The 57,671-nt window shown below is 52.1% G+C and carries 38 protein-coding genes (1 of these 38 running past the window's edge); 29 read left to right on the forward strand and 9 right to left on the reverse strand.

Translation table 11 applies throughout. The annotated features are described in order from the left end of the window. The first annotated feature begins 39 nt into the window (after window positions 1–39). From CFLAV_RS23375 to CFLAV_RS23400, 5 genes are all read left to right on the forward strand, one after another. Complete coding sequence (locus CFLAV_RS23375; RefSeq protein WP_007417323.1) at window positions 40–375, forward strand: DUF6370 family protein; 336 nt, start codon at window positions 40–42, stop codon at window positions 373–375. 159 nt (window positions 376–534) lie between these two features. Beyond that, on the forward strand, window positions 535–888 hold the full coding sequence (locus CFLAV_RS23380; protein WP_007417324.1) for a hypothetical protein: 354 nt from the start codon (window positions 535–537) through the stop codon (window positions 886–888). 321 nt (window positions 889–1,209) lie between these two features. Next, window positions 1,210–2,790, forward strand: coding sequence for a Gfo/Idh/MocA family protein (locus CFLAV_RS23390; RefSeq protein ID WP_007417326.1), 1,581 nt, complete (start codon window positions 1,210–1,212; stop codon window positions 2,788–2,790). Between the two features lie 69 nt (window positions 2,791–2,859). Next, a complete protein-coding gene (locus tag CFLAV_RS23395; RefSeq protein WP_007417327.1) occupies window positions 2,860–3,684 on the forward strand; it encodes a sugar phosphate isomerase/epimerase family protein in 825 nt (274 codons plus the stop codon). Between the two features lie 72 nt (window positions 3,685–3,756). Further along, entirely contained in the window at window positions 3,757–4,719 is a 963-nt protein-coding gene (locus tag CFLAV_RS23400; protein WP_007417328.1) for a sugar phosphate isomerase/epimerase family protein, read from the forward strand. A 4-nt stretch (window positions 4,720–4,723) separates the two neighbouring features. Here CFLAV_RS23400 and CFLAV_RS23405 read toward each other — a convergent pair whose 3' ends face one another. Both CFLAV_RS23405 and CFLAV_RS23410 read right to left on the reverse strand, forming a co-directional pair. Continuing rightward, window positions 4,724–5,620, reverse strand: a complete 897-nt coding sequence (locus tag CFLAV_RS23405) for a DMT family transporter (protein WP_007417329.1) — start codon at window positions 5,618–5,620, stop codon at window positions 4,724–4,726. A 116-nt stretch (window positions 5,621–5,736) separates the two neighbouring features. Then, entirely contained in the window at window positions 5,737–7,554 is a 1,818-nt protein-coding gene (locus CFLAV_RS23410) for an LTA synthase family protein (protein WP_160164647.1), read from the reverse strand. Between the two features lie 354 nt (window positions 7,555–7,908). On the opposite strand from CFLAV_RS23410, the gene CFLAV_RS23415 reads away from it, so the two are divergent. From CFLAV_RS23415 to CFLAV_RS36210, 12 genes are all read left to right on the forward strand, one after another. After that, the gene (locus tag CFLAV_RS23415; RefSeq protein ID WP_040549890.1) at window positions 7,909–9,099 is read left to right on the forward strand and encodes an efflux RND transporter periplasmic adaptor subunit; all 1,191 of its coding nucleotides are present in this window, start codon (window positions 7,909–7,911) and stop codon (window positions 9,097–9,099) included. 12 nt (window positions 9,100–9,111) lie between these two features. Further along, entirely contained in the window at window positions 9,112–9,843 is a 732-nt protein-coding gene (locus CFLAV_RS23420; RefSeq protein ID WP_007417332.1) for an ABC transporter ATP-binding protein, read from the forward strand. After that, window positions 9,840–11,207: an ABC transporter permease gene (locus CFLAV_RS23425; protein ID WP_007417333.1), complete on the forward strand. Its 1,368-nt coding sequence runs from the start codon at window positions 9,840–9,842 to the stop codon at window positions 11,205–11,207. Before CFLAV_RS23420 ends, CFLAV_RS23425 begins: the two co-directional genes overlap by 4 nt. A gap of 121 nt (window positions 11,208–11,328) precedes the next feature. Continuing rightward, window positions 11,329–11,592 (forward strand): 30S ribosomal protein S20, encoded by a 264-nt coding sequence (gene rpsT / locus CFLAV_RS23430; protein ID WP_007417334.1) that lies wholly within the window; start codon window positions 11,329–11,331, stop codon window positions 11,590–11,592. Between the two features lie 240 nt (window positions 11,593–11,832). After that, window positions 11,833–12,267 (forward strand): response regulator, encoded by a 435-nt coding sequence (locus CFLAV_RS23435; protein ID WP_007417335.1) that lies wholly within the window; start codon window positions 11,833–11,835, stop codon window positions 12,265–12,267. Window positions 12,268–12,361: 94 nt separating this feature from the next. Next, window positions 12,362–12,586 carry a hypothetical protein gene (locus CFLAV_RS23440; RefSeq protein ID WP_007417336.1) on the forward strand — a complete coding sequence of 75 codons (225 nt, stop codon included), beginning with the start codon at window positions 12,362–12,364 and terminating at the stop codon, window positions 12,584–12,586. 217 nt (window positions 12,587–12,803) lie between these two features. Beyond that, complete coding sequence (locus tag CFLAV_RS32950) at window positions 12,804–15,296, forward strand: beta strand repeat-containing protein (protein ID WP_150107559.1); 2,493 nt, start codon at window positions 12,804–12,806, stop codon at window positions 15,294–15,296. Then, window positions 15,280–18,792: a chitobiase/beta-hexosaminidase C-terminal domain-containing protein gene (locus tag CFLAV_RS32955; protein ID WP_007417338.1), complete on the forward strand. Its 3,513-nt coding sequence runs from the start codon at window positions 15,280–15,282 to the stop codon at window positions 18,790–18,792. Before CFLAV_RS32950 ends, CFLAV_RS32955 begins: the two co-directional genes overlap by 17 nt. 58 nt (window positions 18,793–18,850) lie before the next feature. After that, window positions 18,851–21,061, forward strand: a complete 2,211-nt coding sequence (locus CFLAV_RS23450) for a DUF2961 domain-containing protein (RefSeq protein ID WP_007417339.1) — start codon at window positions 18,851–18,853, stop codon at window positions 21,059–21,061. A 328-nt stretch (window positions 21,062–21,389) separates the two neighbouring features. Then, window positions 21,390–26,912, forward strand: a complete 5,523-nt coding sequence (locus tag CFLAV_RS32960; RefSeq protein ID WP_007417340.1) for a choice-of-anchor tandem repeat GloVer-containing protein — start codon at window positions 21,390–21,392, stop codon at window positions 26,910–26,912. 397 nt (window positions 26,913–27,309) lie between these two features. Next, window positions 27,310–32,274 (forward strand): immunoglobulin domain-containing protein, encoded by a 4,965-nt coding sequence (locus CFLAV_RS23460; protein WP_007417341.1) that lies wholly within the window; start codon window positions 27,310–27,312, stop codon window positions 32,272–32,274. Between the two features lie 102 nt (window positions 32,275–32,376). Then, window positions 32,377–33,117, forward strand: coding sequence for a prepilin-type N-terminal cleavage/methylation domain-containing protein (locus CFLAV_RS36210; RefSeq protein WP_007417342.1), 741 nt, complete (start codon window positions 32,377–32,379; stop codon window positions 33,115–33,117). A gap of 25 nt (window positions 33,118–33,142) precedes the next feature. Here CFLAV_RS36210 and CFLAV_RS23470 read toward each other — a convergent pair whose 3' ends face one another. Further along, window positions 33,143–33,475 carry a protein-tyrosine phosphatase family protein gene (locus CFLAV_RS23470; RefSeq protein WP_040549891.1) on the reverse strand — a complete coding sequence of 111 codons (333 nt, stop codon included), beginning with the start codon at window positions 33,473–33,475 and terminating at the stop codon, window positions 33,143–33,145. A 6-nt stretch (window positions 33,476–33,481) separates the two neighbouring features. Next, window positions 33,482–35,992 carry an Ig-like domain-containing protein gene (locus CFLAV_RS23475; RefSeq protein WP_150107560.1) on the reverse strand — a complete coding sequence of 837 codons (2,511 nt, stop codon included), beginning with the start codon at window positions 35,990–35,992 and terminating at the stop codon, window positions 33,482–33,484. A gap of 204 nt (window positions 35,993–36,196) precedes the next feature. On the opposite strand from CFLAV_RS23475, the gene cimA reads away from it, so the two are divergent. The 5 genes from cimA to CFLAV_RS23500 are packed head-to-tail and all read left to right on the forward strand — an operon-like array spanning window position 36,197 to window position 43,430. Next, on the forward strand, window positions 36,197–38,017 hold the full coding sequence (gene cimA, locus CFLAV_RS23480) for a citramalate synthase (protein ID WP_007417345.1): 1,821 nt from the start codon (window positions 36,197–36,199) through the stop codon (window positions 38,015–38,017). A 13-nt stretch (window positions 38,018–38,030) separates the two neighbouring features. Continuing rightward, the gene (locus CFLAV_RS23485) at window positions 38,031–38,408 is read left to right on the forward strand and encodes a GxxExxY protein (protein WP_007417346.1); all 378 of its coding nucleotides are present in this window, start codon (window positions 38,031–38,033) and stop codon (window positions 38,406–38,408) included. A gap of 46 nt (window positions 38,409–38,454) precedes the next feature. Continuing rightward, the gene (locus CFLAV_RS23490; protein ID WP_007417347.1) at window positions 38,455–41,103 is read left to right on the forward strand and encodes a valine--tRNA ligase; all 2,649 of its coding nucleotides are present in this window, start codon (window positions 38,455–38,457) and stop codon (window positions 41,101–41,103) included. A 36-nt stretch (window positions 41,104–41,139) separates the two neighbouring features. Further along, entirely contained in the window at window positions 41,140–42,645 is a 1,506-nt protein-coding gene (locus tag CFLAV_RS23495; RefSeq protein ID WP_007417348.1) for a transglutaminase-like domain-containing protein, read from the forward strand. Further along, a complete protein-coding gene (locus CFLAV_RS23500) occupies window positions 42,642–43,430 on the forward strand; it encodes an inositol monophosphatase family protein (RefSeq protein ID WP_007417349.1) in 789 nt (262 codons plus the stop codon). Before CFLAV_RS23495 ends, CFLAV_RS23500 begins: the two co-directional genes overlap by 4 nt. 16 nt (window positions 43,431–43,446) lie before the next feature. Here the strand turns inward: CFLAV_RS23500 and CFLAV_RS23505 are convergent, their stop codons facing one another. Continuing rightward, window positions 43,447–44,151: a non-canonical purine NTP pyrophosphatase gene (locus CFLAV_RS23505; RefSeq protein ID WP_007417350.1), complete on the reverse strand. Its 705-nt coding sequence runs from the start codon at window positions 44,149–44,151 to the stop codon at window positions 43,447–43,449. Between the two features lie 481 nt (window positions 44,152–44,632). On the opposite strand from CFLAV_RS23505, the gene CFLAV_RS32965 reads away from it, so the two are divergent. The 5 genes from CFLAV_RS32965 (at window position 44,633) to CFLAV_RS23530 (ending at window position 51,466) form a co-directional block, all read left to right on the forward strand. Further along, on the forward strand, window positions 44,633–45,400 hold the full coding sequence (locus CFLAV_RS32965; protein WP_007417352.1) for a PEP-CTERM sorting domain-containing protein: 768 nt from the start codon (window positions 44,633–44,635) through the stop codon (window positions 45,398–45,400). A gap of 90 nt (window positions 45,401–45,490) precedes the next feature. Next, a complete protein-coding gene (leuS, locus tag CFLAV_RS23515; protein ID WP_007417353.1) occupies window positions 45,491–48,220 on the forward strand; it encodes a leucine--tRNA ligase in 2,730 nt (909 codons plus the stop codon). Window positions 48,221–48,377: 157 nt separating this feature from the next. After that, entirely contained in the window at window positions 48,378–48,809 is a 432-nt protein-coding gene (locus CFLAV_RS23520) for a Minf_1886 family protein (RefSeq protein WP_007417354.1), read from the forward strand. A gap of 54 nt (window positions 48,810–48,863) precedes the next feature. Then, window positions 48,864–50,345 carry a M16 family metallopeptidase gene (locus CFLAV_RS32970; protein WP_007417355.1) on the forward strand — a complete coding sequence of 494 codons (1,482 nt, stop codon included), beginning with the start codon at window positions 48,864–48,866 and terminating at the stop codon, window positions 50,343–50,345. Continuing rightward, on the forward strand, window positions 50,312–51,466 hold the full coding sequence (locus CFLAV_RS23530) for a M16 family metallopeptidase (protein WP_040549893.1): 1,155 nt from the start codon (window positions 50,312–50,314) through the stop codon (window positions 51,464–51,466). The genes CFLAV_RS32970 and CFLAV_RS23530 overlap by 34 nt, the downstream gene beginning before the upstream one ends. Window positions 51,467–51,499: 33 nt before the next feature. On the opposite strand, the gene CFLAV_RS23535 is transcribed toward CFLAV_RS23530, so the two are convergent. From CFLAV_RS23535 to CFLAV_RS32975, 4 genes are all read right to left on the reverse strand, one after another. Beyond that, the gene (locus CFLAV_RS23535) at window positions 51,500–51,997 is read right to left on the reverse strand and encodes a hypothetical protein (protein WP_040549894.1); all 498 of its coding nucleotides are present in this window, start codon (window positions 51,995–51,997) and stop codon (window positions 51,500–51,502) included. 14 nt (window positions 51,998–52,011) lie between these two features. Continuing rightward, window positions 52,012–52,677, reverse strand: coding sequence for an RNA polymerase sigma factor (locus tag CFLAV_RS23540; RefSeq protein ID WP_007417358.1), 666 nt, complete (start codon window positions 52,675–52,677; stop codon window positions 52,012–52,014). A 51-nt stretch (window positions 52,678–52,728) separates the two neighbouring features. Next, complete coding sequence (locus CFLAV_RS23545; protein WP_007417359.1) at window positions 52,729–53,676, reverse strand: hypothetical protein; 948 nt, start codon at window positions 53,674–53,676, stop codon at window positions 52,729–52,731. A 111-nt stretch (window positions 53,677–53,787) separates the two neighbouring features. Next, window positions 53,788–54,612, reverse strand: coding sequence for a hypothetical protein (locus CFLAV_RS32975; RefSeq protein WP_007417360.1), 825 nt, complete (start codon window positions 54,610–54,612; stop codon window positions 53,788–53,790). 315 nt (window positions 54,613–54,927) lie between these two features. On the opposite strand from CFLAV_RS32975, the gene CFLAV_RS23555 reads away from it, so the two are divergent. Both CFLAV_RS23555 and CFLAV_RS23560 read left to right on the forward strand, forming a co-directional pair. Next, window positions 54,928–56,427 carry an FHA domain-containing protein gene (locus CFLAV_RS23555; RefSeq protein ID WP_040549895.1) on the forward strand — a complete coding sequence of 500 codons (1,500 nt, stop codon included), beginning with the start codon at window positions 54,928–54,930 and terminating at the stop codon, window positions 56,425–56,427. A gap of 72 nt (window positions 56,428–56,499) precedes the next feature. Next, window positions 56,500–57,671, forward strand: the 5' portion of a protein-coding gene (locus CFLAV_RS23560; protein ID WP_007417362.1) for an FHA domain-containing protein. It continues 103 nt past the right edge of the window; the window shows 1,172 of its 1,275 coding nt (coding positions 1–1,172); it begins with the start codon at window positions 56,500–56,502; its stop codon lies off the right edge, out of view.

Genomic DNA, 57,671 nt, shown 5'->3' on the forward strand with positions numbered 1-57,671 from the left:
AAGTTAATCTTTTGACCATCATCCCCTCCCAACAACTATATGAAAAAACTCACATATTCCTTAATCGCAGGCGTGGCAGCCTTCCTGATGCTCGCTCTTGTCTCTCCAGTCTCTGCCGCGGATAAAACCGTGACGATCACCGGTGAAGGCAAGTGCGCGAAGTGCGCCCTCAAAGAAGCCGACAAGTGCCAAAATGCCATCCAGGTTGAAAAAGATGGCAAAACCACCACTTACTACCTCGTGCAAAACGACGTGAGTAAGAGTTTCCACGAAAACATCTGCAAGGAATCCAAGAAGGTCACCGCTACCGGGACTGTGAAAACGGAAGACGGCAAAATGATGCTCACTGCCGATAAAATCGAAGTCGCCAAGTAAGCTTCTGACAATTTGTTTCTAATCGCCCGCTTCCCAAGCTATGTAGGCCTTGGGAGGCGGGTGTCGTTTGTACGGGATTCATCTCAAAGCCCCGGCCACCTCCGCCATTGAATTCTTGCCCCGCGCCTTCCGTCAAATTGACAAATCAGAAATTATGTTATGAAAAGGATTCTCTCTTTGGCAGTACTGGCAACCGCACTCGCGGGAATACAAACCAAGGCACAAAACTGTTACGATCCCAATTATGTTCCGGGGTGCGTAAACACCACCCAGGCGGTTTGTCAGCCCACGGTCGCCTGCACCACTCCAACCGATGCTACTCCAGTGGCAAATAATGATCTTGATTGTTATCCGCGTCGCAGTTCCTCGGTGGTTTACATTGGCAGCCCGGAAGCCCGTGCTCGCAACTCCTATTCCCGCTGGAACCGGCCATGCAATTCGAGCACGCAGGTCATCCATTTCGGGCGCATCCAGGGATGCCAACAAGGTTATGATTTTGGTCGTCAACGGTAGGTGGTTTGAGTTGAATGGCTAAAGGGCGCTTCGACTTATGACAACTGATGAGAAGGAAATAGTGGCATTTCTCAACAGTATCCGGACACTTTTTTACCTGCAAGGAAATCGCCTGCAAAGCCAGGCACAAGAGCGAATACGAAGAAAACACCAAATGGGCTTCGGCCCCGCTCAATTCGCTCGCAATGCAGGGAGCCATCGAACAAAACGAAAGCGGGCATTCCAAAGCAAAGGCTGAGCGCTATTAACCAAGGCCCCCTTCCTCAACGCTTGTCTTTGCCACCGTTGCCATATACGCTGGCGGCCAAAGAGAGCATACGCATGGAACTAAACCTCTACCCACCTCAGCCCCGACGCAAAGACTTTCGCATCGGCATTTTAGGTAGCGGTTTCATCGTCAATGATTGTCACTTGGTTGCTTACAGAAAAGCAGGATTTAACCCGGTCGCCATTGCTTCACGTACTTTGGAAAACGCCCAAAAAGTCGCGCTCCGGCATGGCGTCCCCAAGGTATGCAATTCTTACGACCACCTACTCGACGATCCTTCCATTGAGGTATTGGATATCGCAGTTCCCCCACATGCCCAACTCGAGCTCATACGAAAAGCCTGCGCGCGAAAAACCGCCAAGGGCATCCTCGCCCAAAAGCCTTTGGGACAAAATCTAGCCGAGGCACAGGAAGCAGTGCAGCTATGTGAAGCCGCGGGCATCCTGCTCGCGGTAAACCAAAACATGCGTTACGACCATTCGGTTCGTGCGGCCAAAACCCTGCTCGATAATGGCACCATCGGCGAGCCTGTCATCGCCACCATTGAGATGCGTGGCATTCCACACTGGCAACCATGGCAGGCGGAGCTCGGTTGGGTCACTCTGCGCATCATGTCGATTCATCACCTCGATACATTTCGCTACTGGTTTGGTGAGCCTGAACGCATTTATTGCAGCACCCGTCCCGATCCTCGCACAAAGTTTCCCCATTCTGATGGCATTTGCACCTACATCCTCGAATATGCGAAGGGTCTGCGCTGTGTTGGCATTGACGATACCTGGACCGGTCCAGCAAGAGAAGGTTGTGTGAGTGACGAGTATATCAAATGGCGAATCGAAGGATTGAATGGACTCGCCATTGGGAGCATTGGTTGGTGTCACAATCCTTACACAACTCCGTCCACGATTCAATATGCCTCCAAAGGCCATCACGGTTTTCAAGCCCCAGTTTGGCCTGAAAGTTGGTTTCCCGATGCCTTTGTTGGCCCCATGGCGGACCTGCTCTTGGCTTTGGAAAATGGCGGCCAACCCAGCACGAGTGGCTATGATAATCTGAAAACGATGGCATTGATTGATGCGGCATACGTCAGCGCAAGGGAACATCTCGCCATTTCTCCCAAAGATGTTGAATCCGGTGATGCAATGAAGAGTTGGAGAAATTCTTCCAAATTTCAGAGTGCTTGGGTGAGCAATTTTACCCCACGAGCCCAGCGAGTGCTGGCCAATGCTAGAAAAGAAGCGAGTCGGTTCCGTCATGGTTTTGTCGGAACGGAACATCTGTTGCTTGGCCTGATAAACCTGGGCCAAGGCACAGCCTTCACTGTCTTAAGCCAGCTTGGCATGAGTTTCGAAGCCGTGCGCCTGGAGGTGGAGAAGCACCTGCCCATGGGTCCCGAGCAGAGTATCACGGAAACAATCCCTTATTCACCACGGACGAATAAGGTTCTGTCTCTCGCTGCCAGGGAAGCCAAGGCACTGGATCATACCTATGTGGGCACGGAGCATATACTACTGGGTTTGCTTCAGGAAGGTGCAGGAGTTGGCGCAATCGTCCTTAAAAAATTTGGCGTCGATGCAGCACAAACTCGTTCGGAAATTTTAAAGGTATTAAAGCCGGACAAAAACAAGGCTTGAACCACCACCTCTAATCACAAATGCAACGCATAATTGGATTCATTGCGCCTGGATTATAGCTTTCCTAACATGAAACTTGGAATCATCAACAGCGCCTTTCAGCAGGCCGGTGTGGACACCGCCACCGGCCTCAAGCACATTTCACGGATCGGTTTCGACACGGTTGACGTTTTTACTGAAGCGATTGGCATCTCCAAAAAGGAGATCAGCCTCGTCGCAAATACCACGAGCAAACTCGATTTACCCATCGTCTCTCTACCCGTGGTTGCCGTCGGCCTTGTCGATTTCAACGATCCCGTTCGGGCTTTCCACGTTGAACGATGCAAAAGGTTCATCGACCTTGCCAAAATCTGGGGCGCAAAGAACATCCTGCTCGTGGTGGGTGAATACATCTGGCAGCGCGAAGTCATTCCCGCCGGAGAGCAATGGAAATGGGGTATTGAAACCTGCCGCATTCTCGGCGATTACGCTGATAAGAAGAAAATCGATATCGCTCTGGAATTGGAACCTTTTCGTTTGAGTTTGCTGAACAACGTGAAGGAGATGATTCGCTTCGTTGACGAGTGCAATCATCCGCGCGTAAGGGCAAATATTGATATCAGTCACCTGGTCCTTTCGGATACGGGTCCGGCTGAATTGAAAAAGCTGAAAGGCAAAGCCATCCATGTTCATCTCAGCGATTGCGATGGGAAAGTTCATGGTGATCTTCCTCCCGGACGAGGAGTGGTGAAATTTGCTCCGTATCTTCAGGCGATAAAGGAACTCAACATGGATGATGGAGTGGTTTCCATTGAACTTGAATATGCTCCTGATCCATCAAGGATTGTCGAATGGGTCGAGGAAGCTTATCGTGAAACCGCGAAGCTTATGGACATGGTGGGGCTGAGAACGTAAGCTCTTTTCATCCATCATTAACAAACAATTTACGGCTGTATTTCGCGAAGGGCTGCAACTTATTATATTCAAATGAGAATTGGTTTTTTGACTGACGCTAATGTGGATCGTCTTGACTGGGCTCGCCAGCAAGGTTTTGGATCCATTGCCTGGAACCGCTTTGATGGCAGTCTTGCCGGCCCGCAACACTCAAACTGGAAACCGTTCGCTGAACAATTCGCCTCTGAGACAAAGTCCCGGAACATCCGGATATCGACCATCGGAGCGCTGTATAAGAATCCACTGGATACCAAACAGAGCGAATATGCGCGTTCAGTTTTTCTGCGTGCCATCGAAGTAGCTGCTCATATTGGCGTTAAAACCGTTTCCGGTTTTCCGGGCGCGGTGATTGAAATGGAAGTTAATCCGAAAGGGGAAAACCCGGTTTATAAACCTTTCGAACCATTCCTCCCTCGACTGCTCGCATTTTGGGAACCGATTGCGCGCTTCGCTGCCGACAAAGGTGTGCGCATTGCCTTCGAGAATTGCCCCATGGGCTTCTATCACCTGCCGATCATGGGCTTTAACATGCTCGCCCAACCAGCCATGTGGGAACGACTCTTTAATGAAACAAAGTGCGAAAACATCGGCATTGAATGGGATGCCAGCCATTTGATGTGTCAATTGATTGATCCCGTTACCAACATCCACAAGTTCGGCACTAAAATATTCCACGTTCATGCCAAGGATGCCTATATCGACCGCCATACAATGGAAGTTTATGGCATCTGTCATCCGGGCGTGGCTGAACATAGGTTTCCTGGATTAGGCCAGGCTAACTGGGCAGAAATTGTGCATGCCCTGCTCCGCGCAGGATACGATTCAGACCTGAATCTCGAAGGTTGGCATGATCCGGTTTATCGTGACCATGGTTCCGCGGCGCCAACCGATGTGCACCTTGCTTCGGTCGATCACCAGACAGGACAGAAACTGGAAGAGACTGGCTTACTGATTGGCAAACGCACTTTGGAGCCATACGTGCCCAAGGAAACCTGAGCTGCTAAGCCTGCACGGTGGCAGGCACTTCCGGTTTAATTTGTCGGGAAAGTCCCAGCGAGAGCCCTGCGATAATCGCAACGCATCCCCAGAATTGCCCCCAGTGCAGAGTTTCATGCAGCCAAACGGCAGCTATGGCAACCCCGGCGACGGGTTGCATGAAAACCGTCAATGCCACCACATTCACGTCTGTTTCTTTGATCACGGCAAACCAGACCGCATAACCAATGGAAGTGCATATCGTGGCCATATAAAAGATGAACCACCAATATTTTAAAGGCATCGCGCGCGCGGCCGCAAAAGTTTGAGGGCCATCAATCAGCAAGTTGGTGATGGTTCCCGCAACCAGGGCGATGGTAAGAATCTTCATGATGCTGGCCCGCTCGATTAGTGGCTTGCCCATAATTGAATAAATCGCCTCGCAAATGAACGAGGAGATAAAGATTAGGCTCGCGGTCAATCCTGCCATTTGAAAGCCTGCTCCAAAGAGCCCGTTCAGCAGTGCGACTCCGAGCATTCCCAATCCAAACCCCATCAACCGGCGCGGACCAATGTGTTCCCGCAAAAAAATTGCAGCCGCCACGGAGGTGACGATCGGTTCCATCGCCATCAACACCGACGAGTTTCCCGCAGTGCTGATTTTATTTCCATAAACCTGTATGCGATGACCCAACATAAAGACAATGATTCCCATGACGATTGTCTTTACCAGATCCCAACCTCGCGGCGCCTTGCCTGGCAGCCAGGGCCAAAGGAGCAGCAAAATCAATGTCCCCATGCCAAAGCGAAGGGTCACGATGCCGCCGGGTGCAAGATAAGGCTCCAGTGCTTTGTAAATTGAAAGCGATGCTGCCCACCCACAATTCAACAGAATTAAAATAATTAAATACGATTGTCTCATCTGAAAATAGCCGCTGTGTAAGGAAAAAGCAGCCGCGCTAGCGCGTGCTGGACTTCGCTGGCACTTGTAACAAGACAATCATATTGAACGTGTTTGGAAACAAGGGAGAAGAAATATTACTTCGCACTGGATTGTCCACCCGATTGCACCCGGTAACGTTCATGCGTATAAAGCTCATCAGCACTCTGGTAAAGAGCCATGGCATCCTTTTCAATTTCCAAATCAGCTGCGTCCGGGCTGGTAATCTTCTTCATGCCCTCGGTTTTTGGATCGCCATGGTAAAATTCTGAACTCTTAAACATATTGAGCACCACCATACGGTTGTCACGCATCATGCCGATATCACGATTATGATTCAGCAACACACGGCCACCTTCAGGGGGGCTGTGCAACAAATCGCGTCCAAAGAACATGGTTTGATACGGACGGCCCAACATTCCAAGGATGGTTGGAGTTACGTCCAATGAACCTCCCAAGCGGGAAACACGACTGGGTTCCTTGACGACCGCCGGACCAACAACGAGCATGGGAATTTCATAGGAATGAATTGGAATGCTCTGGCTCCCATAAACCCGCGCTCCATGATCGGCCACGACTACGAAAATGGTATTATCATAGAATGATTCCTTCTTCACCGCGTGAAAGAATCGGCCCAACGCATAATCTGCATATTTCACGGCAAAATCACGTTGATGATAATCGGGGTTTTCAGCGATCCGTCCTTTCGGATAGGTAAAAGGTTTATGATTGGAAACTGAAAGCACGGTGGCAAAGAATGGTTTTCCAGTCGCAGCCATGACGCGAAATTCTTCGATGGAGCGGTCATACAGATCTTCATCGCAGACGCCCCAGATCGTAGTAAAGGTCGGATGTTCAAAATGCTTCTGCTCCACGAACCGGTCGTAACCGTTATTCATGGCGAACGATCGCATACCGTCGAAAACGCCGCGCCCACCGTAAAGGAAAATGGTGTTGTACCCGTCCCGCTTCAAAACCCGGGCGATCGTCTCCACATTTTCAGAACGGTCCCGTTTGACGATGGAATCCCCTGGTAAGGGCGGGAAGGAGGAAAGTACACCCTCAAAACCACGCACAGTCCGGTTGCCTGAAGCAAACAGGTTTTCAAAGAGCATCCCCTCCTCCCGGGCGAGTTGATCCATGAAAGGAGTGCACGTATTTGTTCGACCGAGACAGCCCCAAAACTCCGATCCCAAACTTTCTTCCAGCAGGATAACTACATTGAGCCTTGGCTTTTCAGTGCTGCCCGCGATGCTTCGCTGGAATGCATCAGGTTTATCCACGAATTTCGAGTTCGGCTCAATCACCAGCGTTTTGGTCCGCTGAAGTGCTTCATCTGCCGGCAGAGTTTTGTAATATGCGGTATAATCCAGATTATGTGTCCAGGCTGCCGCAGCGAAGGCCACCTGGCCATTATTCGCGACTTCATTCAGCAATCTTTCATTACTGAACCGGTATTCGCGAAATCCCACCGTGGGTGTTAAAATCACCACGGCTGCAACCGCGCCAAACCAGACGAGAGCGCGTTGCTTGAGCGAAGTTGGTGTGTCCCAAACTGGACGGGTGATTTTGTTGATCAGGAAGAGCAGACCGGCCGCAACCAGGCAGCAAATGGCGGCGATTTTTCCAACCGGATAATCCTGCCAGATATTGGTGAAGACCTCATATGGATAAAGGAGGTAATCCACTGCGACCGTGTTGAACCTGGACTTAAACTCTTCGAAAAAATAATATTCGGAAAATAAGAGAAAAATCTGAACCATCCAGAAGAGAAATAGAACCGTCTTCAGCAGAAATCGATGCCAGGAGGCGCGAAACCATCGATCCGGCAGGATGGCCAACCAGGTTATTAGAGGCAGGCAAAGCAACAGCGCGACGAAAATATCGAGATGAAGTCCTATCAATAACGCTTTCACCAAATCTCCCCCTCCGGAGGGCAGTGGCGGCTTAAATGTGAAAAAGAGAACGAGTCTAAGAACAAAAAAACAGACAAGCAGGCTTACAAAATTAAATCCCACTAGTGTAAAACGGGACTGTTTCCACTTCCGTCCCGACGTTTTCGCGGAATTCTCTGTGTTCAAAGGTGGCATGACATTTTAGTACGAATAATCGTGACCCCTGACCCATCTATAAAGGTGAGCCCGGTCGTCGCAGACTATTCGCTTAATGCGATGGTGAGTCAAGCTTATGGCGGGATTGTGAAGAGATGTTAACGAGATTGGCGTTTACACTGCGAAGTCCTAATTGTTAAGATGGTAATTCACTCAAACATGAAGAAGTGGTTGATAATCATAGTAGTATTGGCGGCAGGCGGTGCCGGTTATTTTTATTGGAATAAGAATTCCAAAGCCAGGCCGGCAGGCCAGTCCCCTGCCCGCCCCACCACCGCCATCGTGGAATCGCGGAGCATTCAATTCGTCCTCACCTCGGCCGGTGACATTGGGCCAGCGGACCAGGTTTCAGTGCGACCGGAAATAAATGGGCGCATATCTCTGTTGCCAGTGGACATCGGCGACCAGGTGAAGAAAGGCGAACTGCTTTTTGCTCTGGATGATCAGGACCTTCAGACAGATCGGGCTTCCCGCCTGACCGATATTGAAGGGGCCAAGCTTACGGTCGAGAAGACGCATCGCAATTACGAGCGAAACCAACGACTTAGCGAAGCAAAGTTGATTTCCCAGGAAGTTTTCGACGACGGCAAAACCGATTATGACCTGGCTCAAAATGCCTTGGAACGTTCCCAAAAAGCGTTGCGAGTCGTAGACGACCAGCTCTCCAAGACACGAATTGTGGCCCCGTTTGATTGCACCGTTTTGACCCGCCCGATTTCCATCGGCCAGGCCGTCTCTGGCTCAGGTGGTTTCAATAGCGGCACCGAAGTCATGACCATTGCCAACCTGAAGGAAATGATCGTCAACGCACACGTGAATCAAGCCGACGTGACCCGCATGAAAATGGGCCAAACTGTCGATATTGAGGTCGAAGCTGTCCCCGGGCTTAAGTTTAAAGGAACGGTCCAACGCATTGCGCCCCAGGCGACCATTAAAAACAACATCAAAGGGTTTGCCGCTCAAATATTCCTGAAGAATATCGATCCGCGTGTTCGTCCCGGCATGACGGCCAACCTCACTATCCCGCTCATTTCCGCTGACAACGTTCTGGCAGTCCCGCTGGCAGCAGTTTTTACGGAACAGGGAGATCGCTATGTTTACGTTAAGAAGGAGGATAATTTTGAAGTTCGCCCCATTCAAATAGGAGTGGCGGACTTTCAATACGCCGAAATAGTGGATGGGCTGGCCTCCGGAGAAACCGTTTCGCTGGTCAGGCCCAGTGATGTTCCTGAGCCGAATCCAGGCAAAAAGAAGAAGAAAAAGGCTGACGATGCCAAGGTCAAAGCGGCGCAAAATACCACGGACAAGACCACTAACACTGCCAGTTCAGGAAAACGGGCCGTTCTTTGACGTTTAGTAATTATGGCTCTCGTTGAAGTTCGAAACATCAGCAAGCTTTATCACCTCGGCGGTGAGGAGATTCGTGCGCTGGATGATGTTTCGCTGGACATCGATGGCGGAGAATTTATTTCCATCATTGGCCCCTCTGGCAGTGGCAAATCCACGCTGATGCATATCCTTGGTTGCCTCGATTCGCCTACCAAAGGCACCATCAGACTGGATGGCACCATGATCGAAAACGCCACCCCGCATCAATTAGCCGGCATTCGCAATCGCAAGATCGGGTTCGTTTTCCAGTTCTTCAATCTCCTCCCTAAACTGACGGTCCTGCAAAATGTGGAATTGCCCATGATCTACAGCGGCTATTCCGCCCGGGAACGCGTTATACGAGCGATGGAAGCACTTAAATTGGTGGGCTTGGAAAACCGCAGCAAACACCGTCCCATGCAGATCTCCGGCGGTCAGCAGCAACGCGTCGCCATTGCCCGCGCCCTGGTGAACAATCCGAAAATTGTGTTTGCCGATGAACCCACCGGCAATCTGGATTCCCACACTGGCGAAGCGATTTTGGAATTATTTCGCAAGCTGAGCCAGGAAGGACGCACGATCGCACTGGTGACGCACGATCCTGAAATTGCTGCCGTTACTCCCCGCCGCATTGAAATTCGGGACGGCAAAATCGCCAAGGAAGTGGATGCCCGGCTGGCGGGGCTCGATCGCAAACCCTCACCCACCGAAGGAGCCCGACCATGAATTTATTGAATGCCATAGTGGTGGGCTTCAAGGAAATCTGGGCTCATAAATTCCGGTCCCTGCTCACGATGCTTGGAATCATTCTGGGAGTTGCCAGTTTGGTGGGCATGTCTGCGCTGGTGAAAGGCATGGAAAACGGGATGAAAGAATCCTTGATTGCCATCGGCGGTGTGGAACGCGTGCGATTGGAGGAGAATGATATTCCTGCCTACCAACAGTATCTGGCCGATCAGGCGGTTGGTTGCACCATGAATGATGTCTATGCGTTGGAGAAAAGCGCGCCGTTAATCAAGATGGTGACGCCCGAAATGCGGGTTCGTGACGGCATGATGACGCATGGAAATAAGAGTTACAATGCCTGGATATTCAGTGGCACCTGGCCGAATGCGCTGGAGATGAATCAACACACGGTTGAATACGGACGCATGTTCAATGACATTGACGATGAGCAGGCGCGCAACGTCTGTGTCATCGGCACTGCCGTTCGCGATGCTCTTTTCGGAGCCCCCGAGCAAATCGGGTATGAGTATAATCCCGTAGGCGAGCAAATTAACATCAAGGGACAACCTTTTATCATCATCGGAATGTTCCAGCAGTATGAGAGCGAGCAGGAACGGAAGTTTCGAGAATACATCAAGGAGCATCCGCCTGAAGCCGGCAACACAAATAGTCCGGCTCGCAGTAAGGGTTGGGGCGGGAAGCGGAGCAGCAGCTTTGTGTTCACGATGAAGAATAACACGGTATATATCCCTTTGAATACCATGTGGGTGAAGTTCCGTTCGACGGCTGGTTCCAATAATATTCCCGATCCGCGTCTTTCCAGCATGGCGGTAAAAGTTGCGGACGTGGATCAAATGGACCAGGCCATCCAGCAAGCCCACAACGTGTTGATGAGCACGCACAAGGGTATCGAAGATTTTGCCTTCCAAACGCAGGAGGACTGGGCGGAAAACATCGGCAAGGCGATTAAGAATGCCCGTATGAGTGGCGGTATCATTGCGGCCATCAGTTTGCTGGTGGGTGGCATTGGCATCATGAACATCATGCTCGCGAGCATCACCGAGCGCATTCGTGAAATAGGCATCCGCAAGGCTATTGGCGCAACCTTTAGCGACGTTTTTATCCAAATCCTTGTTGAAAGCGTGGTTATCGCTGTCATTGGGGGTGCCGCGGGTTTGCTCGCTTCACTCGCACTGGTAAATCTGCTCTCGGCTATTTCTCCCACGGACAATACTCCGGTGATTACCCTAAACTCCATGGTTATGGCGTTTGCCTTCAGTGTTGGGATTGGTATCCTGGCTGGGCTCATTCCGGCATTCAAGGCAGCCAAACTCGACCCCATCCAGGCGCTGCGTTATGAGTAATCCGCCGTTGTGGTAGCCAAAGCCATCCAAAAATGCTATCCTTTTGAGCTAAACAAGCCGTTGACAACGTATGCCGTTCGGCTACCGTTACCGGCTCTGAATTACTAAATAGAGATAATTTATGCCGAATACAAAGTCAGCTGAACGCCGCATGCGGAATAGTGCCCGCAAACAAAAGAATAACCGCAGCACCACCACGCGGTTGCATACTCTCGAGAAGAATTACCTGCAACTCGTGACCGCAGGCAAGAAGGACGAGGCTACCAAGGCTTATCAAGCAGTGACCTCCGCTCTGGACAAAGCCGCCAAGACTGGCACCGTCCACCGGTCCACCGCCAGCCGCAAGAAGTCCCGTTTGGCTCTCCGCCTGAACAAGGTGAAGTAATTCATTTTACCAAAAGGCGTCTGCTCCCGCGCAGACGCCTTTTTTCTTTATCAAGGCTGCCTCCCCCGCCCGGTGCCCGAAGACGATAATGTTTGAAGGGGTATGGCAAAGCCAGCCCGCCTTGAATTGCGACCAGGTTGACGACACAACAGGATCGGCAATCCGTCCCTGCACTCCAACCTTCGCTTGCTTTTTTTTCAGCGCTTCACAATAGTTGCGAAAAAATTAGCAAGCCTCCATATGAAAGAGAAAACCATTCTGCTAGTTGAAGATTCTGAAGATGATGTTTTTTTCTTCCAGCGCGCTCTCAATCGCAAAGGAGCCAAGTACCCGGTGCAGGTCGCCATGGATGGGGACGAAGCCGTTAATTATCTTAGTGGCAAAGGCGCTTTTTCGGATCGCACCAGGCATCCCCTGCCCGATCTGATCTTTTTGGACATTCAAATGCCCAGGATGAACGGTCATGAGGTGCTGCGCTGGATTCGTGAGCAGCCGGAATTGCGGACGATTCCGGTGGTTATTCTCAGCACCTCATCCCAACCGATTGATATTCAAAGAGCGAATGCCGCTGGTGGGAACGCATATCTTCTCAAAACCTCCAATTCAGAAAAATTCGGCACCATCCTGGATCATACTCTCTACTTCTGGCTGGAGGCCAATCAACGATTGGCTTGAGAGAGAGGCGCATCATCTGGCGATTGGTCAGGTCAGCTGAAGGTTTTAATGTGCCTTTGTTCAAAGGCCCAAGATTAACTTGCAGGAGATTTATATGGGAATTGGCTACCAAGACTTCTTTCCGGAAGTCGTAAATAGTGGTTTTTTCACAAAGGAATTCGAAGAATTGACAGCAACGGTGACCCTAGCCAACCAATGGATTTCTTCAAGCGGCGTGCGCGTCATCAACGTCGAGACTATCGTACTTCCCAATACCCAAAATGTGAAGTGGTATCAGGTTGTTCGCATCTGGCACGAAGTTCCAGACGTGAATTCTTGATAGCCGGATAGAAGCAGCGGGTTTGCTTGCCTTCCAGATGACGTCTGGAACCGGCCCTTGCTCCGCAAAGCATGCCTGGAGAAAAAATCCTTCGCTGGAAATTGAAATGGCATTGGGAACAAATACATGATAGTAAGCAGGCATGTGTTCCCTCGAAGTTCCGTGCAAGCTATACCATGGCTTGCTGGTGAGGCGACTGGCATGCGTTGTCGCATACGTGTTGACAATCCTCCTCTCCAGTCTTGTGCCGGCCGCACGAGCTGCTACGAACATGACACCCATCGCAGTCACCGGTTTCAACCGGGACCTGGTGGTTGAGAGTACTGCGCACGGCCCACCTTATACCAGCTACGCCGTCGAATTGAATCCCGGCGAGGGAAACGCCTATTACGAGAGAGGCTTGCCCGGTTACGGTTTTGGCATGCCATCAGGCTCATTCACCACCACTGCCGGCGATAATACCATTTTCCAGTTTCAGCCCTACACAAACAACAATGCACTGGTGTTGAGCAGTGCCACAGGCCTCACCAACGGCACACTGACTCTGGTGACGCCTGCGACGTACTCCAAAATCGCCGTGCTCGCCAATTCTGCATATGGCACTAACTACTCTGGATTTCTCAGCTTGAATTTCAGCGACGGTTCCACAGTTCTGACGACGTATTACACGCCAGATTGGTTTGCGAATCCGACCAATGTGGCGTTAAAGGGAGTGTCTCGCATCAACCTCGTGGACGGCAGCAGTGACGGCATACCGGACGATCCGCGATTTTACCAAACCACCATCAATGTGGCCGCGCTTTTGGGCGGGACGAACAAACCACTTGCCAGCATCACGTTTGGCAACGCAGTGGCCGGAGCGACAGCCATTTATGCGGTCAGCGGCCAGCTGGCCCCCAATTTGGCACCGATCGCCCTCACCGGTTTTAATCGTGACCTGGTGATTGAGAGTAATGCGTCCGGTCCACCATACAACAGCGTTGCGACCGAGTTGAATCCGGGCGAAGGGACGTCCTTTTATCAAAGCGGTCTCCCTGGCAAGACATATGGGTTGCCTGCGTACGGAGTGTTTAGCAGCGCGCTGGACGGAGTTACTTTCCAGTTTCAACCTTATAGCGCAAACAATGCGCTGGTATTGAGCAGCACGACCGGCCTGACCAATGGCACATTGTCGCTGGTTGCCCCGGCGACCTACAATAGCATTGCCATTCTCGCCAACTCAGCTGGCGGTGGTGGTTCGCCAAATGTAACTTTTAATTTTGCAGACGGCACCTCGTTCGTCGCGACGTACAATGCAGTAGATTGGTTTTATAATCCAAACTTTGCGCTTAACGGCGTGGAGCGAATCCATTTGAACAACGGCGCCACGGAAGGCGCGCCGGATAATCCGCGCTTTTATCAAACCACACTCAATCTGGTGACCTTACTCGGCGCAACCAACAAGCCATTGGCGAGCATGACTTTCTCGAAAGCAGCAGGAGCTGGGGCCACGGCTATCTATGCGGTGAGTGGCCGGCAAGGCGCGCAAACGAACGGTTCATTCACATTATCAACCGTGACGAATGCACCGGCAACGGGGATTCAAACCACCGCCGCAACGCTTGGCGGACGAATCGTTTCAACCGGCGGGGACGATCCCGAGGTTTTGATTTATTATGGCGCGGCAGATGGTGGGACGAATGCGGGTGCCTGGACGCGCCGTTTGACGCTGGGATTTCAAACCGGCTCATTCACCCAAGCGGTTGCCGGGTTGTCGTTCAACACAACTTATTACTTTCGTAGCGTTGCGGTAAATGCCGCAGGCACCGTGTGGGCCAGTACGTCCCAGAGTTTCAGCACTCCGGCACCCGCCTTGGCGGTAGTAACGAACCAACCGGCCTCGGGCATTCAAACAACCTCTGCCTTGCTCGGAGGAAGAGTGGTCTCCACTGGTGGGGACGCGCCTCTCATCACACTGTATTACGGTCCGACTGACGGCAGCACCAACACGGGAGCCTGGGCGCGGAATGTCGCATTGGGCACACAGACGGGATCGTTCGCTCAAGTCGTCACCGGGCTGGTTTCTGGCACGACATACTATTTCACCTCCAAGGCGGTGAATGCGGCTGGAACAGCATGGGCTGCCGGTTCCCAAAGTTTTGCACCCCCCGCATCCAATGCTCCGCCAACCTCGTTGAATTCAGTGCTCACCTATCGCAATGACAACGCCCGAACGGGGCTCAACACCAATGAAACGACGCTTACATTGGCCAACGTCAACACGAACTCCTTCGGGAAACTTTTCTCCTACGCACTGGACGGTTACATGGCTGCCCAGCCGCTGGTACTGCCCAATGTCGCGATTGCCGGCAAAGGGATCCACAACGTAGTTTTTGCCGTCACAGAGCACGACAGTATTTATGCTTTTGACGCCGATGGCAACGGCGGCACCAACGCCGCTCCACTGTGGCAGGTAAGTTTCATCAACCCGGCGGCGGGAATCACGCCCCTCGATGCGGCCAATGACCTGGCCAGTTGGTGTACGTTCATAGGACCGGAAATCGGCATTACCGGCACGCCGGTAATTGATCCTGCCACCGGGACCATTTACGTGGAAGCCAAGACCAAGGAGGTGTCAAACAACGCGACAAATTTCGTACACCGGTTACATGCGCTGGATGTAACGAGCGGCGCTGAAAAATTTGGGCGGTCCGATGATCATCGAGGCTAGTGTCCCGGGCAACGGCGATGGGAATGACGGTCAAGGTAACGTGCCGTTCATGCAAGCAAAAGAATTGAACCGTCCCGGACTGCTCCTGCTTAATGGAACAGTTTATATTGCCTTCGGCTCACACTGTGATTTTACCCCGTATCACGGCTGGGTGCTGGGCTACGACGAATATACGCTGGCACAAAATGGAGTTTATAACACGACGCCGAATGGCTTTGATGGGGCAATCTGGCAGGCTGGTGATGCTCCCGCAGCCGATGCCGCCGGCAATCTTTATTTCGAAACCGGCAATGGCACGTTCGATGTCGTCAACAACAACTATGGCGATTGTGTCGTCAAGCTCTCCAGTACCAATGGCCTTTCGCTCGCGGATTATTTTGCGCCCTACAACCAGGCGTATTTGGATGATCAAGATCTGGACCTCGGTTCGGCGGGGCTGATGTTGTTGCCTGACTCGGCGGGCAGCGCGGCGCATCGGCATTTGCTGGTGGCCGGCAGTAAGACCGGCACGATTTACCTGATTGATCGGGATAATATGGGACACTTCAACGCATCAGGTGACACCCAGATTGTGCAGTCACTCCCTAACGCCGCAGGTGGTATGTGGAGTACGCCCGCCTATTTCAATGGGATGTTTTATTATGGTAGCGCAGGCGACCGGATTAAGGCATTCGCTGTCGCCAACGGGTCCATTAACCCAACTATCGTGGGGCAGACTGCCGCCGCCCTGGGTTATCCCGGCGTTTCGCCCAGTATTTCAGCCAATGGAACCAACAACGCAATTGCTTGGGCACTCGATACTTCCGGATTCCCCGATAATCCTGCGGTTCTCCATGCTTACAATGCGACGAATCTGGCGCAGGAACTTTACAATACCAGCCAAAATCCGGACCGCGATACCGCGGGCAAGGCGGTGAAATTCGTTGTGCCAACAATTGTTAATGGCAAGGTCTACGTCGCCACGGCGGATTCATTGTCGATCTATGGCAGCAGCGTTTTTGTGAGCGCTCCCGTCATTGCTCCCAATGGCGGCACTTTCACCAACGCAGTGACCGTCACTCTTTCGAATACTGCACCCGGAGCAACGCTCTACTACACGCTGGACGGTACCGCACCAACCAGCAACTCACTCCCATATATTGGCTCATTTGTACTTACCAACAGTTTGGCGGTTAAAGCTGTGGCCGTGATATCAAATGGAGTAAGTGCGGTAATCACCGCCAGTTTTATCAATAGTTCTGCTGTCGGCAATGGCGCTGGCCTGCAAGGGGAATACTTTTCGAACCATTCCAGCACAAATGCATTTGCCGGATCACCCACCCTGGTCCGCACCGATCCAACTATCAATTTCGATTGGAACACTGGTTCGCCCGACCCGCTGATCAGTACCGATCAGTTCACAGTTCGCTGGACGGGCATGGTGCAGCCTCAATTCAATGAAACTTATACCTTTTATACGAGGACGGACGATGGCGTGCGGCTTTGGATAAACAACCAATTGCTGATCGACAAATGGGTGGGACAGTCGCCGACGGAATGGAGCGGCTCGATCTCGCTGGCTGCGCAACAGAAATACAACGTCAGGATGGAATTTTTTGAAGGTGCAGTGACCGTAGTGGCACAACTTTCCTGGAGCAGTCCTTCCACGGCCAAGGCCATCATCCCACAAACCCAGCTTTACCCTGTCACCAATCCGCCACCGGCTATTTCCTTAATCGTTCCAACCAACGGCTCCTCGTTTACGGCCAGTGCGAGCGTCACGCTGAGTGCAGTTGCCACAAGTCCCTACAACGCGATTGCTGCAGTAAATTTTTATAACAATGGAATTCAGCTCGGCAGTGTGAGTAATAGTCCTTATACCATCACCGCGACCGGCCTGGCGGCGGGTGCTTACACGCTTACAGCAGTTGCGACCGACACGACGGGTCTGGCCACCACTTCCGCCCCGGTCTCTGTTACCGTGACCACCGGCACAGGACAACCTTACGGCTTAACCACTCGCGCAACAGTCACACCGTTCCTCAACTTGCCAACCACATTTAATGGTTCAATACCGCCAGCACTTTCACAAACAGGCGTCTTTACCAATACCACCACCATGAATCCTGCCAATGGACTCGTGCCTTACAATGTCAATGTTCCATTGTGGTCCGACGGCGCGGTGAAAACCCGTTGGATGGCGGTGCCCAATAGCGGCGCACCTTATACTCCAACCCAACAAATCGGTTTTGCTCCCACTGGCGAATGGACTTTCCCGGCCGGCACGGTGTTCGTCAAACACTTCGACCTAATCACCGATGAAACGAACCCAAGCGTCAAACGCCGCCTTGAAACCCGCCTCCTTGTGCGCGACATCAACGGCACTGTTTATGGTGTTAGCTACAAATGGCGGGCTGATAACAGCGACGCGGACCTCCTTACCACCAGCCTAAGTGAAAACATCCTCGTCACCACTTCCACCGGTATCAGGACACAAACCTGGTATTATCCCAGTCCACAGGATTGCCTGACCTGTCACACCCCGAGTGCCAATTACGTGCTGGGCGTCAAGACGCGGCAGCTAAATGGGAACTTCAGTTATCCTGCTTCTGGTGTGACGGACAATCAACTCCGCACGCTTAATCGGTTGGGACTTTTCAATCCCGCCATCGACGAGTCTGGCATCAACAGCTACACGAAGCTCGCAGCCACCACCAACCAGGCCGTCCCACTGGAGGATCGCGCCCGCTCGTATCTCGATGCCAACTGCGCCCAGTGTCATCGCCCCGGCGGCAGCGGCATCACGTTCGACGCACGTTACGACACGCCGTTGACCAATCAAAACATTATCAATGTGGTACCCGTTAAAGGCACGTTGGGCTATGACAATGCCCGACTCATCGTGCCACGGGACATCTGGCGCTCGGTGATTCATGGCCGGATGAACAGCACCGACTCAACCATCAAAATGCCGCCATTGGCACGTAATCTTGTTGATACCAACTCCGTCCAATTAATCGCCGCCTGGATTAACAGCCTGCCCGGAACGCCAGCACTCCAGCCACCCACCCTGACCCCTGCGGGCGGCACATTCTTCAATTCGGCAACCATCCAGTTGCAACATCCTGATCCGAATGCGGCGCTTCGCTATACGCTGGACAGCACGCTGCCCACCACGAATTCACAGCTCTATTCGGGACCGTTCCAGCTCACCAACAGCGCCATGGTCACTGCGAGCGCATTCGAAACTGGCTTCAATAACAGCGTCGCGATCAACGCGCTGTTTACAATTCAACCTGCATTGTTTTTCACTTCGACGGGTTACTTCACTAATGGCGCATTCCAATTGCAATTATCAGGCCAGGTCGGAAAGACCTACATCTTCCAGGGAACCAGCGATTTTACCAATTGGATTTCGCTTGGCACGAACGCGGGGCCTTCCAGTCTGATCCAGCTTGCAGACCCGAACGCAACGAATTTCCCTTATCGCTTCTACCGCGCCGTCGAAAAACCTTGAGTTGTGCACTCGTTTGGCACTCGACAAATGCTGGGCACTTGCAAATGATTGCCTGAACATGCACCTGAGGCTCCAACTTGTTTTCGCGCTCCTGCTTACAGTCACTGTGCAGGCGGAAGAACCGCCGATGATTCCCGTTGGCCTGGACACATATCGGATGTGGGAACGTTGGCCCTATCAACACATTGGCCAACGCGCGTATATGCGGAGCACGTATGACCGGCGGGGTGGAAATGAAGGGGCGGATGCAAGCCATTTCCTCTATCAACTCGCCGACGATTACAATGTGAGCCTGGATGTCGCGGGCCCGGGTGTGCTTTATTTCGCGCGGTATAATCACTGGCATGGGAGCCCATGGCATTACAATGTGGATGCAACGGATTACGTGGTGCAGGAAACCAGCACGGCAAATCCAAATAAACCGGCGGAGAATTCGGTCTTCATGCCAGGAGATGCCTTTCCAAATCCGTTGACGTGGACCTGGTCGATTACAAAAGGAGCTGACCTGATGTGGGTTCCGATTCCATTTGAGAAATCATTTCAGATGGCCTACTCCCGCACGCATTACGGCACCGGTTATTACATTTACGATAAATATGTCCGAGGCACGAAGCTTTCGCGGCCGATTCGCTCATGGAATGAGCAGATGAAGCCGGAGCAGGATGTGTTGGATTTGATCAATCGAGTGGGAAGCGATCTTGTGCCGCAACCGGAAACACGCGAAGGCAGGAAGTTGGGAATCACGCGCGAGGCTGGCACATGGAGTTTCTCCGGCGGCGGAACAGTTGGAGTCGAACGCAGAACGGATAAGCCGCAAATGCTGCGCGCATTGGAATTTTCCGTCCCAAAGGATAAGGCGATTGAGTTTGGGCGATGCAAAATCAGGATCACCTGGGATGACCTCCCCTACTCGTCAGTCGAAGCGCCGATTGCCCTCTTCTTTGGAGCCGGCACCCTCTATAACCGCGATGACCGGGAATATCTGGTGAAATCATTTCCGATGGTGGTGAAGTTTGATCAGGAGCGGGTGCATCTCGCCTGTTACTTTCCAATGCCATTTTTGAAGTCGGCATTGATTCAACTGATCGGTGATGGGAAGAGTTCGGTCAGCGATATTCAGTGGAGTGCGCGTTTCGCGCCTTACAAAGAGCCAGCGAATCAAGTCGGCTATTTTCATGCAACATACCAGGATCATCCGCATCCGGAACCAGGACAGGATTTGGTCCTGCTTGAAACGCGCAAGACAGAAGGTGGGGGTGACTGGTCAGGGAGCCTAGTGGGAACATCGTTTATCTTTACCCATCAAAATGATTTGGGAACCTTGGAAGGCGATCCGCGATTTTTCTTTGATGATAGTTTAACACCACAGGCGCAAGGCACCGGCACCGAGGAATGGGGTGGCGGTGGTGACTACTGGGGTGGACGCAACATGACGTTGCCCTTTGCCGGGCATCCGGTGGGCGCGCGCAAAATTGAGGAAGCGAAGTGCGATGAGGACAAGATTCATTCCGCTTACCGGTTTCTGCTGGCGGATTTGATGCCGTTTGGAAAGAACGCGTTGATCCGCCTGGAACATGGTGGCGAGAACCAATCAACCCAGCATTATGAGACTGTGACGTATTGGTATGGGTTGAACAGTCCATCGCTGGTGAAGACGGATACATTGCAGATGGGCAATGAAGCGAGCGAGCAGTTGCATCGATATGATTCGCCGGAGGCAACGAAGCCTTATGAGATTACGTCGAGATATGAATGGGGTATTGATAACTGGAAGGGGAAGGAGATTTATCCGGCCAGCACTGATATAGGGCGCAAGACTACCGGCAGTTCTGAATTCACAATGAAGTTGGAACGAAAGAACCTGGGCGTGCTATTGCGTCGGAAGCTGGATTATTCGTTTCCAAACCAGAAAGCGGAGGTTTACGTGGCCAAAGTTTCACACAGCGGCAAATCCATAATTGACTCTGATTGGAAGCTGGCGGGCACGTGGTATCTCGCGGGAGGCAATACGTGCGTTTATTCCAATCCCAAGGAGGAGCTCGGGGCAACGCAGCACACTGTGCAAACGTCGAATCGGCGATTTCGAGATGACGAGTTTCTGATTCCAGGCGATCTCACCGAAGGGCGCTCAGAGATTCGGGTGAAGGTGAAATTCACGCCAATGAAGATACCGTTGTTTCCAGGACAGCCGTTGCCGGAATTGGCGTGGAGCGAGATTCGGTATGATGCGTATTGTTTCGTGATGCCAAAGAGCAAGCCCGTCCGATAATTTTGCAGGTTTCTTCGAACCCATTTTGTGCCCCGCAGTAAGCCAAAACAACTTAAAGATTAAACGGTCGATTAGTCGATTTGCCATGTGTGCCATACACACAAAATGCTGCTGCCGGCTTTAAACGGCCAGATTCTACCGGGCATGTGGCCATGCAGGTTTGCATTGGCAATTCAGGCTTGAGTCAGAGTTTTATTTCTCTACCATGTCTAAATGAGGTGTTTGCCACTCTTGTTCGCGCTGTTTCCATGTTCCGTAGGCGGGACATACAAAGGATGATTAGGTCACAAGGGAAACTTCATCGGGATTGTTGAATTTATTCCATTTTATGAAAACTAGAATCCCCGGGGAAGTTTTTGGAAAAGCGCAAGCTAGATTAATGGTTATCAGCGCCGTTGCGGTTCTGTTCAGCTTTTTGTTTATGGCGCCTGTTTGGGCCGTCGAAAGGCAAACGTTGCGCAATCACGTGCCCACGGCAGTTCGACATCTCCAACCGGTGAGCAAGCTCTCCGCCAGCAAGAGCATTGACCTCAGCATCAGCCTGCCCTTGCGCAACCGGGAGATTTTGACCAACCTGCTGCAACAGATTTACGATCCAACCAGCACCAATTATCATCGTTATCTCACCTCAGAGCAGTTTGCCCAACAGTTTGGCCCCACGGAAAAGGATTATCAGACGCTTTTAACTTATCTGAAAAGCCAGGGCCTCGCGGTTACCGGCACTCATCCCAATCGCACTTTGGTGGATGTGAATGGAGGTGTAGGGAACATTGAAAAGGTTTTTCAGATCGGGCTTCGGACCTATCAGCATCCGACGGAAAGTCGTACCTTTTACGCACCGGATACCGAGCCGTCATTTGACCGAACCCTATCCATCCTGTCCGTAAGCGGACTTGACAACTACGTGTTGCCGCGTCCTATGAATTTAAAAAATGCTTTTCACCGAAGCCTAAATGCGACACCTCATGTGACCGGCTCCGGGCCAAGAGGCAATTTTATCGGGAAGGATTTTCGCGCCGCCTATGCTCCCGGTGTTACGCTCGATGGGTCGGGACAGGCGGTGGGGTTGTTTGAGTTGGATGGATATTTTCCAGGTGACATTGCCGAGTACGAGGCCTTGACCGGATTGCCAAATGTAACTGTAACGAATGTCCTTCTGAATGGCCGTGGCGCTTCTGCCGGTCTCAACAACGTGGAAGTGGCACTCGATATTGAAATGGTTATTTCCATGGCGCCCGCGTTATCGAAGGTGATTGTCTATGAGGGAAACAGTCCCAACGACGTTTTGAATCGAATGGCGACAGACAATCAGGCCAGGCAGCTTAGTTGCTCATGGGGTTTCGGTTCACAAGTGGATGCGGGACGCGACCAGATATTCCAACAATTCGCAGCCCAGGGGCAATCCATGTTCCAGGCTTCGGGTGACCTGGGTGCGTGGTCCGGAGCAATCTTCCCACCGTCCGACAATCCGTTCATTACGGTTGTTGGCGGCACGTCGTTGACCACAACCAATCCCAGCGGCGCATGGACCTCAGAAACCGCCTGGCCCTTAAGCGGCGGAGGCATCAGCACAACCTATGCGCTTCCGGCCTGGCAACAAGGAATAGGCATCCCAGCCAACCAGGGTTCTACGACCATGCGGAACATTCCAGACGTCGCCTGTCTGGCCGATTCCATCATCTGGATCGTCGCCAATAATGGCGAGCAAGGTGTAGTCGGCGGCACAAGCGCATCAGCGCCATTATGGGCTGGCTTCACGGCACTGGTTAACCAGCAGGCTGCGGCCAGTGGCAAAGCCAGCGTGGGATTTATCAATCCAGCCATTTACGCCATCGGAAAACGGCCGGACTTTGCGATTAATTTCCATGATGTGGTGAGCGGGAATAACACAAATTCCAGCAGTCCCAACAAATTCTTTGCTGTCACGGGTTATGATCTTTGCACAGGCTGGGGAACGCCCAATGGCAGCAATTTGATTTCGGCACTTCTTGGGCCACCTGATTCTTTGCTTATCACCCCGGCGACCATTGTGACTGCCATGGGCGCGGCGAGCGGACCGTTCAATCCTGCCGCACAGAATTATGCGTTGACGACATTTGGAGAACTTCCCGTCAATTGGTCGGCAGCCAATTCTTCGGCCTGGCTGGATGTTTCCCCTACTGCCGGCACCATTGCGACTAATTCGCCTGCGACCGTGACTTTTAGCTTGAATTCCACGGCCAGTAATTTGTTGGCCGGAAGCTACGTTGCCAAGGTCTGGTTCACCAATCTTAACAACGGTTTTGCACAAAGCCGCCAGTTCATCCTGAATATCATCACGCCGCCGATTATCACAACCCAACCTTCCAACCAGACCGTGCTGTCGGGGGCAGCAGCCAGATTCGCCGTGGGAACCGCCGCGAATGCGCAATTGTCCTACCAGTGGCAGAGGAACGGGACGAACATAACCAATAGCGGCAATATCTCTGGTTCGGACACCAGTGTGCTGGCCATCGCCGACGCATCTCCTGTCGACGCCGGAATCTATGCCGTCATCGTCAGTAACGCGTTGAACTCGGTCACAAGTTCAGAGGCAACCCTCACCGTCCTGCCAACAACAACACCTGAAGTTACCATGGCCACTCTTTATTCGTTCACCGGAGGTACCGATGGCGCCAATCCCAACACCCTTATGCAAAGCACAAGTGGCGATTTTTATGGCACTACCCAGCGTGGCGGATTGGATGGATCAGGCACGGTTTTCAAAATGCCCCCAGGCGGCGTTCCTGTAAACCTTCATTCATTTTCTGGACAAGCGGATGGTGCTCATCCACAGGCCGCGCTGGTTCAGTCGATGGACGGCAATCTTTATGGGACGACGTTTGGAGGCGGCCTTACCGGCAACGGCACAGTTTTCAAAATGGGCACCAACGGTCTTCTTACCTCACTGGTTTCATTCAATATAACCAATGGTGATTTTCCGTATGCGGGGCTCACCTTCGCGACGGATGGCAATCTTTACGGCACCACGTCTCAAGGTGGGAATGCCGGTCATGGCACCGCTTTTAAAATGAATACGAACGGTGTTCTATCCACCCTGGTTTCATTCGTTGATGTCAATGGCGGTTTTCCTCATGCCGGGTTGATTCAAGGGATGGATGGGAGTTTTTATGGCACGACTTTCAAGGGAGGAAACTTTGATGGCGGGATCGTTTTCAAAATGACCACCAACGGAACCCTTACAACGTTGGTTCCCCTAAGCAACATTGGAGGGGCGTTTCCATACGCCACGCTGTTGCAGGATGAGAGCGGAAATTTTTATGGTACCGTGGCAGGCGGGGGCAGTTATAATAATGGCACGATTTTCAAGATCAGTCCTGCTGGCGTTTTCACAAACCTGCATTCATTCACAGGAGGCAGTGACGGCGCTCATCCTTTTGCAGGATTGATTCAAGGAACCGACGGCAATTTTTATGGAACCACGCCTTATGGGGGCGATTATGGTTATGGCACGGTGTTCAGAATATCAGCTGATGGCAGGCTGACCAACCTGGTGGAATTTAATGGTTACAATGGCGCCAATCCCATCACCGCCTTGACACAAGGTGCGGACGGCAATTTATATGGCACGACTCAAAATGGCGGGGCCACAGACCAAGGTGTTATTTTTCGATTGCATCTCGATGGCCCATTGCAGGTCACGGCCCAACCCGCCAGCCAGACGGTTTATTCAGGAACGAATATTCTTCTTTCTGTGGCAACCTCCGGTGGCATACCTCTCTCCTACCAATGGCAGATGAATGGGAGCAATCTTGTGGATGGCGGCAATCTCTTTGGCCCAGACAGGCGTACGTTGAGCATCACCAACGTGGCCTCAGTTAATGCGGGAGTTTATTCGGTCATCGTCAGCAATAGCTTTGGTTCAGTCTCGAGCGACGGAGCAACAGTTCAGGTTATCGTTGCTCCGCCTCTTTTTACTATGCAACCCACCAACCAGACAGTTACACCTGGAGCAACAGTAACATTCAATGCAGCGGCTCTCGGCAGTCTGCCATTGAGCTACCATTGGCAAAAGGATGGGACAAACCTGGTTGACGGCGCCCGTATCTCGGGTTCTGCCAGCAGCAGTTTGACATTGAGCGGCGTTATCGAAACTAATAACGGGATTTATTCCGTGGTGGTGAGCAATCATCTCGCAGTCATTATGAGCAGCGGGGCAACGCTATCCGTCATTCCAGTCAGTGCAACGGGAACGCGGCTTGCCGTCTTGCACTCTTTCAGCCAAAGCGGTGGTGGTTGGCAACCAAATGGCTTGATGCGAGCCAACGATGGCGATCTATACGGCACTACCGCATCTGGCAGCGCAACGAGGTCAGGCGCTTTCGGGACGATTTTCAAAATCACCACGAACGGTCAGTTTACCGCTTTGCTTTCATTTACTGGCAACGACGAACCGACACCCGGCTTTGCTCCTTTGGCGACGCTAGTGCAGGACACGAATGGGAATTTTTATGGCACGACCCAAAATGGCGGGACAAATGGAGCAGGAAATATCTTCAAGCTGGCCCCTGATTACACTTACAACAATCTCTATTCCTTCATAGGCGAAAGTGATGGCTATGCCCCTGCCTTTCCATTGTTACTGGCAACGGATGGAAACCTTTACGGGTCCGCTGGCGATGTGTCCAATGGCGGCATATTCAGAATAACACCGAGTGGACAGTTCACCACTTTTCATTCATTTACCGACACCCAAGGCACCTTTCCCGTGGGAGCTTTATGCCAGGCCGCGGATGGGAATTTCTACGGCATGAGCAGTGGTGGTGGCGCTTATGGCTACGGTACGGTCTTCAAAATAACGCCGGAAGGCACCCTGACAAACTTTTATTCTTTCAGTGGCGGTCCGGACGGCTTTGCGCCGGTGGGGGCGCTGGTTCAGGGCACAGACGGCAACCTTTACGGGGTGACGAAATACAGCAGCACTAACCTTGCGGGCATGAATTTCCAACAGGAAGGCACGGCCCTCAGGATTACAACGAATGGAGCACTGACCCTCTTGTATACTTTTGGACCGACGTACAGCAACGGCACTTATCCTTCAGCGGGGTTGATCTTAAGCAGTGACGGCAATTTTTATGGCACCACCTATGGCGCCATGTCGGGCGGATTGCAAGCCGGTGCTTCTCCTGTTAACGGCACCGTTTTCAGGCTCGCTCCAAATGGAACGTTGACAACACTCGTTGCTTTCGATGGCATTGATGGCGGTGCGCATCCCAATTCTGCCCTGGTGGAAGGTCCGGACGGGGCTTTCTACGGAACAACCACAACCGGCGGGACGGGCGCGCGTGGCACCATCTTCAAGCTGAGCATTACTTCCTCGCCCCTGTTCACCAGTCAACCGGCCAGCCAAGTGGTGGCTTCGGGTGGGGACGTAATGTTCAGTGTGGCGATTTCCGGTGCGCCACAACTATTCTACCAATGGCAAAAGAATGGAACCAATTTGAGCGACGGTCCCAATATTTCCGGATCGGCCACCCGAATCTTATTCCTTAACAATGTGAGTTTGAGTGACGCAGGGAATTATTCGGTAACCGTGAGCAATACGCTTGGTTCAGTGATGAGCACCAACGCATATCTCACAATCATTGCCCAACCGGTATTTCAGTCTATAAGAATGACAAACGGGACATTGAGGCTCGATTGGAGAGCGATGGCGGGACAACGGTATCAAGTACAGTTCAATGCCAATCTCGCTTCGATCAATTGGATCAATTTTGGCAGCATTATCAACGCGACCAATGACACAGTAACGGCAACTGATATCATCGATTCCAGTGCGCAACGATTTTATCGCGTTGTCCTGCTACCATAGTGTTGTCAGATATGGCGTCGAGTGAGATTTGGTTTGATGCGTATTGTTTTGTGATGCCGAACTTCAGGCGTTAGGTAAGAAATTCAGTCCGATAAAATCAATTCAAGGTCTGCCGCATGCAGAAGCAGATTGTCCCTTAATCAAATCAGTGACGATTCTAAGTAGCTTGAGCAGGTTACAAGGTTACAGATCCATTAAATTTCAGTTACCTTTCCTGTTTCTTCTTGCCTACAGGTTGCTCAACGTGTAAAGTTTCTGGCAATCAACCACTGAATGTAAGGCAACCAGGCCGTTTTGTACACCTTTATTGTGCGCAGGGAAGCAAGTTGTCTGGTTATTCAGAAAGGCAGGAGCCTTATCTCAGAAAAATTTCGATTACAAGCAAATGTAATTCAAAATGAAAACCTTCATCTCCTCACCCATCGAGCAATGCGTGCGCAAGGTTGCACGCATGGTTTGGGCAAAGAAAGCGATTAGCGGATTTGTAATGGCCAGCCTTATGGCATCAGCCTCCGCTGAGGCTCAAATCCAAACGGCTGGGAGTTTATTCGTAAACATCGATGCGACTACTCTCCCGCCAGGTGCAGTGAGTGATATTACAAACTCCGGAACGTTGGGTGGTTATTTTGAAACCCGGCCCGGTGGCGTGTTTGTTGGAGCCACCAACGCAGTAAATGGGATTCAGTTTGTTGGCACTAATTACATGGTATTGGTGAACGGAATTGGGGGAGCGTTGATTCCTCCGCCATCCGGACTCGTGGGCAGCAATGCCACGGCTTCGATTGAGGTTTGGGCTTACAATCCTTCCGTGGCAGACGATGAATGCATGGTGGCCTGGGGAAGACGCGGGACCACGGGGCAAAACATGGCATTTGAATATGGCTATAATGCCGGGTTGGGTGCAGTCACGCACACGGGAACCGCGAATGATATCAGCTGGGACAACTTTGGTGGCACACCATTAAACAACCGCTGGCACCATCTGGCCTACACGTACGATGGGACAAACGAAAGCGTTTATGTTGATGGCGCGCTGGCCAACAGCAAACAGGTCACATTGAACATCGCCACGAATGCCGGCATCAGCCTGGCTGCGCAATGGACCAATAGCGTGATCAGCACTGCTCCTGCCTTTGCGACGCTGGGCATAGCCCGTGTGCGCATCCATGATGGAGCTTTGACTCCGGCCCAGGTGTTGGCCAACTTCAATACTGAAAAGGCGACATTCATTTCACCAGGTCCGACATCGCAATTTTTGACCAGTGGGCCGACGCATCGTTATTCGTTCAACGAGCCAGCAACCAACGATGCGACGGGTTTGGCAATTCATGATTCCGCGGGCACAGCTGACGGTGTGGTTCAGGGATTGAGTGCGACGCAGACGGTTGGTCAATATGCCAACGGGAGGCTGGTGCTGCCTGGTGGGGCACAAAATACCACTGCATACGCCGACTTCCCTAATGGATTGCTATCCGTCAACGGCACGAACAACGGTGGTTCCGGCGAAGTCAGCATCGAGGTTTGGTATAAGAATACTGGAGGGCAAAGCCTCAGTTGGGCGCGCGTATTTGATTTTGGATCCGTTGGCACCAATGGCATTCCCGGCATGGAGTTGACCGGCCCAGGAGGTTATCCGGCAGCGGGGGCAACAGGCCCGGACACGCTTTATTACTCTGCGCAGATGAGCACAGGTGTCAATCAACGACGATTGGGATGGCAACATCGCGATCCGCTGCCCGACGGAAGCACCAATGGTTCCACCTCGGGTGACGTTTTCATGATGAACTCATTTCAAACGGACCGGCATGTGGTGGTCACCTGGCAGGAGAGCACCGGTCAAATCATTGCTTACGAAAACGGCACCCGGGTGGCTGCTGTGTTCGCCACCAACTCCATCAACGCCATTAATGACGTCAATCTGTGGCTCGGTCGCTCGCAGGGAGGTGTTGGAGACGGCGGCCTGGCTGGTGAGTTCGATGAGTTTCGAATTTACAACAAAGTGCTCACGCCCGGGCAGGTGGTTGGAAATTTTCAGGTGGGTCCGAATACTGTGAACACAGGTGAGCAAGCTCCGAGCATCACGGTGCAGCCACTAGGCCTTACCATTCTCCAGGGCTCCAGCGTTTCATTTAGCATCGTTGCCTCAGGCAGCCCGGCGGTCAGCTATCAGTGGACTCGCAACGGCACGCCCATTTCAGCTGCGACAAATAAATTATACACGCTGGCAGCCGCTAGCACCTCGAACAATGGGGATGTTTATTCCTGTGTGATTTCCAACTTTGCAGGAGCAACCGCGCATACGCTCGCCAGTGCCAATGCCACAGTTACAGTGATACCCAATCAGGCATTGCCGGCGCAGTTCCTGCATGAAACACGGGATGGAACCAGGGATAATTACAACAGTGCCTCCAGCGGCATCGTTGGAGGACTGTTCACTTCCGGAAGCACGCCGGTTCCTGTCACGCATCTTGGATTTTATGACATGAACAAAGATGGTCTCAACCGAGATCATCGCGTTGGCATTTTTTCAGCTGATGCCACCACACTGCTTGCCTCCGTCACGGTGCCAGCTGGAACCAGCGCGCTGCTGACAAATGGTTATCGCTGGGTGGCTCTGGACACGCCGTTTGTATTGAGCCCAAACACTACTTACATTTTGGAAGCTGAGGTGTTCGCCAATGATGGCGATGGCTGGCCGGATATTTTCATACCCGGCCAATGGAATCCCTATTTCGTTGGCACGAATGGTCCTGCCTCGCGTCAGGGACGTTTTACGGGCGGGGCCTGGCCGAGTTCCCCGCTAAGCACCTCGACCGCAAACGGCACCTATGGCGCACCCAATCTGGCGAGTTTGCCGGTGGGGCCGGTGATTGCGTCCATGTTGCAGACTTCGGTAACCCAATACGCGGGTCTGAGCGTAACCATTCCGGCGATAGTCAACGGCGAAGGGCCGGTGGCGGCGCAATGGTATAAGGGATCGGCGCCCGGCACATTGCTTGTCGGACAAACCAATTCATCGCTGGTGCTTTCGACGCTGACGGCTGCGGATGCGGGTGACTACTATGTCATTGCCAGCAACGCCGTTGGAACTGCGCAGAGCGGCATTGTAACATTAACCGTGTTGGCCGATACCCCGGTTAGTTTCACTCAGCAGCCCGCAAGCATCAGTGTGCCCGAGAATTATGCGGCGTCGTTTACAGTGGCAGCCACTGGAACGCCGCCGATTGCCTATCAATGGACCCGGAATGGAACTCCGATTACAGGAGCCACCAACACTGATTACAGCATAGCTGCTGTCAGCAGCACAAATAGTGGAGAGACTTATTCCTGCATTGTTTCCAATTTTGCGAACTCTGCGCCGCATGTGATCACGAGCATCGTTGCCACGCTGACTGTGCAACCGAACAGGGCGCCGACGATGCAGGTGTTGTATGAGAGCCGCACTCCGAACCGCGATGATTACCCTCCTAATAGTGCGGCCGGTGGTAGTGTGGGCGGACAATTCCCGGTCGGACCAACGGATGCGTTGGTGACGCACTTGGGATTTGCAGACTCAGGCGGCGATGGTCTAAATCGGGATCATCATGTGGGAATCTTCAGCATCAGTGGAACACTTCTGGCTTCAGTGATTGTTCCTGCAGGCACCGACGCTTATTACACGAACGGTTATCGGTGGATGGCACTCAACCCGCCTATTGTGCTTACTAATAACACGACCTACGTCTTGTTGGGCGAAGTTTTCTCCGGTGATGGAGACTTCTGGCCAGACGTGTTCTCGCCGACGAATTGGAATTCATATTACGTCGGAAATGGCGATCCGAGCCAGCGCATCGGTCGGTTCGTTGGGTCTGCCTGGCCGGCAGCGGCCACCAGTGGAGGTTCGGCAAATACAATGTATGCAGCGCCGAACATGGCGATTCTGCCGGTTGGGTTACCGCAGATAAACATGCTGCAGAGCAATGTCACCTTGTATGTCGGTGATAATATCACTCTTTTCAGTATCCCGAATGGTCAGGCACCATTAACCCTCCAATGGTACAAAGCTCCCAACACGCCATTGACCGGTCAGACCAACACTTCCCTAGCGCTTAACAATCTCGCTCAGGCAAATTCCGGCACCTACTATGTGGTCGGAACCAATCCGCAGGGAACGGCTCAGAGCAGCAACGTCACTTTAAGTGTTCTGGCGATCACTCCGCCAATTATCAACCAGCAACCGGTCAGTCAGACTGTCTATCTGCACCAACGCGCCACGTTCAGTATCAGCGCAGTGGGACAACAGCCGTTGAATTATCAATGGAAGTTCAACGGGACACCGATTGCCGGAGCCAACAGCAGTTCCTTAACTGTGATAAATCCGACCGCCGCCAACGTTGGCAACTACAGCGTTACCATCAGCAACAGTCTGGGAACCACCAACAGCGCATCAGCCTCGCTCACAGTGACCTCTCTGCCTGACGGCAGCTATGGCGCGGCGGTGTTGAATGCGAATCCGGTAATTTATTATCGATTCGATGAGGCAGGATCCGGTACCAACCTGGCCTTCAATTTGGGCAACCTTGGGGTCGCGGGCAACGGAACCTATGAAGGAGCCTTCGTCGGAGGTTCCGGCCCGGTGCCTCCGGATTTCGCCAATTTCGAGAACCCGAATCCAGCCCCCACTTTTGACGGACTGAGCACGGATATTCTGGTGCCGGCATTGAACTTCAATACAAATGCGCCGGTGAGTGTCACGATGGCGGCCTGGATCAATAAACCCCTGGCTCAGGAAGCTTACGCCGGAATCATATTCTATCGCGGACTCGCCGGGGCGAACGGGTTTGGGATCAAGCAGGACCCGAACAGCGGCGGGGATGTATTGGAATATCACTGGAACAACACCTACTTCAACTTCGCGAGCGGAGTGGGAGTGCCGGATTCACAATGGGTATTGGCGGCGCTGATTGTCCAGCCAAACCAGGCGATCCTATACCTGCATGACAGCACCGGGACAGTCATGGCAACCAATGTGGCGGCACACACAGCTGTCGCCTTTTCTGACAGCGCCACCCATGTGGGATGGGACACAGCCGGCACCGCCAGCAGCCCACGTCGTTTCTATGGACAAATTGATGAAGCGATGATTTTCGATCGGGCGCTGGCGCCAGCTGAGTTGGATGCCCTTTATGCAGCGGCCTCGGCTCCGCAGGTGAAAATCAGTGCGACGCTGTCGGGTTCCAATCTAATTTTGAATTGGGCCACCGGCACCTTGCAACAAGCGGACGAAGCGGCCGGTCCATATTCAGATGTAACGGCAGCGACGAGCCCTTATTCCGTTTCTGCCAGTGCAGCGAGGAAGTTTTATCGGGTAAGAGTGCAGTAGGAATTTCAATCAACCCACCGGCATTGCCCGCCGCAGGATAGTGGGCAATGCACGAGGGTTGACAACCCAAGACCAGCAAAGAAGTTAGCATTCAGAAAAGCCATGAAAACCAAGGACATGTTTTGTCGTATTCTGCGTTACAAAAAGCATGAGCGAGGGAACATCGCTTTCACTCTGATAGAATTATTGGTGGTGATTGCCATTATTGCCATCCTTGCAGGCCTGCTGTTGCCGGCGCTGGCACGCGCCAAAGCGAAGGCCAACCTGACCAAATGCATCAGCAATCAAAAGCAAATTGGACTGGCGCTGATTATGTACGCGGATGACAGCGCCGAGTTTTATCCGATCTACGATCACTGGGCATCGTGGGGCGGAGCCTTGGGGACTCCAGCGGGAATTATCCATAGTGGGCTTGTGCCTCCCGAACTGCGACCCTTGAATGCTTATACCAAAAATCTGGATCTCTACCGCTGTCCATCTGACAGAGGGGATTCGCTGTATCCCGGCATTTTCAATTGCTATAGCAACTGGGGCAACAGCTATTTAATGACGTGGAAAGCCAATGAATGGGGTGTGCAACATGTGGGCGGCCAGGCAGGAGTTACAAACTCCATCAAGTCCACTGAAATTGCGACCAAGCCATCGAGCAAATTAATTCTCAGCGACTGGCCGTGGTTCGGAGACCGCGTAAATACCGATCCCAGAAGTATCTGGCACAGTTTCAGCGGCAGAACGCAACTCCCCACACTCTTTGGCGACGGCCATGTGCAGGATTTCAGGTTTCCAACCAACATTTCGCAGTTACAGAACGCGACGGTGAGTGTGAATTCGAACTATTGGTAAGCCAACCCCAATTCGGTTAGAAGCGTCAGAAGCCCTTCTTCCAATTCCTCACCATGCGAATTTGTTCGGGGGTGTGGTGAGAGGAATCGCGACCGGAAGGCATGTAACGTCGAAGATCCGAGATTTCGCTGATCACGTTTTCTGAGGTGGCAAGTTCGTGGCGCATCAGATGACAGCCAATCACAGTGCCAGTGCGTCCCCTGCGCGCCCAGCAATGTACAAACACGGGATTTTCGTCCGCCAATGAGCGGTCGATGCGGTCAAGCACACTGCACATGGTCAGACCAAAGACCTCCTCCGATCCGCAATTGGCATGTTCAGGCCGTTTGACGGAGCAGATTTGAGTCTGAGAACGCAAGTTAGCTTATCTGGTTTTTCCTGGGCCTGTGCCTGTTAACCCGCCAAATAAAATTGGTGCCGGGTGGTAAGGATATTCACGGATGTTCATCCGGATGTTACCGGTGTAGCCGTTGTCGGAGCCGACGCAGATGTGGTAAGGGACACCAGGGATTGCAAAGAAGGTGACGCCTCCTGTATGCCCGGACGCCACCGGTTTGAGTGTGCCGAGGTTACCGACAAATACTGTGATTGGGGAGCGCCAATCGTCACTTTGCCAAAGGTCGATCGAACAAACTCCGAAGTAAGGTGCACGCCAGGTCCACCAGATTGAGTGACCACTGGTGTCGCCTGCATTGCTTGCGGGTTCGCCCGGTTGAGTTGTAGCGCCGAGGTTGGAGCCGGAGACCTGCGTGTTGCCGAAGATTGAGGGAGCGAGATAGAAATTGTCATTGGCTGCAGGTGGAACTTCGTTGAGGTAAAACTGGAGGTTGGCAGGGTTGGCTTGATTGCCATCGACAGCGATTTGGTAGGTTTGGCCGGCGACGGCATCGAAGCGGACCAGAGGACCACTGGAGATATTTGTCAGTGTGGCAAGCGAGGAGCCGGTGTAGACGGCAAATACCGGATAATCGGGTCTGAATGTCGAGACTATCGTGTCAATAGGTGTAGGAGTCCACGGCACCGGGAAACCGTAGGGAGACAGCTCCTGATTGGTTTTGATGACGATGGAATTTGTGGCCAGAGAGACACTGCCGGATATGGGTGCCTTCCAGGAATACCAGATCGAATTGCCTTGGGCGATGCCACCATGGGCAGGCTCATTTGGCTGAGAACTGGCGCCGAGGGTGGAACCGCGCACTCGTATGGCGGTACCATTCAGCAAGATTCGCTTCTCAAAATTGTCGTTGGGTGGTGGTAGCTGCATTTGCAGACTTATTGTGAATTCGCCCTGAGGGGCCGCAAACGAAGGAATACGAAAGTCGTGATTCATCACCCAATAAGAATCTGCGGAGATCTGATAACTTTGACCGGCTTCAACAGGAACATAAACTGGATCACGTGTTATTACTTCCCACTCGAAAGAATTGACAGCGTGTCCGGCAATCCGAACCAGGTTTTGCAGATCATTGCCGGTATAAGCATTGAGCAAAGCGCCTTGAGTTGCGGAGAGCACGAGGGTTCCGCTGCGAGGAGCTGTCCATGTCCACCAGCAAATTTCTCCCACTGCCTCATTACCGAAGTAAAGTTCGCCAGGCTCCCAGGTAGCAAGTGCAAGCGATGCTGGAAAGCTAAGATTGGAACCGACGAGTTGAAACCGATTGGTAAAATGATCGTTGGCAGGATGAACATTGATGACGACAGGTGAAGAGACATTCGTCACGTCTCCAACCGAGACGGCAGTGAGGGAATGCACGCCAGACAGAACATCCTTCCACAAGAAAGAATAAGGCGGAGTGTCGGCTTCATATAAAAACTTTGATCCGTCATAGAACGAGACCTTCCGGACATTATTGTTGGATGGGTCCAGAAAAACGGAGACAGCAATATTAGTGGGGCCAATGAAGTTAGATGGGGAGAATGGTTCCTCGATAGCAATAGCAGCCTGGCCCAGGGAGAAACTAAATGGACCGCTTCGGTTGCCAAAAGGATTGCGAGCGGAAATTTTCTTAAACATTTTAACTGAGAAGTGGTATGTAGTTCCCGCCTCCACCGGAAAACTGATGTTTTCGCCATGAGAGGATCTTGCAATGAAACCGACACCGACCAAGGAAGGACCGGTATAAACCAGAATGTCCAAATTATCAAACGGGTCGCTCAGCAAATAGGCATAGCCAGTGTAAGGAGCAGTCCAGGAATACCAGACGGATCCTGGAACGAGGTCGTCACCCCAGTTTAGTTCGCCAGGTTCTTCTGTGGATGCGTAAGTCGTGCCCGATGGGTTACAGTTAATCCCAGTCAAAATAACAGGATTTGCGTAATCATCGTTATCTGGAGCCGGCTGAAAGGAGAGCTTAAAGTTTCTTGTCGCAGGGGGCGGCGGGAAGTTTGGAGCATTTTGGTAGCCGAAGGCTATTTTATAATTTTGGCCGGCGCGGACTCTAAAAATCATTGTGTCTAAAAGGAATGGCAAACCTAAGGAACGGTTATCGCCAACAGGGGAGAGCGCGTCCACCGAGTCACCGACATAGGCAGCCAGGAGAATCCCAGTATCCCATGCCGAGCCATCGTGAATCGCGGTCACAAAAGCCAACCCGCTTTGGGTGGCAGTCCAGGAATACCAAACCGAGGTCATACCCTGAACTCCTGCATGGTTAGGTTCACCCGGTTCCTTCGTGGCTCCCGCGAGAGTGGCGATGTTGGTTGAGTCAAGTTCGAGGATGGGGATGCTGTTGGAGAAATTGTCGTTAATCGGTTGTGCCGAAGCGACAGTGGTAAGAGCGCATAAGACCAGGATAGTGGACATTATAATCGTCAGAGGGCGAATGATCATGCTGTTCCTGCCGCCCTTTTGGCGGGGTGCGTCTCCTTGTTTCATCGTCATTAAATGGTCCGTTCTGTTTCCGAAGGAGAATAGAGAACGAAGGTCTAGATGCAAGGGTTTTCAGGTGTAGTTCGACTGATGCATGCAGAAACGCTAAGTTGCCGAGTTGTTCTGTCGCAAGCAGTTGAGGGTCAATGGAAAATATTTCGAGGGGGTTGGACAGTGTATGTCCAACCCGCTGCGCTAAATTGGTGAGGTATGAAAAAAGAAGTCGCAGATTTAGGTGGGGCGGTGGTGCACGACCTGGCCTGCCATGCAACCGGAGGGGAGCGAAAGGAGTTATCCTCCGGCAAAGTGGAAATTCGAGTTAATTCGAGTAAAAATTGCAACACAGATGCCGGGTCAGGCATGGAAAGGAGTGAAATGGAAGGCAATCCAATCGAAGGCGGGAGTTTACAATCTCTTTGCATCCCAGGGAATTTTACCGTAGATATTCCCTTCCCCATTGAGGGGAATTTTATGAAACCCGAAGTCGAAATATATGATACGACCCTGCGCGATGGAAGTCAGGGCGAAGGCATCAATTTCTCGGTGATGGACAAGTTGCGGATTGCCGAGAAGCTCGACCAATTCGGGGTTCATTATATTGAAGGGGGCTGGCCGGGATCGAATCCGAAGGACATCGAGTTTTTTGCGGAGGCCAAGCGGAAGAAATTCAAGAAAGCACGATTGGCAGCGTTCGGTTCGACACGGCGCAAGGGTGTGCCAGTGGAACAGGATGACCAGGTGCGGTTGTTGCTGGAAGCTGAGACGCCGGTGGTGACGATTTACGGGAAGACGTGGTTGATGCACGTGAAGGAAGTGTTGCGCACGACTCCGGAAGAAAATCTGGGGATGATTGCCGACACAATCCGTTACCTTAAGGACAACGGAAAGTTCGTAATTTACGACGCGGAGCATTGCTTCGACGGTTACAAGAGTGATGCGGAGTATGCCATCGCAACGTGGCACGCGGCGGAAAAAGCGGGCGTGGATATTTTGACGTTGTGCGATACCAACGGCGGTTGTCTGCCGACCGAAGTTGCGGAGATCACGCGCGTGGCCAGGAGCAAGGTGAATGTGAAGATCGGCATTCACACACACGATGACATTGGGCTGGGTGTGGCAAATGCTTTGGCTTCGCTCAATGCGGGCGCCACGCATGTGCAAGGCACGATCAATGGCTATGGGGAACGAACCGGCAATTGCAATTTGACGAGCGTGATACCAACAGTTGCGTTCAAGATGAAGAAGAGTTGCGTGCCGAAGGCTTCGCTGCCCAAGCTGAAGGAGCTTTCACAGTTCGTGGATGAAATCGCCAACTTGCGCCACAATCCGCGCCAACCATGGGTCGGTTCGGCGGCGTTCTCGCATAAAGGCGGCACGCATGTCAATGCAGTGCAAAAACTGGCTTCGAGCTACGAGCATATTGATCCGGCATCCGTGGGAAATAATCGCACCGTGTTGATCAGTGACCTGGCGGGACGCAGCAACATTGTCATGAAAGCCCAGGAGCTGGGTTTCAAGATCAATAACGAGACGCCGGAGTTGAAGCTGATTTTGAATCGCATCAAGGAACTGGAGCATAAAGGTTATGAGTTCGAAGCGGCGGAAGGATCCCTTGCCCTGCTCATCCAGAAGCTTTTGAAACACGAGGAACCGCCATTTAAAGTTGAGGGCTACGAAACGACGGTACGACGCGATCGATCGATCTCGGTTTGTCAGGCGATGATCAAGGTATTGGTAAAAGGTGAGGCAGCGCATACGGTTGCCGAAGGGGATGGTCCGGTGAATGCACTGGACTCGGCATTGCGCCAGGCATTGGCACGGTTTTATCCGCAGGTGAAGAAAATCCAATTAACGGATTATAAAGTTCGTATTCTGGATTCAGGCAGCGGCACGAGCGCGAAGACGCGTGTTTTCATTGAGTCCACCAATGGCAAGGATGAATGGGGTACGGTCGGTGTGAGTGATAATATTATTGAAGCGAGCCTCGGGGCATTGGTGGATAGTATGGAGTATGGGTTGTTGAAGAAATGATTTTCAACCACGAATGGACACGAATAAATTACTTTCGAAGGAGGAAGTGTTCCAGATCGTGGGTTGTGCCCTTGAAGTGCTGAATGAAATTGGGCCTGGATTCCATGAAAAGATCTATGAGAACTCATTATCGGTTGAGTTTAAGGTTCGCCACATTGCGTTCGATCAGCAGCGGAGATTTGAGATACTTTACAAAAGCCAACATGTTGGTGAGTTCATTCCAGACCTGATTGCATTCGGTTCTGTCATAGTTGATACCAAGGTCATTGCAAGCATTGGAGAACTGGAGCGCGGCCAGATGCTCAATCATCTTCGAATTACCGGTTTGAGAGTTGGGGTTATAATAAACTTCAAACGCGCAAAGCTTGAATGGGAGCGTTTGGTATTGTGATTTAACATTCGTGTTTATTGGTGTTCATTCGTGGTCAAAAAGCGTTATGTCCGAGATTTCAAAAGCATACGAACCGCAAGCGGTTGAAACGAAGTGGTATCAATTCTGGCAGGATAACAAGCTCTTCGTGGCTGATCCTGCTTCAAAGAAGCCAGCCTATTCGATTGTCATTCCCCCGCCGAACGTCACGGGGATTCTCCATCTCGGCCATGTATTGAATAATACCATCCAGGACATTCTTTCGCGCAAGGCGCGCATGGAAGGCAAGGAAGTGCTCTGGTTGCCTGGCACCGATCACGCTGGCATCGCCACGCAGACGATGGTGGAAAGGAAGATCAAGAAGGAAGAGGGTTTGAAACGATATGACCTGGGGCGGGAAAAATTCCTTGAACGGGTTTGGGAATGGAAAGAGAAGCATGGCGGCATCATTATTTCGCAGCTCAAGAAATTGGGCTGTTCCTGCGATTGGTCGCGCGAGCGGTTCACGATGGACCCGGAATATTCGCGGCGCGTGGCAGAAACTTTTGTAGATCTCTATAACAAGGGGCTTATTTATAAAGGCAAGCGGATGGTGAATTGGTGCCCAGTTTCGCTCACGGCGCTGTCGGATGAGGAAGTGATCATGAAGGAGCAAAATGGTTTGCTCTATTATTTCAAAGTGGAAATCGCCGAGCATCCAGGAACCTTCCTGACCATTGCCACCACCCGTCCGGAAACGATTCCGGGTGATACGGCAGTCGCAGTGAATCCGAAAGACCCACGGTACGCGAAATACATCGGCAAGCATGTGATTCGTCCCCTGCCCGCTGAGTTGCCGCACGTGGACAAATGGATTCCGATCGTCGGTGACGACCATGTGGATTTTGAGTTTGGAACCGGTGTGTTGAAAGTAACCCCGGCGCATGACAAGGCGGACTTCGAGATCGGCCAGCGACATGAGTTGGCGGTAATTGAAGTTATTAATCCTGATGGTTCGATGAACCAGGCTGCAGGCAAAGACCTCGCTGGCATGGACCGTTTTGCCGCCCGCAAAGCCGCAGCAGAAAAACTGAAGGAACTTGGCAGCTACGACAAGGATGAGCCGTACAAGAACAATGTAGGCTACAGCGAACGTGCGGATGTACCGATTGAACCGCGTTTGTCCGAGCAATGGTTCCTGAAGTATCCGAGCACACAACCAGCCCGTGAAGTTGCCAGCAGTGGGGAGATGCGATTTTTCCCTGAGCGTTGGGGCAAGGTGTACGACCATTGGATGCAAAACATCCAGGATTGGTGCATCAGCCGCCAGCTTTGGTGGGGACATCAAATTCCGGTTTGGTACCGCGGCCACGAAGTGAAGTGTCAGGTGGACTCACCGGGGGCTGATTGGAAGCAGGATCCAGATGTGTTGGATACGTGGTTTTCATCCTGGCTATGGCCGTTTGCGACGATGGATGAAGCGACGAAGGCGAAGTTTTATCCAACCAGCGTGTTGGTTACTGGACCTGACATCATCTTTTTCTGGGTGGCCCGCATGATCATGGCTGGTTTTGAATACACCGGCAAGAAGCCATTCAGCGACGTGTATTTAACTGGTATTATTCGGGATAAGCAGGGGCGCAAGTTGTCGAAGACCTTGGGAAACTCGCCAGACCCGTTGGAACTCATCGGCAAGTATGGGGCAGACGGATTGCGATTTGGCATCATGCGTTCAGCGCCGCTGGGTCAGGACGTACTATTCGATGAAAAGGATGTCGAACTGGGACGCAATTTTTGCAACAAGCTTTGGAACGCATGCCGTTTTCGTCAGATGCAGGATGGCGAAGTTCAGGGTGAAATTAATCCCAGCAAACTTACTGGTGACGATAAATGGATTTTACTGCGGCTGAATACGGCGATCGAAGAGCTCAACACCTCACTGGCGGAATACAAATTCAGTGAGGCGACACAAACACTCTATCGTTTTTTCTGGAGCGAGTATTGCGATTGGTATGTGGAGGCGAGCAAGGCGGTATTGCATGGCACAGATGAAGCGGCTAAGGCCAACACGCTTGCTGTTCTTGATTTCGTGTTATCGCACACGTTGCGTTTGTTTCATCCGTTCGTGCCTTTCATCACGGAAGAGCTTTGGCACGACATGGGTTATTCCTCCGAAATGCCGGAAGATCAGGGGGGCAAGAGCATTATGTTCGCACCGTGGCCCAAGGCTTTGGACCAGGACTTTCGCGATCATTATGGCCTCGACGATTGCTATCTGGAGTTCACAAATAAAAAGTATGAGTTTGTGACCGAAGGACGCAATCTGCGTCGTGAAGGAAATATACAGTCGAGCAAGCGGGTAAAATTCGTGCTCAAGCCGGCCAATGACATACTTCCCCATGATGTTGCGGTTCTCAAAATTCTTCTGAATGCCGACCCGCTCGAAGTCGATCCCAACTATCAGCCGAAGAAGGGCACTCCAACCACGCGCTCAGAAATCGGTGAATTGTACCTGCCGCTCGAAGGTCACATTGACATCGAGGCGGAAAAGGCGCGCCTGCAAAAAGAGGTTGAGAAGATCGATGGAGAAATCCTGAAGGTTGAGCAGAAGCTTGCCAACCCATCTTTCGCACAGAAGGTGCCACCAGCGGTACTTGAAGAACACCAGAAGCGACTGATAGACTGGAAAGCGAAGAAGCAGCATGTGCAGGCGTCGCTCGACGCCCTATCAAGTTAATCAAAACTATCAGAAATCAGAACGCAGCGAACCATTATGAAAACAATGCTCATTCTCGGTCTCAGTTGCACCGGGTTGATTTTTAATTCCGTGGCTCAACCCGGCACCAGCTTGGTTTTAAATTCAATGGCTCAAAACAGCATCATCAACGAGGCTTCCAAATTGGAGGAGAAGGGACAATTTAAGGCCGCCGCGCAGGTGTTAAGTGGCGCCATTGAATCAAAGAAGTATTCCGGCGCAGAGTTGAAGAAGCTTGAGTTTGACCTCGATCGTTTGGACCGCATCAAAAAGGATTATCCTTATACGCAGGATGGTTTGTTCTCGGATTTGCAAGGCGCAGTCAAGGATTTGACCGAGTATGAATATGAAAAGTGGGTTAAGGGCGGATGGTTCGATTCACGCGACATAGACGGCACCACGTATTTCGTAGAATCAAGTGTCAGCAATCTTTTCTTTCGTCATCCGGAACTGGACAATCGCCGGACTAATCCGAAAGACCAGGCACGAATCAATTTGAGATTTTTAGAGAATTGCGAGTCCATTCGGAATGCGGCCCGGGAAGCCAAAACTCCTTACGTTCTGCCCAAGACTTTTCATGTTAAAATGAAGGTGGCTGCAAAAGCGGATGCGGCTCCGGCAGGAGAGATCATTCGGGCCTGGGTGCCTATCCCAAGGAACTATCCTTTTGAAAAGGATTTCAAGTTAATCTCTTCCTCCCTGCCTCCAAAAAATATCGATGACGAAAACAGCCCCATTCGATCCGTTTATTTTGAAAAGGCGGCTGAGAAGGGGAAACCGACGCAATTCAATATCGATTATCAGTTTACCGCTTACGGCGTTTGGTTTGATTTAAAGCCGGACGCAATCAAGCCTTACGATGCGAGCAATGCGGAGTTCAAGCAATTTACCAGTGAAGCGCCGCACGTGGTTTTCACACCTGAAATCAAGGCGCTTTCAGCAAAGATCGTGGGGAATGAGACCAATCCCATGCTGAAGGCAAAAAAGATTTACGATTATCTCTCGGACACTTTGCATTACAGCTACGCGCGGGAGTACTCAACCTTGCGAAACATCAGCGACTACTGCCGCAGCAACGGTTACGGGGACTGTGGCCAGCAGGCATTATTATTCATCACGCTCTGCCGCTACAATGGGGTTCCGGCCCGCTGGCAGACCGGTTGGAACATGTTTCCGGGTGACGTTACCAATCATGATTGGTCGGAAATTTATCTCGCTCCCTACGGTTGGGTCCCCGTCGATCAATACATGGGCAATTATGCAATGACCTATGCCACCAGCGTGTCCAAGGAAAAAAGGGAGGAATTGCGGGACTTTTATTTTGGCGGATTAACGCAGTATAGAATGGTGGCCAACAGCGACCATAGCCAGGAACTGCGTCCGGCAAAGAAAACCATGCGTTCTGATGATGTGGATTTCCAACGAGGTGAGTTGGAATACGGAGACAAGAATCTCTACTTCGGCAAATTCAGCTACAAATTCACTTACGACGAAATTCCCACTCCTCAACTAAAACTTCCATGACATTGGCGGAACACAAAAAAGCACTGGCTTGCGCTGTCAAAGCTGCCCGACTGGTCGGCAGGCTGATGCGGCAGAATCTGCATATTGATAAGAAAGTCAACTCGGCCACGGCCCATGACATTAAACTGGAACTTGATGTCAGATCACAAAAGTTGATCGAGAAAACTCTTCTCCAAAGCTTTCCCAAGGTGGCAGTGCTTGGTGAGGAAGGGGTTTCGGGCGATCAGAGTGCCGATTCACGGTGGGTGGTAGATCCCATCGATGGGACGGTTAATTTCTCATATGAGATTCCGCACGCCTGTGTTTCCATCGCATTGCAGACGAAGGATAAAACCAGCGGCGAATATGTGACTGTCGTTGGCGTGGTGTACGATCCTTTTTGCGACGAACTTTGGACGGCAATTCGCGGGCAGCCTTCCAAATTGAATGGCAAGGTCATTCATGTCAGCGACCGAAAAGCCTTGAAGGATTGCATTGTGTCCATTGGGTTTGCCAAATCCCGGTCGAATTTGGAACGCACCCTGCCCTATTTTAACGTGCTGGTGCGGCGTGTTCGGAAGATACGACTGATGGGCGCTGCGGCTTTGGCCATGACCTACGTGGCATCCGGTCGTTTTGATGCCTATTTCGAGCAGGGCATCAAGCTTTGGGACATCGCAGCCGGCGGGTTAATCCTGGAATGTGCCGGGGGCGAATTCTGGAACGAGCCAGTTGATAGCCAACACACTTATCGTCTGGTCGCGAACAACGGCTATCTTCGCAAGAAACTGCAGTCTCTGAAATAAGCTGAGCGCTCCGATGCTATACGGCGGACATTGAATCCAACCGTTGGCGTAATTTGGCGAGTGCCTTGGCCCGATGACTGAGCTGATTTTTCGTCACTTCGCCCAATTCAGCAAAGCTTTGTTGATAGCCATTTGGGACAAAAAGCGGGTCGTAACCGAAGCCCCCCAGGCCACTGGGCTTTGTGCTGATGCTGCCTTCGCATGCACCATCAAAGATTTGAGTTTGCAATTCAAATTCATTTGCATCGCAGACGGGGGAGGAACCGGCTGCGGAGAGTTGAAAAACTGGAGTCAGAGCGATGACGCAACGAAACCGTGCAGAACGTTTCCCGGGTGGAACGTCCTTTAACAGACGGAGCAGCTTGGCATTGTTATCAGCGTCAGAAGAATTGCCTTCAAGCTGTTTATCCAACGCTGCGAAACGGGCTGAATGCACTCCCGGAGCGCCATTGAGCGCATCGACTTCCAAACCGGAGTCGTCGGCTAAAACAAAGAAGTTTGAGCCAGCAGATAAGAATTCCCCGGGTTGTTCCCTGGCGACCCACTCAGCAAGTTTGACCGCTTTCAACGTGGCATTTCCCTGGAAGGTATCCGCATCTTCCTTAACGGCCGGAGCGCCAGAAAAATCCTTTAACGTAAGATATCGAAAACGATCAGTAAGAATGGCACGGATTTCTTCCACCTTGTGTGCATTGCGAGTAGCGATCAACAGAGTCGTCATATCCCCAGCATTCCATTGCTGAGGAAAGAAGACGATATTATTTGACCTGATGATTGGGAACCCCGCCTACAAACGAGATGCAGGCGAGGTATCCCGCCTCATTTTTCAAGGAACACCCCTTGAAAAGCTGCTTTGATGCAATTCTTATTCTGATAGCCAATCTTCGAAGACATGAAAGGCTATTGTGAATTGAGACACCCCATCCTCCCTCTTGTTCCCGGAAAAATGCTTTTTGATAAGATTCTTAGGAACAAAAAGTTCCTGTGGCCTTCTTACCATCACAAACCAATGATTAAGTATTAAGAAATTCTGCAAGTTTAGCAGACACGATAACGATGAATTCAGGTGAGTATCCTCAACTGGTTGGAAACCTGCCCGATATCGATGTTGGGTCGATTCTTACGTTTTACATTCGGAAGACGCAGTCACCTTCAACTCAGCCATTTACCGTCTGAATCATTCTGATAAACTACATTTTGACATGCACAAAAGAAACCTGCGATTCCACGGTTTGGTCTGTTTGATTGTTCTGATCATGGCGGGCATTCCTGCCATGGCGACAACGGTCACCTTGAGTCCGATCGCTGACACTTCCCTGTTTCAAAACAACCCGGATAATAACCTGGGAGGACATACCAATTTTGCGGCTGGAACCATGGCCAATGGATCGCGAAGTCGAGCGATCGTTGAATTCGATCCGGGTTCATTGATTCCGGCTGGTTCCATCATTACTTCCGTGACGCTTACACTTAATGTTACGGCAGCAGGCAATTCGAATCCGACCAGTTTCGAACTGCATCCCATGCTCGTGAACTGGGGTGAGGGAAATAAAACCGGGCAAACAGGCGCGCCGGCTTCACCAGGCGAGGCCACCTGGAACGCACCTTTTGCAAGCACAACTTTGTGGGGAACACCCGGAGGCCAAAGCGGGAATGATTATGCCGCAGGCGCAAGCGCATCCACCTCGATTGGAACCTCCGGGGCTTTTACTTTTGCATCCACGTCGTCACTGGTATCGGATGTTCAGACCTGGCTGGATAATCCCGGCACCGATTTTGGTTGGATGTTGCTGACTGGGAACGAGTCCACCCTGAACTCAGCCCATCGATTTGCGTCGCGTGAGGATGGCTTGGGGCGCGGACCTCTGCTTACCATCGCATTTTCACCCGTCCCCGAACCTTCCACCATGGCTCTGGTCACGCTTGGCACTCTGGGTTTCTTTTCGTTCCGCAGATTTAAATCCTGTTGAGCCTACCGCCTTTAGTCAGGGCTGTAGGATAGTAAAAAGATAGCATTCTGCCATTGCGTTCAGGCTGCTTTTCTTCAATATTTGCCCCCTATGTCGAGTGGTCGTAAACAGTATCCTTTTGATTTGATCGAGTCGAAGTGGCAGTCCATTTGGGACCGCCAGCAAACCTTCCGTGCCTGGAACCCGGGCGAGACGGTTCCGCAAGAACATCCTTTTGCGAAGCGTCACCAGCAGGTGCTGCCGCCGAAGTATTACATCCTCGACATGTTCCCCTACCCTTCCGGCGCCGGACTCCATGTCGGCCATCCCGAAGGCTATACTGCCACTGACATACTCGCACGTTATCGTCGTGCAGTTGGTTACAATGTCCTTCATCCAATGGGCTGGGATGCTTTCGGTTTGCCTGCGGAACAATACGCCATCAAAACCGGCCAACATCCTCGCAAAACCACCGAGGCTAACATTTCCACATTCAAGCGGCAGATTAAATCGCTTGGTTTTAGTTATGATTGGTCACGGGAGGTGGATACGACCGATCCAAAGTATTTCAAATGGTCGCAGTGGATTTTCCTGAAGCTCTATAATTCCTGGTTCAATCTCAAAACCAACAAGGCCGAGCCTATTGAAACGCTAAGCTATCCGGTTGGGTTAAAGACTGAGGAGGAGAAGCGAACGTATCGCGATAACAAGCGCCTGGCTTATGTGGCCGAAGCTCCAGTTAACTGGTGTCCCGAACTTGGGACCGTTTTGGCCAATGAAGAAGTCATTGATGGCAAAAGCGAAGTGGGTGGTTTTCCCGTCGTTCGCAAGCCGATGCGCCAATGGATGCTCCGCATCACGGCGTATGCGGAAAAGCTCTTGAACGATTTGGAAGGGATTGATTGGAGTCACTCGCTCAAGGAAATGCAACGCAATTGGATTGGGCGGAGTGAAGGAGCCGAGGTCCACTTTCAAATCGCTGGTTCGAACGAGCAGATCACCGTTTTCACCACGCGGCCTGATACATTGTTTGGAGCGACTTACATGGTGTTGTCACCAGAGCATAAATTGTTAAGTCAAATCACCACGTCCGAGCAGCGCGATGCGTTGAAGACGTATCAAGAGTTTGCCGCAGGCAAGAGCGATTTGGAGCGCACTGAATTGGCAAAGGAAAAGACGGGTGTGTTCACGGGAGCATATGCTCTTAACCCGGTTAACAACGCGCGCATACCGATCTGGATTGCTGACTACGTACTCGCGAGTTATGGCACCGGCGCCATCATGGCAGTGCCAGCGCACGATACCCGCGACTTCGAATTTGCACAAAAGTTCAAACTGCCAGTTGTCCAGGTAGTGCAACCGCCTGAAGGAAAGGATTGGCAAGGGTTCACCGATGACGGCATTGCCATCAACTCCAACAGCCCGGAAATATCTTTAAACGGATTGCCGACATCGGAAGCGAAGAAGAAGATCACGGCCTGGCTGGAGGAAAAGGGACTCGGCCACAAAACCATTAATTTCAAACTGCGCGACTGGTTGTTCAGCCGTCAACGGTATTGGGGCGAACCATTCCCGATTATCTGGAAGAAGGATGCCCAGGGCAATTTACACCATGAAGCATTGCCGGAATCAGCCTTGCCCGTGGTGCCACCCGATCTGACCGACTTCAAACCCACGACAAGCGGCGAACCGCCTTTGGCACGCGCCAAGGATTGGGTGAATTTGCCGGATGGCTCAATTCGGGAAACAAACACGATGCCGCAGTGGGCGGGCAGTTGCTGGTATTACCTGCGCTATATCGATGCGCGGAATGACAAAACATTCTGTGACTCCAACGCCGAACATTACTGGATGGGAACGGGAAAGAGTCCGATCGCCAATGTCCAAGGTGCAAAGCCGCCGACCCCAGGGGTTGATCTTTATGTTGGTGGGACGGAACATGCTGTTTTGCATCTTCTTTATGCGCGGTTTTGGCACAAGGTGCTTTTCGATCTGGGCCAGGTCTCCACACCCGAGCCATTCTTCAAGCTCGTTAATCAAGGGCTGATACTTGGTGAAGATGGACAGAAGATGTCCAAGAGCCGCGGCAATGTGGTTAATCCGGACGATGTGCTTGGTGAATACGGCGCAGATGCATTTCGACTCTATGAAATGTTCATGGGTCCGCTGGAAATGGTGAAGCCATGGAACACGAAGGGTGTCGAAGGCGTGTATCGTTTCCTGGGTCGTGTGTGGCGTTTATTTGTAGATGAGCAGAGCGAGACAGAGTTTGAGCAGAACCTGACAACTGAAGGCGGCAAAGGTGCCGAACTTCTAAACGCAATAAAACTTAGCGGAGCCATTAAAGATATTGCCGCGAGTCCCGCTCAGCTGAAGACGTTGCACGCTACCATCAAGAAAGTGACGGAGGATTTGGATCACCTCCGCTTCAACACAGCCATTTCGGCGCTCATGGTATTTGTGAACGAAGCGATTACGTGGGAGACCAAGCCGGTTTCCGTGTTGCGAGATTTTCTTACCTTACTCCAACCTTTTGCGCCACATTTGGCGGAGGAACTCTCTGGGAAGCTGGCGGCTTCAACCGGCGGAACCCAGGCAACTCTTGCGTACGTTCCATGGCCGAAGTATGACCCGGCTTTGCTGGTGGAAACGACATTGGAAATTCCGGTGCAGGTTAATGGCAAGCTGCGTGACAAGTTGGTCGTGCCGGCGGACACTACTCAGGAGCAACTGGAGTCATTGGCGTTGGCCAGCGAAAAGGTCAAACCTTATATCGAGGGCAAAACGGTCAAGAAAATCATTGTTGTCCCGAGGAAATTAGTGAACATTGCGGTCGGATGAGTTTTCGATTACAATAGCGAAGTGATTCATTTGACGAAGAAGGAACAGTTGGTGCTTTGTATTGTCACAGCACTACTGCTCACAGGTTGGGCGGTGAAAGGTTATCGGACGTCCCATCCGCCGACCAGAGCAAGTGAACTCGCAAAACCATAAAAGAATGCAAGCAGCTTCATTTGAAGAGGTTCTGGAGCAAATCCTGTTGAAGGATAAGCGCTACCATCGTGATGCCTACGTGTTTCTACGCGAGGCATTGGACTATACCCAAAAGCTGGTAACGAAGGGAACATCCAAGGGCAGCATCCGGCATGTTAGCGGGCAGGAATTGCTCGCTGGAATTCGTGATTATGCCTTGGAACAGTTCGGGCCCATGGCGATTACCGTTTTGGAGGAATGGGGAATTAAATCATGCCAGGAGTTTGGCGAGATGGTTTTTATCATGGTTGAGAATAGTCTCCTCGCAAAAACCGATCAGGACTCGCGCGCTGATTTTGAGGGCGGCTATGATTTTCATGAGGCATTTACCAAACCCTTCCTGCCCAAGGAAAAACTTTCGACGCAATTGCCGGAAGCCAAGCCTGCCCGGGCGTAGGTTCGTTGGAGTAAAAGGTCCAGATTTTTAAACAGAATATTTGTCTACTGAAATATGTCCGCACCCACTGTGTCCACGGCCAGAAACGGTTTAATCGGAAGTAGTGACCTCCCGGCGCTGCCGCCCGGAGTAAAGGTGACCACGTTGGAAAACGGGCTCACGATCATTGTGCGTGAAGACCACAATGCACCGGTGGTATCAGTGCAGGCGTGGAGCATGACTGGAAGCGTCCACGAAGGAAAGTGGCTGGGCGCTGGAATGTCTCATGTGCTTGAGCACATGCTTTTCAAAGGGACCACGACGCGTGGCGCAGGGCGCATTGACCAGGAGGTCCAGGACGCGGGAGGTTACATGAACGCCTATACCTCCTTCGATCGCACAGTCTATTACATCGATGTGCCGAATACCGGCGCGAAGGTGGCAGTGGATATTCTTTGCGACATCATGCAGCACGCCACCCTGCCCGCGGAGGAGATGGAAAAGGAGAAGCAGGTTATTCTTCGCGAAATGGACATGAACCAGGATGATCCTGGACGTCGCTCCAGCAGGCGCTTGTTTGAGACTGCATATACGAAGAGCCCCTACCGTTACACAGTCATCGGTTATCCCGACATATATAACGAGTTAAAGGCGGATGACATCCGGGAGTATTATCATCAGCGCTATGCTCCCAACAACGTGTTCTACGTTGTTGTGGGAGACATCAAGACGGAGGAAGTTATTGCCCAGATTCGGGAGTCGTATGCCAAAGCCAAAGCCAAGGCAATGCCGCCGCTGGTATTACCTGAGGAGCCAAAGCAGACGGCCTCACGCGAGGTGATTGAAGAAGCGCCAATTGAATTGGGATATGTTTATTTTAGCTGGCACATACCGGAATTAAGGCATCCAGATGTTCCGATTCTCGATGTCCTGGCGGTCATTCTGGGTAGTGGCCGCAGCTCGCACCTGTATCAGCAAATTCGGGAGAAAGCGGGATTGGTAAATTCCGTGGATGCATGGACGTACAGTCCAGGAAGCACCGGGTTGCTCGGCATGAGCGCGGTGGTGGATGCTGATAAGTTCAACGCGGCGCGGGAAGCGATGCTGGTTGAAATTGAGAAGCTGAAGGATGAACCAATTTCCGCCGCCGAGGTGAACAAGGCAGTAAAACAATTCATTTCGGCCACCTTGTCTTCACGCAAAACGATGAGTGGGCAGGCCCAGGATTTGGGCGGCAACTGGCTCTCGGCGAATGATCTGAATTTTTCAGAGCGTTACCTGGCAGCAGTGAAACAGGTGACGCCGGCGGACTTGCAACGGGTCGCCAGGCAATATTTGACTTCCGGCAACCGAACACTTTATGCGTTGCTGCTACGGGCGCTGCGCCGAAACCGACGACGCTGGGCGAAGAGAAGCAGGAACATCCGATACAAAAATTTGATTTGCCGAATGGATTGCGATTGCTGGTCAAGGAGGACCATCGCCTGCCTTTCGTGCAATTTCGCGCGGTGTTTAAGGGCGGCGTGTTGGCTGAGGAGCCTGAGAAAAACGGAGTGAGCAGCCTTACGACGAAAATGCTCCTGAAAGGTACAAAGACACATTCGGCGGAAGACATTGCGCGGGAGATCGAATCCATCGGCGGCAGCATCGATACGTTTGGCGGGAACAACAGTTTTGGAGCGAGCGCCGAAGTTTTGAGCGGCGATTTTGCCACGGGACTGGATCTGTTATCGGATGTCCTGCTTAATCCGGTGTTCCCCTCCTCCGCCCTCGAAAGAGAAAAGCAAATCCAACTTGCCGGCATCAAAGCGCAGAAAGATCAGCTTTTAAAAACTGCAGGGGTTAATATGCGCAAGGCCCTGTTTGGCAATCAGGGATATGGCTTGGACAGTATGGGCACAGAAGAAACCGTGCCGCGCCTGCAGGTGGCCGATCTACAGAACTTGCATCAACGGCTGACAGTTCCGAACAATTGTGTGCTGGCGATTTATGGTGATGTGCAGGCAGGTGCCGTAAAGGCTGAGGTTGAAAAAATGTTCGGGAATTGGAAACCCAGTGCCAAACCGCTGCCTGAACCAGTCAAGCCCAAGCTTCTTAGCGAGGTGAAGCAGGTCTGCGAAACGCGCGATAAGAAGCAGGCGGTGTTGATCATCGGTTTTTCCGGAACAACATTGTATGAGAAGGACCGTTATCCGCTGGAATTAATCCAGGAAGCCTGCAGTGATCTTGGGTCGCGACTGTTCCTGCGCGTGCGCGAGAACCTGGGGCTGGCTTATTACGTTGGAGCGCAAAACTTCATGGGAATCGTGCCGGGTTATTTCGCCTTCTATTGTGGCACTGCTCCGGAGAAGGTGGAGCTCGTAGAAAAAGAGTTGCTGCGCGAGGCGGAATTGTTGCGCGCGGATGGATTGACTGAGGAGGAGCTCAAACGGGCAAAGGCGAAGGTTATCGGGCAGAAGAAAATTGCCCGGCAGGATTTGGGCGGGCTTGCCAGCACTACGGCTTTGGATGAACTGTTTGGCCTTGGCTACGCACATAGCGAGACTGAGGATGCAGAATATGAGGCGGTCACGCTGGAGCAAATCAAGACGGTGGCGCAGAAATATCTCAAGCCGGATGCGCTGGTAATTTCAGTCGTCAAGCCGGAAGCCATCAGCACCAGCAAAGGCAAAGAGTAAGGACGCGAGGTTTAGCGCATCCACTGAGATCGGTTACGGAATGCTGGCCAGGAGAAAGTCTGCGGTCCTGGTCAGGTCCTGGTTCAAGCGATCCAATTCATCGGAGACGGGATTCATTGCGACTGACGGCATGGTGCTGATTTGATTTCCCATTTCCAAGGCGTCGGCCGCCATAGCCAACGCCTGTGAATTGAGTTCAGGGTTCGCAGTTGAGCGAGGAGATTGCAAGGTCCACCAGACTATCAACAGCAGCAAAGCAGCCAGTGAAGTGGCAGGAAGCCAGCGTAAGACATTGAAACTGAAATTGGCCTGAGGGCGTTCAGCCTGGCGGACCGCCTGCATGATTGAGTTATGAAGTGAAGGAGACGTTTCAGGCTGCGGCACCGATTGCTTCAAAGCCCGATCCAGAGCGGAGGCATTCTTTGCGAATTGGCGCACGTCATTGGCTTTGGTCTCCGGGATGTGATCCGGAATTGGTTTGCCAGCATCCAGAGCCGTGGAGATTTTGAATTTCGCAAGGAATGTTTTCATACACATTGTTTTAATTACACGAGACCCAAGCCAGATTGTTTGAGTCGGGCTGCTGCCGGTCCAGTCTGGAGACCAGGAGTCTCTTTAGGTTTGGAGCCGGCAGTGGCAACTCCATTTGGTTGGTTGGGAGCTTTTCCAGCGATTTCTATTTCGTGGCCGAGAGTCGTGCGAGCCCGAAATAAGAGCACTTTGACGTGGGTTCGGGTTTTGCGGAGCACCTGGGCGATTTCCTCAACGCTCATTTCTTCAGCATATTTCAGCCACAAAGCCTCAAACTGCAAAGGTGGCAAATGTTGGCGGGCGGTTGACCAAAGCCCTTGCCGAGCTTCCTTCCGTGCCAATTGTGACGCCGGGTCATCGTGGTCGGTTTGGTCAGGAACCGGTTCATCGGCCATGGGAGGTGTGGCGCGATGGTGGTCGATCGACTTGCGGCGGGCGATGGTGAAGAGCCAGGGAGCGAACTTTTTGCTCAAATCAAATTGAGCGATGGCCTGGAAGGCACGCACAAAGGTGTCCTGGGTGATCTCGCGCGCATCAGCGTCATTACGGCAGAGGTTGGCAACAAAACGGTGGATGCGGCCTTCGTACCGATAGACCAGTTTTTCAAACGCGGACAGGGAGCCTACCTGGGTTAGCCGGGCAAGCTCCTCGTCTGAAACCGTTTTGATTTCCCAGGCCATTTGTTTTTATAATAAGGGACCAACCTCTGCGATTTGGGCAAGCACTTATTCCTATTCGGCATGCTTTTTGGCTTTGCGCGCGGCGTCGGCTTTCATGATTGCAATTGCATCGCCGACTGGGAGGGACAAGGTTGAGATGGTAACAGCGCCATCCTGCTTAAGGGTGATGGCATCGGCCAACTTTTGAGCATTAGGATTGTCCTTTTGCAGTTTCATGAGCGAAACCATTCCTTGAGCGATGGAATTGATATTTTTGGCAACTTCCTCGTCGTTGGCTTCCAATGTAATCGTGGCGATCAACTGTTGTTGCGCCTCACCAACATCAAGGCGGATCGACTTGGATAACTTGAGGAGCTGGGAATTCGGGTCGGTTCCGGGCAGGTCGAGCCTGCGAGCGGCCCCTTGGATGAAGCTGGTCGTGCCGGTCGCGCCGAGTTGAGGGAAGGTGGAAGTGGTGGATAGATTTGCACCGCCGTCGAGAACATCCAAGGCGCTGGCGACGGTGGCTTCACGTTGTCCGAAGATGACGCGGTTGCCTTGAATTGAGGCGTAAACCCGCTTTTCCCCGTGCTTATTCTTTTTGTTTTCGTCGATCCAGCTGTGGATCGTGTGCGCGCCGTGCTCGCTGCTCTCGTATTTTTTCGCGGCTTTGGCAAGGGTAGTGAGACGTTCAGCATCGAAATCAGCGTATACCAGCAGGACACCATCCTCGGGCTTGGCGCCGGTGCCGTAGAGCGTCAGGCCGTGCAGCTGCTTGCGGGGATCGAAACTGAAGATGGTTTGGAAGGCAGCGAGCTTGGCCTTGGATTCCGGTTTATCCATTTCACCGAGGATAAATTGCCCAATGGCCGTGGGACGGAGGCTGTCGCAGTCCAGATGCAGCACCCAAGCAGGGTCCGCCGGGACGTCGGCGCGTTGCAGTGGAGCGGACCAGGCAGGCAAAGTGAGTGCACAAAGTGCAGTGACGGAGAGGGTTCGGTTCCAGAAATTGCTTTTCATATTTTATCTGTTCCAGTTTCGTTATCGTACGAGCGAATAATGATCCGCTTTCAATAAGGCTTACGGATTGAGTGGAGAAAAGGTTACAGCAAAGATATGAACCCTCCGGCCTTACCCGGTAGCGACGCGATAGGCGGCCAGGATGCCGAAGACGAGCCACATCAGGAATCCCAGACTCCGGCTTCGTTGGAACACCGACCATCTATAGGATAAAGTGTCGGCTCTGCTCCTGACTGTCTTGATGAATTCAGCCTTGGAGGGCTTGCCGTTTAGGAAATCCTGCAGTTCGGGCAAGGTGGCACGAAAATCCTGGATTTCCTCTTTGGTAACAAAGAATTCGTTTTTCCCATAATGATGCGCGAACAAGTTAGAGATTTCCTGATCAGAACTGGCATTCAGCGCCTTTCGGGCGAAAGCAGTGTGCTCGACATAGGCATTCTCGGCAAGGCCGTCCAGGGAACCATCGACGAAGCGTTGGATTACGAAATACTGGCCGCCAATGATGGCCAGGGCGGTAATTAGGACGGCGATGGAGCCGTATTTGTGGGTGGTAGGACAACCGAATTTGCGCATGCCAAGGCCGACGGCGACGCCGATAAGCCAGGAGACGATGCGAATCTCATAACCGGTTGCAAGAGTTAACAGATACCAGGCAAATGCAGCCAAGGCACCGGCAGCCACACCAGCCATGATTCCCATGGCGGGCTTTCCGCGGCTCATTGAAACTTTGGTTAATTGTTTATTCGCCGCCGAAAGTTGAGCGTAAGGTGGAGCGACAGGGGGAACGGTCTCGGCCTCGGGACTGGTGGTGGTCGGAGTTGGCTCCGCCCGGTGGATGCGTAGTCTGCGGTTTTCAGCTGGTCCCGATGGCGCAGCGTTTAGTGCGGATTGAGCGCGAAAGTTTTGCGAGAATGGCGTTACCGAGTTTGGTGTCATCGCCCCGCATGAAGGGCAACAGACGCTGAAAGGCATCCGACCATCTCCGGCTCAACATCAAACTTAAAGTTCTGGCCGCAGGGACATTGAATTTTGATTTCCATGCTCTCCTCACCTCTTTCGAAATTTTGCTTACTTACCGACTAAATCATTCTGGTAGATTTAGCTGGATGGGGCACGGAAAAACAAGGTGCAAAATAGTACGCCTAGTGATTATCGGGATAGAGCGAAAACTTTTGCTTTTTGATAGACAGGGGTGAGCAGGATGAATAGTAATTAATGATTCATAGGAACTCGAGCAACCCTAACTTAATTATGCCCCAATTGGTATTAAATCCAGGAACTCCACAGGCGAAAGAATACGAACTTAAGCAGGGGACAAATTACATTGGGCGCGGGTTCGCGAATGATTTTCAGATCGATGATGGTTCAGTGTCCACGAGGCACTGCCAGATCACGGTGAATGGCAATCAAGTCCATTTCCAGGACCTGAGGTCGACGAATGGCAGTTGTCTGAATGGCACGCCGGTGCAGGAGGCGACGCTACAGCCAGGTCAACGATTGCGCCTGGGTGGAGTGGAATTCCTATTTCAAGATGATGCGGTGGGAAGCGTGAGTGTGGAGTCCCTGGCGATGACAGCAACACCCGTGGCTGTTGCGATGAGCGTGGGAGGTTCTGCGGTTGCGACAGCTGCGCCGGTGGCGGTAGCGGCTCCGGCAAGTGGTTTGCGCATTTCACGTTCACATGCGGAGGAAACTGCAGCATCGGCATCCCCTGCTCCTGCGGGTGGGTTGCGTGTCGCGGGACTGGCTCCGACGGTGGCAGCACCGCCGCCACCGAGTCATGAGATACCTACTCCGCCGCTGCTATCGAGTCCAGTGGCACGGCCGGGAGGGAAACTGGTTTGCAAGTATCATCCCAAATCAACGGCCAGGTGGAGTTGCCCAAAGTGCGGCCAGGTGTTTTGTGATTTGTGCGTGAGTGCACGCTCAATGGGTAGTGAGTCCGGGAACTTTTGCCGAAAATGCGCCGTGTTGTGCAATCCGGTTGAAGTGGCGATAGATCCGACTGAGGCTTCGAGGAAATCCAATTTTTTTGCCCAGTTGGGAGGCGCTTTTGGCTATCCTTTCAGACGAGGGGGCATGTACGTTCTTGTTGGCGGCACTCTTTTTTTTACCCTGATTCAATCGTTAGCCACATTTGCTTTTGAAATGCACTTCCTTCTCGGCGTGGGCTTTATTTTCGCATTGTGGCTGGAGGCTATTTCGCTGGGCTACCTTTATGGTTACATGCAAAACGTCATCCATGTCACGGCGGATGGTGATGTGGACGAACCTTCGCTGCCGGAGGTTACCAGTTTTTGGCAGGACATTATGGCACCTTGTTTCCAGCTGATTGGAATCCTGTTGCTCTGTTTTGGCCCAACAATTGGAGCCGCAGCATGGGCAGCATCCAATGGCGGACCGGTTGCAGCCCTTTTGGCAATTCCAGCGATTTTATTTGGATGTGTTTATTTTCCGATGGCAATTTTGTCGGCAACCATGTTGGGAAGCATAACCGCAATCAATCCGCTGGTGGTCATTCCAGCCATCGCCAAGGTGCCGTTGCAATATTTCGTTGCTTTCCTCGTTTTGGGTGGGGTTTTCCTGGTGCGGTGGGCCGGTGCGGCCTGGTTGCCCACAATCATCCCGGTTCGATTTGTTCCCGGCCTTATCTCAAGCTTCGTCGGCTTGTACTTTCTTACAGTGGAATGCCGCGTCCTGGGCCTGCTCTATTACGCAAACAAGCAAAAGATTGGCTGGTTCAACAGGTAGAAAGACAGTGACTGCTCAGTTCGCGGTATTCAGTCGGATTTGCGACCAGGAGTTTAGATTCAACATTTACTCATGCCAAAATTGCTGCTCCATGTTGGGAGTCCGAGTCAGCGGGAATTTCAACTTCATCCCGGGGTTAATACCCTGGGTTCGACGGTTACGAATGACATATCCATCTATCACCACTCGATTGAAGATTTACACTGCGAAATAGTGGTGGAAGATGAAGGGGTGCTGGTTCGGGATTTAGGGTCGAGATACGGCTGTTTCGTGAACGAGGTGCAGCTTCATGAGGGCTATTTGCAGGCGAGTTGCACACTGCGAGTGGGAGAGGTGGAGTTGCTTTTTCAGGAGGATGCGCCGGAGTTGGTGCCAACGGCGGAGTTGTTCGCGGTCGAGGAGCAAACCGCGGCGACACCGAGGGTTTATAATCGGATGCGGGATGGATCACCGGCGTGTGAGAATCATGGGCGTTATCAGGCCAGGTTTGAGTGTCCGCAGTGTAGCGGTTTCTTTTGTGATTTGTGTGTGACGACGACGCGGGTGAAAGGGATATTACACAAGCAGTGCCGGAAATGTCAGTGTGAATGCGGACCGGTTGATCCAACTTTACTGAATCCAACCGACGAAGATGCGGACAAAAGTTTTTTTGCACTGTTGCCGAAGGTTTTTCGCTATCCGTTTCAAGGTGATGGTTGGGTCCTGATGATCACCGGGACATTGTTTTATCTCTTCGTCAATTTCATCGCGAATGCGGGTGTGTATTCCCCTGCCAGCCTGGTGGCACTGATCCTGGTTTCAGTTTTTGCGTTCGGGTATTTGTTTTCGTACCAGCAACGCATCGTCGTGACGACGACCAATGGCGCGCAGGAGATGCCGGATTGGCCAGACTTTTTAGGTTGGGGAGATGTGTTTGGTCCGCTGATGCAGTTGATCATCATCCTGGCATTTTGTTTCAGCCCCACTCTGCTCATGGCGATTTTGGCGAGCAACCAACCATTCTTGAGTGGTTTGGTGGCGCCAACCATGGTGCTGGGATGTCTTTATTTCCCGATGGCGATCCTGGCGGTTTCCATGTTCGATACTGTGATGGCGCTAAATCCGGTCCTAATCATTCCTTCCATGCTGCGGGTGTATCGTGAATATCTGACTGCTTGCGGGGTGTTGTTGTTGATCCTGCTTTTGCAAGGCCTGGTGAATTTCTGCATGGACCAGTTCAAACATGCGATCGTGATTCCGAGCGT

Origin of the sequence: Pedosphaera parvula Ellin514 (assembly GCF_000172555.1) — a bacterium.
In the GTDB taxonomy this organism is placed as follows: domain Bacteria; phylum Verrucomicrobiota; class Verrucomicrobiia; order Limisphaerales; family Pedosphaeraceae; genus Pedosphaera.

What these genes read in the sequence shown, in the direction of transcription:
- CFLAV_RS23520 (WP_007417354.1), top strand. Translation starts at nt 48,378, where the DNA reads ATGCAAGCAGCTTCATTTGAAGAGGTTCTGGAGCAAATCCTGTTGAAG.
- CFLAV_RS23460 (WP_007417341.1), top strand. Translation starts at nt 27,310, where the DNA reads ATGAAAACCTTCATCTCCTCACCCATCGAGCAATGCGTGCGCAAGGTT.
- CFLAV_RS23495 (WP_007417348.1), top strand. Translation starts at nt 41,140, where the DNA reads ATGAAAACAATGCTCATTCTCGGTCTCAGTTGCACCGGGTTGATTTTT.
- CFLAV_RS23490 (WP_007417347.1), top strand. Translation starts at nt 38,455, where the DNA reads ATGTCCGAGATTTCAAAAGCATACGAACCGCAAGCGGTTGAAACGAAG.
- CFLAV_RS23450 (WP_007417339.1), top strand. Translation starts at nt 18,851, where the DNA reads ATGCACCTGAGGCTCCAACTTGTTTTCGCGCTCCTGCTTACAGTCACT.
- CFLAV_RS32960 (WP_007417340.1), top strand. Translation starts at nt 21,390, where the DNA reads ATGAAAACTAGAATCCCCGGGGAAGTTTTTGGAAAAGCGCAAGCTAGA.
- CFLAV_RS23425 (WP_007417333.1), top strand. Translation starts at nt 9,840, where the DNA reads ATGAATTTATTGAATGCCATAGTGGTGGGCTTCAAGGAAATCTGGGCT.
- CFLAV_RS23405 (WP_007417329.1), bottom strand. Translation starts at nt 5,620, where the DNA reads ATGAGACAATCGTATTTAATTATTTTAATTCTGTTGAATTGTGGGTGG.
- CFLAV_RS23545 (WP_007417359.1), bottom strand. Translation starts at nt 53,676, where the DNA reads ATGAAAAGCAATTTCTGGAACCGAACCCTCTCCGTCACTGCACTTTGT.
- CFLAV_RS23395 (WP_007417327.1), top strand. Translation starts at nt 2,860, where the DNA reads ATGAAACTTGGAATCATCAACAGCGCCTTTCAGCAGGCCGGTGTGGAC.
- CFLAV_RS23435 (WP_007417335.1), top strand. Translation starts at nt 11,833, where the DNA reads ATGAAAGAGAAAACCATTCTGCTAGTTGAAGATTCTGAAGATGATGTT.
- CFLAV_RS23440 (WP_007417336.1), top strand. Translation starts at nt 12,362, where the DNA reads ATGGGAATTGGCTACCAAGACTTCTTTCCGGAAGTCGTAAATAGTGGT.
- CFLAV_RS32970 (WP_007417355.1), top strand. Translation starts at nt 48,864, where the DNA reads ATGTCCGCACCCACTGTGTCCACGGCCAGAAACGGTTTAATCGGAAGT.
- CFLAV_RS23420 (WP_007417332.1), top strand. Translation starts at nt 9,112, where the DNA reads ATGGCTCTCGTTGAAGTTCGAAACATCAGCAAGCTTTATCACCTCGGC.
- leuS (WP_007417353.1), top strand. Translation starts at nt 45,491, where the DNA reads ATGTCGAGTGGTCGTAAACAGTATCCTTTTGATTTGATCGAGTCGAAG.
- CFLAV_RS23505 (WP_007417350.1), bottom strand. Translation starts at nt 44,151, where the DNA reads ATGACGACTCTGTTGATCGCTACTCGCAATGCACACAAGGTGGAAGAA.
- CFLAV_RS23540 (WP_007417358.1), bottom strand. Translation starts at nt 52,677, where the DNA reads ATGGCCTGGGAAATCAAAACGGTTTCAGACGAGGAGCTTGCCCGGCTA.
- CFLAV_RS23415 (WP_040549890.1), top strand. Translation starts at nt 7,909, where the DNA reads ATGAAGAAGTGGTTGATAATCATAGTAGTATTGGCGGCAGGCGGTGCC.
- CFLAV_RS23535 (WP_040549894.1), bottom strand. Translation starts at nt 51,997, where the DNA reads ATGAAAACATTCCTTGCGAAATTCAAAATCTCCACGGCTCTGGATGCT.
- CFLAV_RS32965 (WP_007417352.1), top strand. Translation starts at nt 44,633, where the DNA reads ATGCACAAAAGAAACCTGCGATTCCACGGTTTGGTCTGTTTGATTGTT.
- CFLAV_RS32955 (WP_007417338.1), top strand. Translation starts at nt 15,280, where the DNA reads ATGATCATCGAGGCTAGTGTCCCGGGCAACGGCGATGGGAATGACGGT.
- CFLAV_RS23485 (WP_007417346.1), top strand. Translation starts at nt 38,031, where the DNA reads ATGGACACGAATAAATTACTTTCGAAGGAGGAAGTGTTCCAGATCGTG.
- CFLAV_RS23375 (WP_007417323.1), top strand. Translation starts at nt 40, where the DNA reads ATGAAAAAACTCACATATTCCTTAATCGCAGGCGTGGCAGCCTTCCTG.
- CFLAV_RS23500 (WP_007417349.1), top strand. Translation starts at nt 42,642, where the DNA reads ATGACATTGGCGGAACACAAAAAAGCACTGGCTTGCGCTGTCAAAGCT.
- CFLAV_RS36210 (WP_007417342.1), top strand. Translation starts at nt 32,377, where the DNA reads ATGAAAACCAAGGACATGTTTTGTCGTATTCTGCGTTACAAAAAGCAT.
- CFLAV_RS32975 (WP_007417360.1), bottom strand. Translation starts at nt 54,612, where the DNA reads ATGACACCAAACTCGGTAACGCCATTCTCGCAAAACTTTCGCGCTCAA.
- CFLAV_RS23380 (WP_007417324.1), top strand. Translation starts at nt 535, where the DNA reads ATGAAAAGGATTCTCTCTTTGGCAGTACTGGCAACCGCACTCGCGGGA.
- CFLAV_RS23475 (WP_150107560.1), bottom strand. Translation starts at nt 35,992, where the DNA reads ATGAAACAAGGAGACGCACCCCGCCAAAAGGGCGGCAGGAACAGCATG.
- rpsT (WP_007417334.1), top strand. Translation starts at nt 11,329, where the DNA reads ATGCCGAATACAAAGTCAGCTGAACGCCGCATGCGGAATAGTGCCCGC.
- CFLAV_RS23400 (WP_007417328.1), top strand. Translation starts at nt 3,757, where the DNA reads ATGAGAATTGGTTTTTTGACTGACGCTAATGTGGATCGTCTTGACTGG.
- cimA (WP_007417345.1), top strand. Translation starts at nt 36,197, where the DNA reads ATGAAAAAAGAAGTCGCAGATTTAGGTGGGGCGGTGGTGCACGACCTG.
- CFLAV_RS23555 (WP_040549895.1), top strand. Translation starts at nt 54,928, where the DNA reads ATGCCCCAATTGGTATTAAATCCAGGAACTCCACAGGCGAAAGAATAC.
- CFLAV_RS23390 (WP_007417326.1), top strand. Translation starts at nt 1,210, where the DNA reads ATGGAACTAAACCTCTACCCACCTCAGCCCCGACGCAAAGACTTTCGC.